This is a genomic window from Pseudomonas sp. EA_105y_Pfl2_R69, from assembly GCF_963970915.1.
Classification (GTDB): domain Bacteria; phylum Pseudomonadota; class Gammaproteobacteria; order Pseudomonadales; family Pseudomonadaceae; genus Aquipseudomonas.
In genome coordinates this window covers 974,906-1,032,576 of the sequence record NZ_CAXAOO010000001.1, presented here as the reverse complement: position 1 = coordinate 1,032,576, position 57,671 = coordinate 974,906, and the positions used below count along the sequence as shown (strand labels likewise).

The following is a 57,671-nucleotide window of genomic DNA, read 5'->3' as shown; positions in this document are numbered from 1 at the left end:
TTGCCGATGATGTGCATCTCGCAGGGTTTGCAGTCGAACTTCAGGGTCAGTACTTCGTCCTGATGGATCAGCTGCATATCCGACACCTTGGTACGTACGCCGGTGACGCCTTTGGCCTGCTTGGGGCAGAGGTTGAAGGAGAAACGCAGGCAGTGTTTGGTGATCATCACCGGTACGTCGCCGGCTTCTTCATGGGCCTCGTAGGCCGCGTCGATCAGCTGCACGCCGTAACGCTGGTAGAAGGTGCGGGCCTTGTCGTTGTAGACGTTGGCCAGAAAGGTCAGGTGCGACTCCGGGTACACCGGCGGCGGCACGCTGACCGGCTTGCGCCCGCCACGTGGATGCACCGCAACGCGTGCCTGGGTCAGCGCCTCGATGGCTTCGCGGCGCAGGGCCTTGAGCTGCGAGCCGGGGATAAACGGCACGGCCTCGCAGTCGATCTGCACGCCGGCGCTGTAGTACATGGTGGTACCCAGCTTGCTCAGGGTGTCGGCCAGTTGCTCACGGGACTGCTCGGCGTCCTTGGCGGCGGCGAACGGCCCATTCAGGCTGACGCTGGCGACCACGCCCTCTTCGCTGCTGACACTCAGCTGCAACTGATCGCCCTGCACCGCCACTTGCCAGCTAACCGCGACGCGGCGTTCGGCCGAGGTTTTCTGCAAAGCCTGTTGCCAGTTGTGGTCGAGGTTGCGGTTGAGCGGCTGCTGCGGCCGCACGCGCTGCATGGCCTCGGGCATCTCGTTAGGCTCGACGCGGTAGCGGTAGCGCTTCTCGCCGTCCTCGTCGAACTCGCCTTTTAGCTCGCAGATATTGCTGCGAAAGCCCACCACTTCACGCTTGATCAGCACGTTCAAACCATCGCCGTTGGACAGCGGCGTATCGGTGACGGCGATCAGGTCGCGCTTGTTCACTTTCTCGACATAGCCCACCGACAGCCCGGTAAAGGTCGGCGAATCGAACGCGCCGATGTCCACCTTGCGGTCGCTGACGAAGTAGTCGGTGCTGCCACGATGGAAGGTCTTGTCGGTGTCCGGGGTAAAGAAGTGCTCGGTGCGCCCACTGGCGGCACGAGCCAGGTGCGGACGCTGCTCGAGAATCGCATCCAGCTCGCGGCGGTAGTGCGCGGTGATGTTCTTCACGTAGCTCATGTCTTTGTAGCGCCCCTCGATCTTGAACGAGCGCACGCCGGCATCCACCAGATGGATCAGGTTGTCAGTCTGATTGTTGTCTTTCATCGACAGCAGGTGCTTATCAAACGCCACCACGCGGCCCTGATCGTCCTTCAAGGTGTACGGCAGGCGGCAGGCCTGGGAGCAGTCGCCCCGGTTGGCGCTGCGCCCGGTCTGCGCGTGAGAGATATTGCACTGCCCGGAGAACGCCACACACAGCGCACCGTGGATAAAGAACTCCACCGCCGAATCGACGTTGCGGCAGATGTTGTTGATCTCTTGCAGGTTCAGCTCGCGGGCCAGCACCAGCTGGGAGAAGCCGGCATTGTCGAGGAAGCGGGCTTTTTCCAGGGTGCGGATATCGCACTGGGTGCTGGCGTGGATCTCGATGGGCGGCAGGTCCATCTCCATCACGCCCATGTCCTGCACGATCAGCGCATCGATGCCGGCCTCGTAGAGCTGCCAGATCATCTGCCGGGCCGGCTCCAGCTCATCCTCATGGAGGATGGTGTTGAGGGTGACAAACACCCGCGCATGGAACAGGTGGGCAAACTGCACCAGCTCGGCAATCTCCGCCACGCTGTTGCTGGCGTTGTGCCGCGCCCCAAAACCTGGCCCGCCGATATACACCGCATCGGCACCGTGCAGGATGGCTTCCTTGGCAATCGCGGTATCGCGCGCCGGGCTGAGGAGTTCGAGGTGGTGCTTGGGCAGGGACATGGTTTGGGTATCAGGCAGTCAATCAGGGCGGGCATTTTACCCGGAATCGACCATTTGTCTGTGCCGGCCGACCACCTGTAGGCCGCGCAGCCCACCACGACCCCAGGGCACGGCTCATTTGCCGCGCACAGGGGCCAGCTTCGATGACAACTCCGCGACGTTCGCCCCCTGTGGCGTAGCGTTGTTATCGACAACCCCGGTGGTATTGCCAAGCAGGCTACTGGTAGCGGTTTGCAGATAGGCCTGCAGTTGCTGACCGAGGCGCTGCACCTGCGCCGGTGCCGTTAAGGGAAGCGCCTGGGCCTGCCGGCCAAGCCGATACTGGTAGCCACGTGCTGGCCTGCCCTTGGGCAGGACAAGGATGTGCTCGCCGCTGAGCATGGCCACGGTCTGGTCGCTACCGGAGGGTTTGATAATGGCAAAACCAGGGTCGCTGGCGGGCAAACTCAACAGGTCACGCCCCCAGCACTGGTGGCGCACGGCACCGGGCAGGCGACCCATGATGGTCGGCACTATATCGACCTGGCTGCCGACCCTGTCCTCGGTTGCGCCGAAGCTGTCCTGGATGCCCGGCGCGATCAATAGCAGGGGTACATGGAAACGGTGCAAGTCCATTTCCGTCAGTTGCTCATGGGCACCGAAGCCATGATCGCCCACCACCACGAACAGGGTGTTGTTGAAATAGGGCGCTTTGCGGGCTTTTTCAAAGAACTGGCCCAGGGCCCAGTCGGAATAGCGCATGGCCGTCAGGTGCTGATCGAGCGAGCCATGGTTCTGAACGCGCGACACCGGCAGGGTATCCGGCAAGGCATAGGGCGTATGGTTGGAGAGCGTCTGCAGTAGGGCGTAAAAGGGTTTCTCGGGGTCCTGCTTAAGCAGCTCTGCGGCGGCGCGGTCGAACATATCCTGGTCGGCTACGCCCCAGGTCGGATCGGACACCACCGGATCGACGAAATCATTGCGACCAATAAAGCGGGTCATGCCCTGGTTGCTGAAAAAGCCGCGCTGGTTGTCCCAGGCAAAGTCGCCGTTATAGACATACAGGTCGTCGTAATCGCGGGCGCTGAGTAACTGCGCCAGGCCGGAAAATTGATGCCCGCCCTCTGGCGTCTGCATCAGGTACTCGAAGCCCGGCAGGTTGGGAAAGCAGGCCATGCTGGCGAACATGCCCTGATGGGTGTGGGTGCCGTTGGCGAAGAAACGGCGAAACAGCAGCCCCTGCTCGGCCAGGCGGTCGAAGTTCGGGGTGATGCCGGCCTCACTGCCAAGCGCGCCGACGAAGTGACCGGCAAAGCTTTCCATCAGGATCACCACCACGTTGCGCACTGGCAGGCGGGTGTCCGCGGGGGCCAGAAAATCCCGGCGTACCGCGGCCGTGTGCTGATCGACCAGTTGCTCGTGGTCTGTCAGCAACAGCTCGCGGGTCAGGGCTGTGGCCTGCTCGGCAGACATGCTGGGCTTCCAGATATTACTGCTGGTGTCCGCGTAGCGGCTCTTGGCCGCGGCATACAGGCTGAGCACGCCATTGAGCCCCAGGTGGTTGGCAAACACCGAGTCAGTGGTAAAGGCATCGCCCCAGCGCAGGGGCGGCCCCTGTCGCAGGGTGCCGTGCGCCGCTACTACCGAAAGCACCAGGCACAACAGCAGCACCAGCCCATGCCTGAGCCACAAGACCGCAGGCCGGGACACCCGCACTGCGGGGCTGGAAGCACGGCTGTACTGGTCGAGCCGCCCCAGCAGAACAGTCAGGCCGACGCTCAGCACGCCCCAGGCCAGCAGCAGGCGCAATACCGGAAAACCATGCCAGAGCATGCTCAGCACGGTTGCCGGGTCTTCTTGCAGGTACTGGAAGACCAGGGCATTGAGGCGCTGATGAAACTCCTGGTAGAAATTCAGCTCGATCAGCCCGAGCAGTATCACCAGGCTGGCGCATGCCGCCAGCCACACGCGCTGCCAGCCGCGCCGCATCATGGCGTAAGGCCAGACCAGCGCCAGGGTCAGCGGCGCGCAGATAAACACCACCAGGCGCAGGTCAAAGCGCACACCATTGGCAAAGGCTTGAGCCAGGCTGAAGACGCTCGTGTCGCCGATCAGTTCACGGTTGAACAGCAGTAACGCCAGGCGCAGCAAGGACAGCAGCATTAGCAGCAACAGGGCGCTGGAGAACACAAAGGTCAGATGCTCACCAAGCCCTATCCGGGAGGTGGAGTCAGGGGTGGCCGCATGGGCGGGTGGACGTTGGGACATGCAGAGCAGCCTTATAGAGGTGGCGAAAAACGACTTACAGCAGGATCAGTGCCCAGGTCAGAGCGATCATCGCCAGTGCCACGAACTGCGCCGCGCTACCCATGTCCTTGGCCTGTTTCGACAGTGGGTGCAGGCTCATGGAAATACGGTCCACGGTGGCCTCGATGGCCGAATTGAGCAGCTCCACCACCAGCCCCAGCAGCGGCACGAGTATCAGCAACGCGCGCTCGCTGCGCGTCACCTCGAGCCAGCAGGCAAGTGGCAGCAGCAAGCCATTGAGCAGCAGCAGCTGGCGAAACGCGGCCTCACCGTGATAGGCCGCTCGCAGCCCAGCCAGCGAATAGCCCGCGGCATGCAGAATACGGCCAAGCCCACGGCGGCCCTTGAGCGACTGGGCATCCAGATCCTCGTGCAGGGCTTGGCCACTCATGGTCGCAACAGTCCAGCGGGGCCGTGCACGGCTGCTTGACAAGCCTGCCGCAGCACCGCCAGGTCGGCCTCAGGCATCGCGCCGCGATGGCGGGCCAACTGACGCAGGTCATGCCGCGCGGCATCTTTGCTACGCCAGCGGCGGCGGCTTTTTTCCAGGTCGAGCAGGGCAATTTCGACCTTCACCTCCCCCTGCCGCCCGGTCTGGGCTTTGACAAAAATATGCTTGGCATAGCAACAGCCATGCTGCCAGCCCGCCTGGTGCAACCGCGCCAGAGTCGCCGCCAGTTGCTGCAGCAGCGCGCGCCGGAACTCGACGCTCGGCGTGCTGGCGTAGCATTGCTCCAGGCTGACAAAGCCCGGCAGCGCCTCGGTAACCAATAGTGCCTGCCATTGGCCCTGCTGCCGGCGGGCGGCGCAATAGACGAGAGTCGGCGTTTTGATCCCGATTCGGGCCAGGGCGCGGTAGGCCTGTCGCTCACGCAATATGGTCGGACGGCCGAAGGGGTGTAGCAGCGAGCGATAGAGGTGACCGATCTGGCGCTTGCAGTACAGCGGTGCATGGCTGGGCTCGCGCGGTTGCAGCAACTGCACACCGCTCTCGCCACCACGCCGCTGGTTGGCCGGTTCCACCCAAGTGCCAGAGCTATGCCACCAGCGGTCGAAATGGGTCGTTGCCGGCAGGGTGGCGGTACGCGGGGAGAGCGTGTTCATGCGCGGGCCTCCTGCTTGCGCAGCACATAGGTACGCCACATGGCATAGCCGGGGAGAAAATCCTGATGGCCGATGACCTGGAAGCCCGCCTGTTTGAATTCGGCCTCGATCACCGTTCTGGCCACCACAAAACGATTCTGGTTCTGCGTCGCCCGCCCCTCGGCGGCGCGGCGGCGCTCCAGACGCCGGCGCTTCCAGGCCTTGTAGTTGCCATCGACCCAGAGCGAAACAATCACCGTATCGCGGCTGACCCGGTGGAACTCGCGCAGCATGGCCAGACGATGCTCAGCGGATTCGATGTGATGCAGCAGGCGGATACAGAAGATGCAGTCCACCGCATTGGCGCTCAGATCGATGGCAAACGCCGAAGTCTGAAAGCTGGTGACCCGCGCCACCACCTCAGCCGGTTGCGCGGCGCGGGCGGTGGCAAGCATAGCGGCGGCGTTGTCGGCGGCCAGAATCACCCGATTCGGCTGCTCGGCCAACAGTGGCCAGAAGCGCCCGGCACCACAGGGCAGATCCAGTACCAGATTGGGCTCATCGGCCATTTTCAAGGCCTGCCGCGCCACCTGTACATCACGCCAATGGGACAAACTGCGGGCCAGGCCATCGCGATGCTTGTGCAGATATTCGCGGGCATGCTCCCGATCGTACTTGCGGGAGAACTCGAGTTCGATGGGGCTGGGCTTGAGCATGGCGAGGCGTCCGATAGAGGGTACGCTCAGCAGACTAAAGAGCCGGGCATCAACAGCCCGTCAAAGGGATGTGAAAAACTCGTTAAACCGGCTTGATAAATGACATCCGGAAACAGCTGCCGCCCCCCGCCGGGCTATGCAGCGCAATCGTCCAGCCCTGCTTGGCACAGATGCGTTTGACCAGCGACAGCCCCAACCCCAGGCCTTCACCACGAGCCTGAGTGCCCCGCACGAATGGCTGAAAGATCCGCTCCTGCTGCTCGGGTGCAATGCCTGGCCCGCTGTCCTCGACACGAAAACCACCGGTTTCCAGCACCAGCCGGACCGTGCCCTGCTCGGTGTAATGCAAGGCATTGCGCAACAGGTTGGCCATCACGGTACGCAGAAAGGTGAGGTTGTACAGACCGCTATCGCTGCCTTCCACCACGCACTGAAATTCCAGGCCCTTGTCCTTGCACAGCCGCCCCCAACGATCCGCCTGCTCGGCAGCCACCTCGGCCAGGCTGCTATTGGCGACGAACGCACCCTCGTTGACCTTATCCCGGGCCAGTTGCAGAAAGGTCTGCACCAGCTCGCGCATTTCCTCGCTGGCCCGGCCGATACGCTCAAGCTGCTCGCGCTCGCGGGGCGACAAAGCGGCTTCGGCCAGCAGCTCACAGGAGCTGGCGATAACCATCAGCGGGGTGCGCAGCTCATGGCTGACATCGCTGGTAAACAGCCGCTCGCGCTCCAGCGACTGACGCACCTGGCCCAGGGTGCTGTCGAAAGCCGCCGCCAATTGGCCAATCTCGTCATCGGGGTAGTCCGGGGCCAGAGGCGGGGCCAGAGCATGCAATTGATCGCGATGGCGCACCTGTTGGGCCAGGCGGCTGACCGGGGCCATGACCTTGCGCGCCATTACCAGGCCGAGCGCCCAGGCCCCGATCACGGTCAGCAGAAAACCCGCCAGCACTACATTGAACAACGCCTGTTCACGGGCTTCGAATTCATGTTGTTCCTGCACCAGCAGATAGCGCTGGTTGTTGACCTTTTGCACGTAGACATAGAACGCCTGATCACCATCCACGACTTCGTTGAAGCCTTCGCCCAGGCCCGAGAACTGCGGAGGTATGGCGTATTCGGGCAGGTTGGAGGCAAAGAATCGGGTGGCTGCATCCAGGCGTGGGGTACGCCCCTGACGGAGATCCTCGTGCAGTACGGTGTTGATTTCACGCTGCATTTCCTCGGAAACCAGATTCTCCTCAATCAGGTCCACCACCGCCACGATGCTCAGGGAAAACACCCCGCTGACCAGGATGGTCATCAGGACAAAGGCGATCAGAATACGCCGGGCAAAGGGCTGTTTAGACGGCATTGGCAGACTCCGCCAGGCGATAGCCAACACCATGCAGGGTATGCAGCAGCGGTGTGGCGAAGGGTTTATCCAGCACCTGACGCAGTTGATGGATATGGCTGCGCAGGCTGTCGCTGTCCGGGCAGTCATCGCCCCAGAGCGCTTCTTCCAGCGCTTCGCGGCGCACTACGGCGGGGCTCTTCTGCATCAACACAGCCAAGAGTTTCAGCCCGATGGGGTTGAGCTTGAGCGGCTGGCCGGCGCGGCTGACGTACAGGGTGTCGAGGTCATAAAGTAGATCGCCCACTTGCAGCTGGCGCTTACGGCTGCCCTGGCTGCGCCGCAGGATGGCTTGGATACGCGCCACCAGTTCGGAGAGGGCAAAGGGCTTGAGCAGATAATCGTCAGCACCGGCCTGCAGGCCTTGCAGGCGGTCATCCAGGGCATCACGGGCGGTCAGCATAAGTATCGGCACGTCATTCTGGCCATCTTCGCGCAGACGCTTGCACAGCTGATAACCGTCAATACCGGGCAACATGATGTCCAGCACGATCAGGTCATAGTGGCCGGTACTGGCCAGGTGCAAGCCGCTCAGACCATCCTGGGCGCAGTCGACGCTGAAGCCTTTGAGCTGCAGGTAGTCGAGGATGTTGGCCAGGATGTCGCGGTTGTCTTCGATGACCAGAATACGCATTGGCTTATGTTCCCGTTGGGTTTGGTTGTTTACATCGTTTTGATCAACGTTCACAACGGTCTGTCAGAGCCCAACCGTCACCTCATGCAGCTCATCCCCATCGCGGACGACAAAAATCGCACTCAATCCTTGGGCCCTGGCCAGCTGCGCGCCACGCTGCACACCCAGCACCATCAGCGCGGTGGCCCAAGCATCGGCGTACATGCAACTGGTGCAGAGCACCGATACCGAAGCGAGACGCGAGCTCAGCGGCGCGCCCGTGTAGGGGTCCATGGTGTGCGAGAAAACCAGACCCTCGCGCTCACGCCAGTGTCGGTAATCGCCCGACGTGGCAATAGCGGTGTTGCTCAGCTCCAGTGAACCGAGCACCTCGCGGCGTCCCTTCACGGGCTTCTCCAGGGCAATATGCCAATCGCTGCCGTCACCCTTCACGCCCCTGGCCCGCATCTCCCCGTCAATGCCCACCAGGTAAGACTCCAGGCCATTGCGGTCGAGGCAACGGGCTAGCTGGTCGACGGCAAAGCCCTTGGCGATGCCATTGAGGTCCAGGGTAACCGGCGCATGCTTGCGTACCCGGCAATTGCCCGGATCGATTTCCAGCACGGCACGCGCACTGGGCTGTTTTCCTGGCAAGGTGGCCGCCGGCTGCGGACCAAAGCCGCAGGCATTGACCAGCGCACCGACGCCAATTTCAAACGCGCCGGCCGAATCCTCGCTGATACGCAGCGCGCTGATCAGCACCCACAACAACTCCTCGGGCACGCTCAGCCACTCGCCGCAGACGGCCCCATTGAGCTGCATCAGGTCAGAGTCGGGCTTCCAGGTCGACATCTGCTGGTCGACCTGATCCACCGCCCGTTGCAGCTGCGCAGTCAAGGCGGCCAGGTCGAGGTCGCTGGCGCTATACAGCACCGCGCTAAAGCGCGTGCCCATGGTCGCACCGCTAAGGCTGAAGCGCTGCAACGCCTGGGGATCAGTAGACATCTTCACGGTAACGTCCTTGCAGCCTGAGCTGCTCGATACTGGAACCCAGCTGCAGCAGCAGAGGCTCTATGACCGCGCGGACCCCGGCGGCCATCTCCCGTGAACCACAGACCAGCACCTGCGCGCCCTGTTGCAACAGCCTCGTCAGTTCACCGGCGTCCTGCTGCAGGCGATCCTGCACATACATGGGCTCGGCAGACTCGGAGAATGCCAGACCCAGCTTGGTCAGGCGGCGATCAGCCAGGTACTCGCTTAACTCCGTTTCATAGAGGAAATCCGACTGGGCATTGCGGCCACCCCAGTACAGGTGCAGCGGACGCTGTTTGGCATTCTTGCGCACGAATCCAATCAAGGGGGCCAGCCCTGCTCCCGCCCCGACCAGTACCAACGGATGCTGCCCAGCTGTCGGACGAAAATCGGCATGAGCCTGGATAAAGCCCTCGATACACTCCCCCACCTGCAGTTCATGCAGACGTGATGAGCAGAGCCCGCCGACCTGTTTGCGCACGCAGATTTCCAGGGCGGCGTCTTCATCACCACTGGCAATCGAGTAATAGCGCGCGGGCAAGCCACTGCCCGGGCTGACGGCCAACAGATCGCCCGGCGCAAAGCGCGTACGGCGCGAGCGCAACCAGCCGCGCGACGGCCGCGGCATAACCGCAAAGCGCAGGATGGCGGCCGGTGATTCGCTGTTCTCACCGTAGAGCTTGCGACTCAACAGTTGCAGGGTTTGCGGGTTCTCATGGGCGACTTCCTGGCGAAAGCGCAGGCGAATAGCCAGTTGCTGGCCGAGCTTTTCCGCCCACTGATTGAGCGCCTCCAGCGAATTACGGTCGATGCAGTGCAGGGGCAACAACGCCGGCAAACCCTGTTGCTGCAGGCCTTGCTCAACTTCACGGGCGTAACCGCAGAAGGACTGAAAGCGCGAGTCACCAAAGCCCAGCAGCGCAACCTGTAGCCCGCGGCCCAGTTGGCTCTGCTGCAAACGCGGGAGAAACTCGCGGGCCGAACCCGGAGCCTGGCCATCGCCGTAGGTCGAGGTAAGCAGCAGCATCTGCCGGGCCTGAGGGTAACGCGGCTGCAGCTGATTCATGCTGGCGCAATGCACCTGCAGGCCCTGCGCGCGCATTTGCTCATAGAGCTGCCGCGCATATCCCCAGGTGGCCCCACCCTGACTGCCGATCAGAAGAATGATGTCCGCCCGGTTGGCCGGTCTATTGCCGCGCAGCGTGGTCGCCTGGCGCTTGCGCCGCCACCAGGCCAGTACCCCCGTAGCGCCGAGAAACACCACACACAGGCTGGCTGCGCTCAGGATCAACGCCCAGAGGGGCGAGTGCGCGCCGGTATGCAACTCGTAGAAGGTTTCATAGAGGCGCGCGGCGAATCCGTGGGGCTGGTAACTGATCCACTGCCCCGTGCTGGCATTGACCAAGCCTGCACCTGAGGCCGTACGCAGCAACAAGTAGTTGGCCTGTTCGGGATCGCTGGGAAACTCCAGCTCCCGCAGGTCTTGCAGCGCAATATTGCGCAGCGCGGACAGACTGCCCAGCGCGGCTGCCGGCGCGCTATAGCTGGCCTCCGGATAGGCCGCTTCGGCACCTTCACCGTCACCCAGCAGGCCCTGGCTGTTGGCGAAAAGATAAAGCCCGCTTATGGCCACAATCGCCAGGACAGGCAAGGCCCAGCGCGACACCACCGTATGCCAATGGGCAAGCCCCTGGCCGGAGGGAATCGGCAGCAAGAGCTGATACCAGCCCCCCAGCCGACGCGCCAGCAGCCAGCTGCCCGTCGCCACCAGCAACAACAAGGCCATGGCCGAGAAACCGCTCAACCAGCGGCCAAACTCACCCAGGAGTAACTCACGGTGCAGCTTACGAATCCAGCTGAGGGCCGGCGAAGTCTGGTAAGGCGCGATAACCACGCCCGTAGCCGGATCAACCAGCACGACGTCGCTCGAACTGTCATTGCTGAACGCAACCCGCAACTCGCCACTGGGTGCGCGTTCGATACGCTCGACACCTGGCACCTGTTCGGCGATAAGGCCAGCCACCGCAGCCACGCTCTGCCCGTTGTCAGGTGCCGCGCGCAGATGATCGACAAGTGTGCTGCCGGATAAAACCAGGCCCGTGGCGGCGGACAGCATAAGCAGAATGCCCAGTACCAGACTGAGCACAACATGAGTGCGTTGCAGCATGTGCGTGCTCCGGGATCAGAACTGGTAACGGAAACTGTCGACATACCCCGTCGAACTGCCGCGAGCTTGCGTAGCCTGGCCAGTCAGCGGCACAGTGATTTCGGCACGGTTGTCACGCTTATCCTCGACGGCCGTATCGATACGAACTTGGTAGCCGGCATCGATCAGCGCGTCCTCCAGCTCCACCACCACTTCCAGCGTCTCACCGCTGCCGACACTGGCCCCAGTGAGCCCGTCGTATTCGGCCGCCTTGTTGCCCGCCCGCGCCCAGTCACGCAGATGTTTGTAGTACTTGGCTTTCTTGCCAGCCACCCAGAGTGTGCGTTGATAGCTGCCCTCGGCATCGGTGACATATATCGCCAGGTAGGCCTCGTTACCGCGGTACTCCTTGAGCGTGGTCTGCAGGGTGATTTCACGGGCCTGTGCCAAGGCGGGAAATGCGGCCACACCGGCAAGGGCCAGGGCGAAAGCTGTGTTGTTCATGATCAATCTCTCCAGTAGGAATGACGCAACCCTAGCGCCCTCGCCTGAAGCCAAGCTGAAGCCAATAAAACGCCTGCTTAAGATCGCCTTAAGCTTGTTCTGAACGCCACCATGGCAGCTGTAGATGCCCCGCCAGGTTTGGCTCAAAGTCAATTCAGCAGCTATTTATGCAGCTGTACCGGGATCACACTTCCAGCGGGGCTGATGCCTATCGATGAACAGAAGCCTGAGAGGCGCGCACAGGCAGACAATGCCACGTAGAATCACCGCCCCAGCATGTTTTGAGGTGATATCGCGGTGGACTTACAACAGGGCTTTCTGCTGACCCGGCACTGGCGTGATACGCCAGCGGGGACGCAGGTGGAGTTCTGGCTGGCCACCGATAACGGCCCCCGGCATATCCGCCTGCCCTATCAAACCTCGGTGGCCTTTATTCCGGCGCAACAGCGCGAGCAGGCCGAAGCGCTGCTGAAAAACGAGCGCAGCGTCGAGTTGCGCCCGCTGGGGCTCAAGGACTTTCACCAGCGCTCGGTGCTAGGCCTGTATTGCCAGCAGCACCGCCAACTGATGGACGTCGACAAGCGCCTGCGCCGCGCTGGTGTGACGGTGTACGAAGCCGATGTACGCCCGCCCGAGCGCTACCTGATGGAGCGCTTTATCACCGCCCCGGTGCTGTTTACCGGCACACCCAACAGCGATGGCCTGCTGCTGGATGCGCAGATCAAGCCCTGTAGCGACTACCGGCCGACGCTCAAGCTGGCTTCGCTGGATATCGAAACCAACGCCTTTGGCGAGCTGTACTCGATCGCCATCGAGGGCTGCGGCCAGCGCCAGGTGTATATGCTCGGCCGAGCGCCAGATACCGCGCCGAGCGTGGACTTTCAGCTGGAGTACTGCAGCAGCCGTGGTCAGCTCCTCGAACGCCTCAATCAGTGGCTGGCCACCCATGACCCGGACGCCATCATCGGCTGGAACCTGGTGCAGTTCGACCTCCGCGTGTTGCATGAACATGCGCGCAGCCTGGCCATCCCCCTACGCCTGGGCCGCGCTGGCAGCGAGATGCAGTGGCGCGAGCATGGCAGCGGTAACGGTCATTATTTTGCCGATGCGGCAGGCCGGCTGATTATCGACGGCATCGAAGCGCTGCGCTCGGCGACCTGGAGTTTCCCCTCGTTCAGCCTGGAGAACGTCGCGCAAACCCTGCTCGGCGAGGGCAAGGATATTTCCACGCCCTACCAGCGCATGGACGAAATTGACCGCATGTTCCGCGAGGACAAACCCGCCCTGGCGCGCTACAACCTGCGCGACTGCGAGCTGGTGACGCGGATCTTCGCTAAAACCGGCATCCTCGACTTCCTCCTTGAGCGCGCCACGGTCACCGGCTTGCCCGCCGACCGCAACGGCGGCTCGGTGGCCGCCTTCGAGCACCTGTATATGCCGCTGATGCACCGCCGTGGCTTTGTCGCGCCGAACCTCGGTGACAACCCACCACAAGCCAGCCCCGGCGGTTTTGTCATGGAGTCACAACCGGGGCTGTACGAGTCGGTGCTGGTGCTCGACTACAAGAGCCTGTATCCGTCGATTATCCGCAGTTTTCTGATCGACCCGGTGGGGCTGATCGAAGGCCTGCGTCAGCCGGACGACACCCACTCGGTGCCAGGCTTTCGTGGCGCACGGTTCTCGCGCAGCGAGCACTGCCTACCGGCCATAGTCGAGCGGGTATGGCAGGGCCGCGAGGCGGCCAAACGCGAGCACAACGCGCCGCTATCGCAGGCGCTGAAGATCATCATGAACGCCTTCTACGGCGTGCTCGGTTCCAGCGGTTGCCGCTTCTTCGATACCCGTCTGGCCTCCTCCATCACCCTGCGCGGCCACGAAATCATGGCCCGCACCCGTGCGCTGATCGAGGCCGAAGGCTATGCGGTGATCTATGGCGATACCGACTCGACCTTCGTCTGGCTTCAACGCCCGCATGACGAAGCCGATGCGGCGCAAATTGGCCGCGCCCTGGTGGCCAAGGTCAATGCCTGGTGGGCTGAACACCTGCGCGCCGAGTACGGCCTGAACAGTGCTCTGGAACTGCAATACGAAACCCACTACCGGCGCTTTCTGATGCCGACCATTCGTGGTGCCGAAGAAGGCAGCAAGAAGCGCTATGCCGGATTGGTCAGCCGCGCCGATGGCAGCCACGAGATAGTCTACAAAGGCCTGGAAACCGTGCGCAGTGACTGGTCGCCGCTGGCCCAGCAGTTCCAGCGCGAGCTGTATGAGCGGATATTCCTCAACCAGCCGTACCAGGGTTATATACGCGACTATGTCGAGCGCACCCTGAATGGTGAACTGGACGCGCTACTGGTGTACCGCAAGCGCCTGCGTCGCACGCTCAGCGACTACGAGCGCAACGTGCCGCCGCATGTACGCGCCGCACGCCTGGCCGATGAATACAACACAGCCCAGGGTCGGCCGCTGCAATACCAGCGCGGCGGCTGGATCAGCTATGTGATCACCACGGCCGGCCCGCAACCGCTGGAAGCGCGTAACGCCGCCATCGACTACGACCACTACCTGACCCGCCAACTGCAACCGGTGGCCGACGCCATATTGCCGTTTGTTGGCGACGACTTCGCCACGCTGATTGGTGGGCAGCTGGGGTTGTTTTAACCAGCGCCGAGCGGCTTTTGTAGGGTGGATGACGCTTCACCCATCCACCAACTGCGGCCTCACTGGTGGATGAAAAGAGCGTCATCCACCCTACAGTTCGCTCGGCGGATAAATGCGGGCAACGCTAAACCCATGTCCACCCTACGCCTCGCGCACCATTGCCTGGGGTATGACTCTGGGCTTACGAAACACCAACACATTGCCCAGCATCACCAGCAGCAGACCGAACAGCGCTGGCGCGGTCCACTGGTAGCCCTCGACGAACACCGAGATATTCAGCGCCACCACCGGGAACAGCACGGTGCAGTAGGCCGCGCGTTCCGGCCCCATGCGCCCGACCAGGGTCAGGTAGGCGGTAAAGCCAATCACCGAGCCGGGAATCGCCAGGTACAGCAGGGTGCCGATATAACGGCTGTTCCACTCGAAGCCGAACGGCGTGCCGCTGACCAGGCAGATCGCCACCAGCATCAACGCGCCATACAGCATGCCCCAGGCGTTGGTGGTCAGCGGCTTGAGCCCGGCCTTCTGCTGCAGGCTGGAGAGCAGATTGCCGGCGGAGAAAAACAGCGTGCCGAGCAGCGCCAGACCGATGCCCAGCAGGGTTTCATGGCTGGCCTCCTGCCCGGCCAGTTGCGGCCAGAACAGCAGCACCAGACCGCCCAAGCCCAGCGCGCCGCCGGCCAGCACATTGGCGGAGATCTTCTGCTTGAAGAACAGCCGCGCATTGATCGCATTCCACAAGGTGGCGGTGGAGAAGATCACCGCCACCAGGCCGCTGGGGATCCACTGGCTGGCGGTGTAGAAGCACATGAAATTCAGGCAGAACAGGCACAGCCCCTGCACCAGACAGATCAACTGGCCGCGCCTGTCGAGTTTCTGCAGGCGGCCGCTGAGCAGCAGGATGGCGAACAGCACAGCGGCGGCCAGGGCAAAGCGATAGGCAATGGACGCGGCAATCGCCACCTCGCCCAGTTGCAGCTTCAGGGCGATCCAGGTGGTGCCCCAGATCAGTACGGTCAACAGATAGAGCGACAGGTTCATCGACAGACTCCCAATGGATAGGCGAGAGTCTGCGCGCGAGCGGTCGCCATCACTTGCATAAAGTTGCGCACTTTTTTGCCCGCGGTATTTTTACCTTGGGCCCGGGATCGGCGGCCTGGTACAACCTAATCCCCCAGCATCACGCGGAGAACGCCATGACCCAGCCGCTGCTCCCCCTGAGCGAACAGGACGCCAGCTACCTCTCTTCAGCCAGCGTCGGGGCCGCCCTGGACGAGGTGTCGATCGAGACGCTAAATAGCCGCTGCTTCTGCATCAGCCTGGACCATGACGCCCTGCGCGATGCCCTGGAGTCGAGCCTGGGCCAGCCCGGCCTGTTCGAACTGGTGCGCGAGCGCTGCCCCTATCTGTTCGCCGCCCACCCGGTATTCGTCGCCAAGCCCCAGCTCGAGCGTATGGCCGAGCTGATTCGCACCATCGAGTCGGTGGTGGCCCTGCCGGCTTACCGCGAACGGGTATTGGCCCGCTCACCGGCCATCGCCCGGCACGAGCCGGGGGCCAAGGGGGTGTTTTTCGGCTATGACTTTCATGTCGCCGAAGAAGGCTTCGGCCTGATCGAGATCAACAGCAATGCCGGCGGTGCCATGCTCAACGCCGTGCTGGCGCGGGCGCAGCGGGCCTGCTGCCCGGCCATCGAGCAACTGCTGCCACCCGCTCTGCGGGCCGAAAGCCTGGAGGCCAATATCATTGCCATGTTCCAGCAGGAATGGGCCTTGGGCGGGCATACCCGACCGCTGCGCAGCATCGCCATAGTCGACGAGCGACCCGAGCAGCAATATCTGTACCCTGAATTCCTGCTGTTTCAGCAACTGTTCCAACGCCACGGCCTGCAGTCGGTAATCGCCGACCCCAGCGAGCTAAGCCTGCGCGACGGCCGACTCTGGCATGGCGAGCTGGCCATCGATCTTATCTACAACCGCCTGACCGATTTCGCCCTGGACGACCCGGCCCATGCCCAGCTGCGCCAGGCTTATCTTGAGCGCGCCACCCTGCTCACCCCGCACCCGCAGGCCCACGCCCTGTATGCCGACAAGCGCAACCTGGCGCTGCTCAGCGATGCCGGGCAATTGCAGGCCCTCGGCGTGCCCAAGGATGTTCAGGCCCTGTTGCTAGCGGCCATTCCGCGCACCGAGGTGGTCGAGCCGGCCAATGCCGAGCGCCTGTGGCGCGAGCGTAAGCAGCTGTTCTTCAAACCCTGGGCCGGCTACGGCAGCCGCGCCGCCTACCGGGGCGACAAGCTGACCCAGCGTGTATGGCAGGAAATTATCGCCGGCGACTACGTGGCCCAAGCCCTGGTGCTGCCGGGCCAGCGGGTGATGGCCCGCGAGAACCCGGCACTGAAGTTCGACCTGCGCGCCTATGCCTATGACGGCGAGGTGCAGTGGCTGGCCGCCCGCCTGTACCAGGGCCAGACCACCAACTTCCGCACCCCGGGCGGCGGTTTCGCACCCGTCTACCCGGGACCGGAGGGCGGTTGTGGCACCGGCTGCGATTGATCAACTAATGGGCATTGACATGTTTGGGCAGCCCGATGGAAATCAACGCCGCCAGCAACACAAAGGCCGAGGAAATCCACAGGCACGCCTCCAGGCCATAAGCCTGATACACCCAGCCAGACAGCAGTGTGCCGATTAGCCGGCCGAGGGCGTTGGACATGTAATAGAACCCCACGTCCAGCGACACGCCGTCCTCCTTGGCGTAGCTGACGATCAGGTAGCTGTGCAGCGAGGAGTTCACCGCAAACAGCACGCCGAAAAGCATCAGCCCGCCGAGCAAGACCCACTGCGCCGGCAAATCGCTGTTCAGACCCAGGGCAATTGCGGCGGGCAACCCGGCCAGCACGGCAGCCCAGGCGAATGCCGCGCGACCATCCGGCAACTGGCCGCTGGCCTTGCCAGTGATGGCCGGAGCGAAGGACTGCACCATGCCGTAGCCAATCACCCAGGCCGCGAGAAAGCCGCCGACCAGCCAGAAATCCCAGCCAAACACACTGGACAGGTAAACCGGCAGCGCGACGACAAACCACACATCGCGGGCACCGAACAAGAACAAGCGAGCGGCCGACAGGCTATTGATCGCCCGGCTCTTGGACAGGATGTCGCGAAACTTCGGCTTGGCCTTGGTCTTGCCCAGATCCTTCTTCAGCAGCAGCAGGCTGGCCAGCCAGATCAGCGCCAGCACGGCCGCCATGGCCAGCACCGCGCCGGTGAAACCCAGCAGCGCCAGCAACGCGCCGCCCATAAAGAAGCCCACGCCCTTGAGCGTGTTCTTCGAGCCGGTGAGGATCGCCACCCACTTGTACAGCCTGTCCTGCTGGCTGTCCGGCACCAGCAGCTTGATCGCGCTCTTGGCGCTCATCTTGTTCAGATCCTTGGCGATACCGGACAAGGCTTGCGCACCCATCACCCAGGGAATCGTCAGCCAGGCCGCCGGCACCGTGAGCATCAGCAAGGCCGCCACCTGCAGGCCCAGGCCGATATTCATGGTGCGATTGAGCCCCAGCCGCGCGCCCAGATAACCGCCGAGCAGATTGGTCACCACGCCGAAAATCTCATAGAACAGAAACAGCGCGGCGATCTGCAGCGGCGTGTAACCCAGGCTATGAAAATGCAGCACCACCAGCATGCGCAACGCGCCGTCGGTGAGGGTAAAGGCCCAGTAGTTGCCGGTGACCAGCAGGTATTGGCGCACTTCGGGGGCGAGCCGGGATAAGGCGTGCATCGGAGAAATCCTGTGCCGATTGGGCAAAAACCGATGGGTAGCGCTGCGCTTAACCCATCCTACAAACCAGGCGGTAGGGTGGATGACGCTTTATCCATCCACCAAGCAGCCGCGGTGGATGGAAAAGGCGTCATCCACCCTACCGATCAATCGACTGTGCCGACCATCCGCGCCAGCTCAACAGCGCGGTTGGCGTAGCCCCACTCGTTGTCGTACCAGGCGTAGAGCTTCACCTGGGTACCATTGACCACCATGGTCGACAGCGCATCGATGATCGAGGAGCGCGGGTCGGTGCGGTAGTCGATGGACACCAGCGGCCGCTCCTCATAGCCGAGAATTCCGGCCAGCGGGCCGGCGGCGGCGGCCTTGAGCAGGGCGTTGACCTCCTCCACCGTGGTCGCGCGCTCCACCTCGAATACGCAGTCGGTCAACGAGGCGTTGGCCAGGGGTACGCGCACCGCGTGGCCGTTGAGCTTGCCGCGCAGCTCGGGGAAGATCTCGGCAATCGCCGTGGCCGAGCCGGTACTGGTGGGGATCAGGCTCATGCCGCTGGCCCGCGCGCGGCGCAGGTCCTTGTGTGGCGTATCGAGAATGCTCTGGGTGTTGGTCAGGTCGTGGATGGTGGTGATCGAGCCGTGGCGAATGCCGAGGTTCTCGTGAATCACCTTGACCACCGGGGCCAGGCAGTTGGTGGTGCAGGAGGCGGCGGTGACGATGCGGTGCTGCGCCGGGTCGAACAGCTGCTGATTGACGCCCATGACGATATTCAGCGCGCCCGGCTCTTTTACCGGCGCGCAGACCACCACGCGCTTCACGCCTTGATCGAGATAGCCTTGCAACAGGGCTACGGTCTTTATCTTGCCGCTGGCCTCGATCACCAGATCGCAGCCGCTCCAGTCGGTATCGGCGACGGCCTTGTTGGCCGTGACCTGGATCCGCTTGCCGTCGATCAGCACGCACTCGCCTTCGCTGCTCGCCTCATGCTGCCAGCGGCCGTGCACCGAGTCGAAATTGAGCAGATGGGCGTGGGTCGCCGCGTCGCCGGCCGGGTCGTTGATCCGCACGAATTCCAGCTCCGGCCAGCCCCAGGCAGCGCGCAGCGCCAGACGACCGATACGACCAAAACCGTTGATACCTACCTTGATAGCCATAAACGAATTCCCTCTACAAAGTGATTAGGCGCTACGCGGCGCAAACATAATGATCGCCATGCCGAGCATGGCCACAGTGGCACCCAGCAGATCCCAAGGGGTCGGGCGGATGCCGTCCACCAGCCACAGCCAGATGATTGCCGTCGCCACATACACCCCGCCGTAAGCGGCATACACCCGCCCGGCGGCGGTCGGATGCAGGGTCAGCAGCCAGGCGAACAGCGCCAGCGACACGGCGGCCGGCAGCAGCAGCCAGATGCTCTTGCCCTGTTTGAGCCACAGGTACGGCAGGTAGCAGCCGATGATCTCGGCCAGCGCCGTCAGGGCGAACAGGCCCAGGGTGTTGAGCATGCTCACCTCAGTTGCCGAACTGGGCGAGCCCGCCCGCATGGGTCGGATGCTGGATGAAGGGATGGGACATGCGCAGTGATCCTGACAATTAAATGGAAGCCTGATTGACCCGTTTGCTCAGCTGCTCGGCCGACTCCTTGCGCTCGGAGTAGCGATCCACCAGGTAGTCCGACTGGCCACGCAGCAGCAGGGTGAACTTGACCAGTTCCTCCATCACGTCCACCACCCGGTCGTAATAGGCCGAAGGCTTCATCCGCCCGGCGTCGTCGAATTCGAGAAAGGCCTTGGCCACCGAGGACTGGTTGGGGATGGTGAACATGCGCATCCAGCGCCCCAGCACGCGCATCTGATTCAGCGCATTGAAGGACTGCGAGCCGCCGCTGACCTGCATCAGCGCCAGGGTCTTGCCCTGGGTCGGGCGCACCGCGCCCATGCTCAGGGGAATCCAGTCGATCTGCGCCTTGAACACCCCGGTCATCGCGCCATGGCGCTCCGGCGAGCACCAGACCATGCCCTCGCTCCACAGCGCCAGCTCACGCAACTCCTGCACCTTGGGGTGATCCTCGGGGGCGTCATCCGGCAGCGGCAGGCCGCCGGGGTTGAAGATCCGCGCTTCGGCACCGAACTGCTCGAGCAGGCGCGCGGCCTCCTCGGTCAGCAGACGGCTGTAGGAGCGAGCCCGGTTGGAGCCGTACAGCAGCAGGATGCGCGGTTTGTGCGCCGCGGTCGGCTTGGTCAGCTGCTCCTGGCTGGGCAGGTCGAGCAGGTCAGGATCTATATTGGGCAACTCAAAGGTCATGGTCTTGCTCCGGGAATCAGTGGCTCAGCTGCACAGTGAGGCGCGATCGGGACGGTCACGCATGCCGTGCAGACGCAAGCGGTCCTCGGCCAGTTGCGGGTCACCGGCCTCAAGCACCTGGGCCAGGGTCTGGCCAACCCAGGCCGGCAGTTGCGGGTGCAGGCGGTAGTAGACCCACTGCCCGGCGCGGCGATCCTGCAGCAGGCCGCTGCTGCGCAGCTGGGCCAGGTGGCGGGAGATCTTCGGTTGGCTTTCCTGCAGGGCGGCGGTCAGCTCGCAGACGCACAGTTCGCCCTCCCGGGCGATCAGCTGGGTCATGCGCGCACGGGTGTCGTCGGCCAGGGCCTTGAACAGGGTGACCGGGGCGAGCATCTGTAGCGCGGCCCTGGTCTTGTTCTTGACCAGCACGAACATCTTGATGCGCTCGTGAATCTGCTGCAGGCAGTGCTTGTAGGCATTCGGCTGGCGGCTGCTGGCCGGGTCCTCGAAGTCCCAGGCGATGTATTCGCCGGCTCCGGGCAAAGTGCTGCACTCGAAAGCGGATTTGTCGCACAGGGTGATCACGTAGTCGAACTGCTGGCCGTCGAAACTTTCCAGGGCTTTGCTCTGCAGACCCTCGGTGCTCACGCCCAACTGTTCCAGCGCCAGGCGCGCGCGCGGGTCCACTTCGCCGGGTTGGGTGCCGGCGCTGAAGGCCTCATAGCCTTCGGGGTCGGTATGGCGCAGCAGGGCTTCGGCCATCTGCGAGCGGGCGGCGTTGGCCACGCAGAGAAACAGCACGCGGGTCTTTTGGCTCATGGCGAGGGCGTCATACAAATACGATTTGGCGAATATATTGCAGGCCATATATCTTGTAAAACATATATTCAGTCAAGCCACAGTCGACCCAGATCAATACCGCGTGCTGCGTGCCTGGCTAGACTCGTGACTCGCCCCAAGGAAGCCAGCATGAGCAACGCCCTTGAATCCTCAGCCCCTCAGACCGGCTCGCCGCTGGGCTTTTTCGAGCGTTACCTGACGCTTTGGGTATTGCTCTGCATCATCGGCGGCACCCTGCTCGGCCTGTTCGCCCCCGAGGCGGCGCAGGCGGTGGGCGCGCTGGAAGTTGCCCAGGTGAATATCCCGGTGGGCCTGCTGATCTGGGTGATGATCATCCCCATGCTGATAAAGATCGACTTCAGCGCCATTGGCGAGGTCTACCAGCAGCGCGCCGGCCTGGGCGTGACCCTGAGCATCAACTGGCTGATCAAGCCCTTCACCATGGCCTTTATGGCCTGGCTGTTTCTGCGTCATGTATTCGCCGGCTGGCTGCCGGCCGAGCAGATCGACAGCTATGTAGCCGGGCTGATTCTGCTCGGTGCCGCGCCCTGCACCGCCATGGTGTTCGTCTGGAGCAACCTGTGTAAGGGCAACGCCAACTTCACCCTGACCCAAGTGGCGATAAACGACCTGGTGATGGTGTTCGCCTTCGCCCCCATAGTCGCCCTGCTGCTGGGTGTGTCATCGATTCCGGTGCCGTGGGACACCCTGCTGCTGTCGGTGCTGATGTATATCGTCATCCCCCTGGCCATCGCCCAGTTTATCCGCGCGCGCCTGCTGCGCCATGGTGAGGCGGCGCTACAAGCCATGCTGGCGCGTATCGGCCCGTTATCCATCCTCGCGTTGCTGGCCACCCTGGTGTTGCTGTTCTCCTTCCAGGGCCAGACCATCGTCGCCCAGCCACTGATCATCGCCATGCTGGCGGTGCCGATTCTGCTGCAGACCCTGTTGATCGCCGCTCTGGGTTACTGGCTGTGCCGCCAGCTCAAGGTGCGCCATGACGTGGCCGGGCCGGCGGCAATGATCGGCGCGTCGAACTTCTTCGAACTGGCCGTGGCGGTGGCCATCGTGCTGTACGGTTTCAACTCCGGCGCGGCATTGGCCACGGTGGTCGGGGTGCTGATCGAGGTGCCGGTAATGCTCTGGCTGGTGCGCATGGTCAATAACAGCAAGGGCTGGTACGAGCGCGCGCAGCCGCACAACTAAGGACCTCAAATGGAATTGTTCAAATGGCTGAACGACCAACTGCTGCGCATGGACTGGCTGGCCTGGCTGGTGCGCGTGCTGTTGGAGGACGGTTTCGGCCTGGACATGACCAGCCGTAGCGGTGCCAGCCTGCACTTCTTTATCTATGACGTAATCAAGATCTTTATCCTGCTGGCGGTACTGATCTTCAGCATTTCCTGGGTGCAGAGCTATTTTCCGCCCGAGCGTACGCGGCGCATTCTCGGCGGCATGAGCGGCTTCAAGGCCAAGCTGACCGGCGCGCTGCTGGGCACCATCACGCCCTTTTGCTCCTGCTCGTCGATTCCGCTGTTTATCGGCTTCACCAGCTCCGGTCTGCCGTTGGGGGTGACGTTCGCCTTTCTGATTTCCTCACCGCTGGTGGACCTGGCCTCGGTGATTCTGCTGGCGAGCATCTTCAACTGGTCGATTGCCATCGCCTATGTATTGATCGGCCTGGTACTGGCGGTGCTGGGCGGCACGCTGATCGGCCGGGCGAAGATGGAGCGTTACGTCGAAGCCTTTGTCATGCACAACCCGGTGCTAGACATCCCCCAGGCGCAACTGACGCGGCGTGACCGGGCGCAATTCGCCTGGTCCCAGGTCAGCGATATTTTCCGCCGGGTCTGGCTCTATGTGCTGATTGGCGTCGGCATTGGCGCGGCCATCCACAACTGGATTCCGGCAGACTGGATCGAAGCGCTGCTGGGGCAGGACAACTGGTGGTCGGTGCCATTGGCGACCCTGGTCGGCGTGCCGATGTATGCCGATATCTTTGGCACCCTGCCGATTGCCGAAGCGCTGGTGGCCAAAGGCATCGGCCTGGGCACGGCGCTGGCCTTTATGATGGCCGTCACCGCGCTGTCGCTGCCCTCGCTGATCATGCTCAAGAAAGTGGTCAAGGCCCCGCTGCTGGCCTTGTTCTTCGGCATTGTGGCCGTTGGCATCGTGCTGATCGGCTATCTGTTTAATGCGTTTAGCTATCTGTTTATCTGACTTTTGGAGCACGGCATGATCATCAAAATCCTCGGTTCCGGCTGCAAGAAATGCATCACCCTGAGCGAGAACACCCAGGCGGCACTGGCCAATCTGGGACGCGAGGCACAAGTCATCAAGGTCACCGACTTCGCCGAAATCGCCGCCCACGGCGTGATGTCGACACCGGCCCTGGCGATTGACGACAAGGTGGTCTCGGTTGGTAAGGTGCTGACCGTCGGCGAAGTGGAAAAACTGCTCAACGCCTGAGCCAGGCCTTGCACAATCTTGCGCATTTCTCCAATCGGGGCTGGCAGCCGATGCGGGCCGGCGTAGCATGGGGCGACCGGAGGTTTTATGGCGCAACTTGAGCAATTACAGGTTTTCCAGAGCATGCACAGCTCACCCAACACCCGCCTGCACCGCAGCGCCGAGTTGGGCGATGGGCTGGCCGCGGCCGTGTGGAGCAACCGTCATGATGCCCGCGACTACCAGGCCCCCAGCCATCACACCCTGTCCTGCTACCTGGCCGGCGGCACCGGCACCTTTCGCCGTGAAAGCCCGCACAGCAAGGGCGCGCCGGACAAGCTGTGCATCCTCCCCGCCGGGCATCAGTCGGAGTGGGTGATCAACGGTGAAATCCACCTGGCCCATCTGTATATCAGTCAGGAGCAGTTCGCCCTGGCGGCGGTCAATCTGCTGGATCGCGAACCCCGGGAGCTGGAGCTGCGCGAGAGCACCTTTCTCGACGATGCGCAGCAAGCCCGGCGCTTTCGCCAGCTCAGCAGCCTGGACTGGAGCGAGCCGGGCGAGCGCCTGCTAAGTAGCAGCCTGGCCCACGGCCTGATCAGCCACGCCCTGCTCAACCAGGTCGGTCGCCGCGCGGGGCTGCGCCTGAACGGCGGCCTGGCACCCAGCCTGCGCCGCCGGGTGCGCGACTTTATTCAGGCCAATCTCGCCGAGCCGCTCAGCCTGGGCCAACTGGCCAGCCTCTGCGCGCTGTCCGAATACCACTTCGCGCGGATGTTCCAGCTCAGCTTCGGCCTGCCGCCACACCGCTATGTGCTGGCCCAGCGCCTGCTGCAGGCGCAGCGGCTGTTGCGCAGCAGCCCACTGCCCCTGGGCGAGGTGGCCCTGGCCTGCGGTTTTGCCAGCGCCAGCCATTTCAGCAACCGCTTCCGCCAGGCCCTGGGGGCGACGCCTGGGCAGTACCGCCAGGCCTTCGCCGCGCGCTAAGCAGGCCGTTGAAAAACTACCTGCGTTGGCAATACTGCGTTAAAAACGGCCTCAAAATGCTCATTTACAGCACGTAAACTCCGCTTTTTCGGCCATTTTTGCCTTGTCTTGCCTGCCTCGCCTACGTTTTTCAACGGCCTGCTAAGCCTCAGGTGCCCCCCCGCCGCCAAGACCTGCGCGCGTCGCCTCGCCACAGCGCCGCCAACTTGGCGACACACGGGGCCGCACAACAGCCTGCTAATCCGCCCGGGCTGTGCCAGAATCGTCGGCTGTCCTTTAGATACGCCTTCGCCATGCCACGCATCGCCTTTGCCATCCCAGGGTGGCGCTAATGCCCCTCGACCTGCTGCGCATTCGCCAGGAAGACTGGCGCGCGGAATTCGGCGTGGGCGATCTGCAACGCGGCCAGGGCTACGCCGCCCAGGGCCGCAGCACCCTGCTCAGCCTCAAGGGCGACCTGCTGTTGGCCAGCTGCCGCGGCTCGGGCGCGCAGACCTACCACCAGCGCATCACCCTCAAACCCTACGGCCAGGGCTGGAGCGTCAGCGGCCGCTGCAGCTGCCCGGTGGGTTTCAATTGCAAGCATGTGGCCAGCGCCCTGCTGACCCTGCAGAACCAGCAGGATCAGGGCGTCGACCTGTCGCCCCTGATAGTGCCCAGCCCGGACTCGGTCGAACAGCTTGTGCAGGACGTGCAGCCCACGCCGGTGCTCAGCCTGGGCAGCCTGGTGCGGGTGCATTTCGATGCACGCAAGGGCCGCATGCAGGAGCAGACCCAGCACCGCGCCGCCCTGGCCTTCGCCTACCAGAGCCATCTGGCCACGGGCAAACCGAGCAAGGATCTGCTGGTTAAACAGAGCCCACACCTGAGCCTGCGCATCGTCCGCAACGCCAGCCAGGAAGCCGCGCTGCGCAATCGCCTGGAGCAGACCGGCCTGCAGGTGGCGCTGCGTCAGAGCGAAGCCCTGTCGGAGAGCGCCGGCGAGGCCTATGAACAACCCAACGAGGCGGCCTGGCTGCTGTTTGTCCGCGAACAGCTGCCGCGCCTGCGCGCAGAAGGCTGGGAAATCCGCATGCAGCCGGAGTTCCAGTTCAACCTGGCGCAGGTGGACGACTGGTACGCCACGGTCGAGGAAGACCCGGAACAGAACTGGTTCGACCTGGAGCTGGGTATCGAGGTGGAAGGCCAGCGCCTGAGCCTGCTGCCCATTCTCTTACAGGCGATCCGCCGCACGCCTTGGCTGCTCAATGGCGAGGCGCTGAACAAGCGCGATGATAGCGAGGTGCTGCTGGTCAGCCTGCCGCACAACCACAAGCGCGTCGCCCTGCCCTTCGCCCGCCTCAAGCCGCTGCTGGCCACCCTCGGCGAGCTGTTCTTCCGCGAGCCGGGCGAATCCAGCCAGCGCCTGCGTCTGTCGCGCCTGGATGCCGCGCGCCTGGACCAGCTGGCACAGGGCCCGGCCCTGAACTGGCACGGCGGCGGCCAGCTGCGCGACTTCGCCCAGCGCCTGCACAGCCTCAATGCCACACAGGTGCAGGCCCCGCCAGGCCTGCAGGCCGAGCTGCGGGCCTATCAGCTGCAGGGCCTGGCCTGGATGCAGGCCCTGGCCGAGCTGGAAGTCGGCGGTCTACTGGCCGACGATATGGGTTTGGGCAAGACCCTGCAGACCCTCGCCCATATCCTCTGCGAACAGCAGGCCGGACGCCTGCGCCAGCCGGCGCTGATCGTCATGCCCACCAGCCTGATCCCCAACTGGCAGGACGAGGCCGCGCGCTTCACCCCGCAGCTCCGGGTGTTGGCCCTGCACGGGCCCAAGCGCCGGGCGCTGTTCAAGCAGATCGGCGAGCACGACATCATTCTCACCACCTACGCCCTGCTGCCCCGCGACCTCAAGGCGCTGAACGCGCACAGCTATCGCCTGCTGATTCTCGACGAGGCGCAAAACATCAAGAACCCGCGCAGCAAGGCCGCCCTGGCCGCCGCGCAGATACAGGCCGGGCAACGCCTGTGCCTGACCGGCACACCGCTGGAAAATCATCTGGGCGAGCTGTGGTCGCTGTTCAACTTCCTCATGCCCGGCTGGCTGGGCGACAGCAAGAGCTTTGTGCGCGACTACCGCACACCCATCGAGAAACAGGGCAACGCCCAGCGCCTGGCGCACCTGTCCGGGCGGATCAAACCCTTCGTCCTGCGCCGCAGCAAGGAGCAGGTGGCCCGCGAGCTGCCGCCCAAGACCGAGATCACCCACTGGGTCGAACTGACCGCGGTGCAGCGCGACCGCTACGAAACCCTGCGCCTGGCCATGGACAAGAAGGTCCGCGCGGAAATCGCCCGCCAGGGCCTGGCGCGCAGCCAGATCGTGATTCTCGAAGCCCTGTTGCGCCTGCGCCAGGCCTGCTGCGACCTGCGCCTGCTCGGCGAAGACAGCGACACGGCGCTGGGCAGCCACGACTCCGGCAAGCTGAGCGAACTGCTGGAGATGCTTGAGGAACTGTTCGCCGAAGGCCGCCGGGTGCTGCTTTTTTCCCAGTTCACCTCGATGCTGACGCTGATCGAAAACGAATTAAAGGTGCGGCAGATCCCCTACGCCAAGCTCACTGGCAGCACCCAGGACCGCCGCACCCCGGTGCAGCAGTTCCAGGCCGGCGAGTTACCGATATTCCTGATCAGCCTCAAGGCCGGCGGCGCGGGCCTGAATCTCACCGCCGCCGACACCGTGATCCACTTCGACCCCTGGTGGAACCCGGCCGCCGAGGCCCAGGCCAGCGACCGCGCCTACCGCATCGGCCAGGACAAGCCGGTGTTCGTCTACAAGCTGATCGCCCGCGGCAGCGTCGAGGAAAAGATCCAGCAACTGCAGCAGAGCAAGGCCGACCTGGCCCGCGGCCTGCTGGAAGGCGGCAGCCAGGCCCAGTGGCAGCTTGGCGAAGAAGACCTGCAGGCGCTGTTTGCGCCGCTAAGTGACTGACGCCCCCTAGCTGGGTACGGGCTGCTCACCTACTTCGCTACGGCGATCTCCCGCGACTACCTTTTCTTGGCGCGGCGCGCGGCGCACCCTACGGGGGACGAGCAATTAGCGCTGGGCAAAGTCGCGCGAGTTCTTTATGCTCGCCACAACTGTATAGATAAACAGCTTTATTTAACCGTCAGCGTGAAGGCGTAGAGGTGATGAATGGCCGTCGAAGTGGTGTACCGCAGCAGCCGAGATTTGGAGCGTTTGTTTATGGATAAAGCCGAAGCCGACCGCCATGACAAGATGCTCGAGCTGGCCGAGCTGTTGACCGATGTGTTGCAGAAGGCCGTGCCTTCGCTGAACGAGCAGCAGGGCGAAGAACTGGGGATCTTTATGGCGAAGAACCGCGAACTCTTCGCCAAGGCCTTCAAGAACCAGCCGGATGCCTTAAGCGAACTCGGCCTGGACAGCACGTCGGGCTAACAGGTGCCGCTTAACCTATACAGCCCTGCTCGCTGAACCTGACCCGGGAAAACGCGCCGTACTTGTTCGCATAACTCGCCAGAAAGGGCCCGTCGTGCCAGCTCCAGCGCCGCGTATTGGTCATCAGGCCATGCTTGTATTCGATGCCGTGGGGCAGGTCGAGGGTTGGCCGGATCACGCTGCCGTCCGGGTAGCTCAGCAACTCGCTGTCGGCCTCGGCAACACCCTCGATACGCACCCGCCCCTGACCGTCGACTAGCTCGAACTCGATCGACACCAGCTTAGGCGGCAGCCACTGGCTGACCAGTTCTGCGCCGAACAGGTCGAAGATACCGCCACCCGCCTGCCCGGTGCCAATCGCCTCGAGGGCCTGACGCTGCGCCGTGCTGGCGCGGCTGTCGATATAGGCACGGGCGCAACCATCGCCGGCCTCGATAGCCCCGGGAAAACTGTAGTAGAGGGCGAATTTCAGGTCGTCCAGTGCCACCTCGGCATAACGCCCGCTGAGGATATGCCAGGCACCCCAGCCCATGCAGCGGCCCTCAGTGGGCCGCGCGTTGAAGTTGCACGGACAACCCCAGTCGCAATTGCAGGCAGTGAAATAATCTGCCTCGAAATTCCACTGAGTCATCTTTGCCTCCTTGCTCCGCACAGAGGCGGAGCACATCGCCTGATAGAACGCCGAGGCCTCAACCCTCGGACTGTTGCAAGGCCTGCACCAGCGCCTTGAGAAACCGCGCCGCCTCGCCGCCGGTGACCGCGCGGTGGTCGAAGGTCAGCGACAGCGGCAGGATCGGATGCACTTCGACCTTGCCCTTGACCGCCACCGGTTCGTCGCGGATACCGCCAGCCCCGATGATCGCCACCTGCGGCGGCATCACGATGGGGTTGGCGTAGCGGCCGAACAGGGTGCCGAAATTGGACAGGGTCAGGGTCGCGCCCATCATTTCCTGAGGCGGGATGGAGCGCGCCTTGACGTCGGCGCGCAGGCGTGCGGCACCGGCTTTCAGGTCCTCGGCGCTGCGCGCGCCGACATTGCGCAGCACCGGCACGAACAGGCCGTCGGGACTGTCCACGGCGATGCCCAGGTCGAGCTGCTGGTGCTGTTTGAGCGACAGGTTCTTGCCATCGAACCAGCTGTTGAGCAGTGGTTCCACCCTGCAGGCTGCGGCAATCGCCTGGGCCAGACGCACCAGCGGGTCGCGGGCCTCGGCCCAGAGGTGCAGGTCGGCATCGCCGACTATCACCACCGGCACCACCTCGGCGTGGGCGCGGGCCATGTTGATCGCCATGCTGCGCCGGACCCCGCGCAGCTTCTCACCACCAAACCGGTCCCGCGCCGTCTGGGTCGTCGCCTCGACATCGGCACGGGTAATCAGGCCATCCGTGCCGCTGCCCGCCAGGCGGCCCAGGTCCACCCCCAGCTGTCGGGCCAGCTGGCGCACCGCCGGGGTCGCCCGCGGGGCCAGGTGTTCGCGGGTGGACGGCGCAGCCCCGACGAAGAAACTGTCGGCCTGGGCGGCACCGCCACCTTCCAGGCGACCAACCACGGTGCCGGCATCGGCCTCGCCTTCGTAGGCCAGCAGCGGTTCGCCGACATGCAGGATATCGCCCTCGGCACCGAAGGTTTTCACCACCACGCCGTCGTAGGGCGCGGGAATATCGACAATGGCCTTGGCGGTCTCCACCGAGACCAGCAGCTGATCGGCCTTGACCTCGTCGCCGGCCTTGACGTGCCACTCGACGATTTCGGCGTCCTGCAGGCCTTCGCCCAAGTCGGGCAGTTTGAAATATTTCATCGAGCGTCCTCCCGTAGGGTGCGCCGTGCGCACCACTCCTTACCGTTCAGGCGTAATTCAGCACCGCCTCGCAGGCCGTGACTATGTCGGAGGCATCAGGGATATACAGCCCCTCCAGGCGGTACAGCGGCGGCGGAATATCCGGCGCGGTGACCCGCTGGATCGGTGCCTGCAGATCGAGCAGGGCCCGTTCGTAGAGGCTGGCGGCGATCTCCGCACCGACCCCGCAGCTTTTCGGTGCCTCGTGCACGATCACGCAGCGCCCGGTCTTGCGCACCGAAGCCTCCAGGGTGTCGAGGTCCAGCGGCTTGATGCAGGCCACGTCGATCAGCTCCACCGACACGCCGCGCTCGGCCAGCAGCTCGACGGCCTGCTGGCATTCGTGGATGCTCGCGCCCCAGCTGATCAGACTCAGGTCGCTGCCCTCGCGCAGGGTGAAACAACTGTCCAGGGGCAGGCGCTTGCCGTCGTCGTGCAGTTCCTGGGGATTCATCCGATAGAGCCGGGTCGGTTCGAGAAAGATCACCGGATCGGGGTCGTCGATGGCCGCCAGCAGCAGGCCATAGGCCCGCGCCGGCGACGAGGGAATAACCACGCGCAGGCCGGGAATATGGGCGAACATCGCCTCGGTACTTTCGCTGTGGTGCTCGGGGGCGCGGATGCCGGCCCCCATCGGCGTGCGCAACACCATGGGGCAGCTCAAGCGGCCACGGGTGCGGTTGCGCAGGCGGCTGGCATGGGACACCAGCTGATCCAGTGCCGGGTAGATAAAGCCCATAAACTGGATTTCCATCACCGGCTTCAAGCCCTGGGCGGCCATGCCCACCGCCAGGCCGGCGATCATGGTTTCCGCCAGGGGCGTGTCGATCACCCGCTTGATCCCGAAGGCCTCGCGCAGCCCGGCGGTGGCACGGAACACCCCACCGTTGACACCGATGTCCTCGCCCAGCGCGACCACGTTCTCATCCTCGTACATGGCCCGGTGCAGGGCCAGGTTGACCGCCTCGAGCAGGCTGACTTTGTCACTGGGCATGGCCGTTCCCTCCCCCTTCAACGGCCGCCCTGCGTCGCGCCGCGCGTTCCAGGAACATCTCGCGCTGTTCGGCCAGGGCCGCCGGCCACTGCTCGTAGACATAGTTCAGGGCCGCCTCGGCGGGCGGGTCGCCGACCGCCTCGAAGGCCTCCACCGCCTGCTGCACCAGGGCCTGGCACTCGCCGACCAGGGCCTGCTCACGGCCCTCGTCCCACAGCCCCTGAACCACCATAAAGCGCTGCAGACGCTTGATCGGCTCTTCCAGCCAGGCCTGTTTGACCTCCTCGCTGCTACGGTAGCGAGTGGCATCGTCGGCCGTGGTGTGATCGCCCAGGCGATAGCTCAGGCACTCCAGCAGCACCGGGCCCTTGCCGTGACGGGCGCGCTCCAGGGCCGCCTGCATGCGGGCGTAGAGCGCCAGTACATCGTTGCCGTCCACCTGCTCGCCGGGGAAGCCGGCCCCCAGGGCCTTCTGCGCCAGGGTCGGCGCGCCGCACTGGATACGCCGCGGCACCGAGATGGCCCACTGATTGTTGTTGACCACGAACACCACCGGCAGCTGCCAGGCCCCGGCGACGTTCAGTGCTTCGAGGAAGTCGCCCTTGCTGGTCGCACCATCGCCGCAGGTGGTCACCGCCACCCGGTGTTCGCCGCGGATCTTGAACGCGCTGGCGACCCCGCAGGCGTGCAGGGCCTGGGTGGCGATCGGCACGCAAAGCGGGAAGTCCTGGGCCGCGGCCGAGTCGGCATAGGCACTGCCGCGCTCGTCGCCGCCCCAGTAGAGGAGGATTTCCTCCATCTTCACCCCGCGCATCAGCTGCACCGCGGTATCGCGGTAATAGGGCACCAGCACGTCCTCGGCCTGCATCAGCGCACCGATGGCCACGCCTATGGCTTCCTGGCCCAGGGTCGGCGCATAGGTGCCGATGCGGCCGGTGCGTTGCAGCGCCACGGCCTTCTGGTCGAACAGGCGGGTCAGCACCATCTGCCGGTACAGGCGCGCCAGCAGCGCGGAGTCGTCGGCCCAGGCCGGCAGCCCCTCGCACAGGCGGCCCTGGGGATCGAGAATGCGGGTGTAGGGCAGTTTCAGACTGTCAGGCATTTGCTGTACTCCTCGACATCTTGTGGATGTCCACTGAGCTGCAGGCTTATGGCCCACAGCCAGGCCCGTGTTGCCTTGCTCAAGGCCCGTAGAGCAGCCGCTCGGCCAGGGCATCGGCCACCCGCGAAGGCGGCCGCTTGTCGGCCTGGGCATGGGCGTAGATTTCGGTCAGGCGCAGGCTGATCTGGCTCAGGTGGTTGGTAATGGCCAGCAGACTTTCGCCACGATGGCGCAGGGCGACATAGATCAGCCCGCCGGCGTTGATCACATAATCCGGCGCATAGAGGATCCCGCGCGCCTGCAGGGTGTCGGCCACGTCGCTGCTGGCCAGCTGGTTGTTGGCCGCCCCGGCGACCGCCGAGCAACGCAGATGGCCAGCCGTCTCGGCATTGAGTACCCCGCCCAGACCGCAGGGCGCGAGAATGTCGCAGGGGGTGGTGAGCAGGGCCTCGCTGGCCACCGGATGGGCTCCCAGTTGCTCCACCGCCAGCTGCACCCGTCCCACATCCAGGTCGCTGACCAGCAGTTCGGCACCGGCGGCATGCAGCTGCTCGGCCAGGGCATAGCCGACATGCCCCAGGCCCTGGACCGCCACGCGCAAGCCCTCCAGATTGTCGCCGCCCAGGCGCGCCATGGCCGTGGCGCGAATCCCGGTGAACACGCCCATGGCCGTATGCGGCGAGGGGTCGCCCTCCGCCGTGGTGCTGGTGACATGCTGGGTATGCTGGGCGATGCAGTCCATGTCGGCGCTGGAGGTGCCGCTGTCCATGGCGGTGATGTAGTGGCCGTTAAGGGTTTCGATAAAGCGGCCGAAGGCCTCGAACAGCGCGCCGCGGTTGTCCACATGGGCCGGGCGCATGATCACCGCCTTGCCGCCGCCATGAGCCACGCCAGCCAGCGCCGCCTTGTAGCTCATGCCCTTGGCCAGGCGCAGGGCATCCAGGATGGCGCTCTGCTCGTCGACGTAACTCAGGTAACGGCAGCCACCCAGCGCAGGCCCCAGACGGCTGTTGTGAATGGCGATAATGGCCTTGAGCCCGGTTGGCGGGTCCTGGGCGAAGTGCAGCGACTCCAGCCGGGTGGTTTCCATCATGGCGAACATGCAGTGGCTCCCGTACTGATTTGCCTCTCAGTATAGGCAGAGGTCCGCCCGCCATAGTTCCGGTGGTCAGCTCGCGCGCCCACCACAGCCGGCAGCGCCAGGTCGCTAAATAGACTGGACGCGAGGGCGGCCCTTGGCTACAAAGCCAGAAGCCGGGGCTGTTGGCATTTCGCCACGACCGGCCCGGGGGACTGCCATGAATCCACGCGCCGCCTGCCTTGCCTGCCTGGACAGACAACCTGCCGCCACCTTCGAGGCGGCGCTGTGGATAGCCGTCGAACACCAGCCGGAGCTGCAACCGGCCGACGTGCTGCGCGAGCTCGACAGCCTGCAGCATCAGGTCGCTCAGGGCCTGCCCGCCGCCCCCGCTCCGGAGCTGGGACAGGCGCTGCTGCGGCGTCTCAACCAGCTGGATTTTCACCCGGAAGACGAGCAGCCCCTGCGTCCCAGGGCCGCCCTGCTGCACCAGGTGTTGCGTCGCCGCCGCGGCCAGCCGCTGAGCCTGGCGCTGCTGGCCCTGGAGCTGGCCAGGCGACTGGAGATTGCCCTGCAGGGGGTGAATTTTCCCGGACACTTTCTGCTGCGCGTACCCGGAGCCGACCACCTGCTCGACCCCTGCAGCGGTCGCCGCCTGTATACCCGCGAATGCCGTGAGCTGCTGCTCGGCCACCTGGGCCCCAGCGCCGAGCTCAACGCCAGCCACCTGCTGGCCTGCGATGGCCGGGCCATGCTGCAGCGCCTGTCGCGCAACCTGCGGCATCTGCATCAGGGGAGCGGCGACTACCTGGCCGCGCTAAAAGACGCCGAGCGGGTGCTGCAACTGGGGGCCCCCAACCTGCACGACCACCTGGCCCGCGCCGAGCTCTATCAGTTGCTCGAATGTCCGCAAGGCGAGCGTTTCGACCTGCAGCACGCCATCCTGCTCTGCGACGACCCGGTCCAGCGCCTGCACCTCGGCCAGCGCCTGCGCTTGCTGCACGACACAGCGGCGCTGCATTGAGCGAGCAAAGGCTCCGGCCCGGCAATCATCCACAAGCCTTGGTGCGCGCGGCCCACCCTACGACCTCAGGCCATTACAGAAAGCCCAGCGCCTTGGCCTTGGCCACCGCCTGGGTGCGCCGCGCTACGCCGAGCTTGCCGTTGATGCGCCGCGCATGGGTCTTGACCGTATGCAGGGAGATAAACAGCTGTTCGGCGACTTCCTGGTTGGACAGGCCCTGGGCGATCAGACCGAGTACCGCCAGCTCGCGGCCGCTCAGCTGCATGGCCGCACTGCCGGGCGTGGCAGCTGGCTGAGGGCCATGCTCGGGATCGGCCACGGCAAACCACAGGCACTGGTAATCCAGGCGCAGGCGCAGGGCCTGGGCGGCCTGGCGCGCCTGCTTGGCCGCGTCTTCGTCGTCCCACTGCGCACAGGCCTCGGCATAGCTCAGCCAGAGCTCGCAGGCCAGGGCCTGACGCCCCTGCGCCAGGGCCTGTTCGATCAGGGCCTGCAGCGGCGCGCGCACATCCGCGCCCTCTTCCAGGTCGAGCTGCAGCAGCAACAGCTGAAAGCGCGGGATCATTTCGGGGAAGTTCGGCGGCGGCAGCATGACCTTGACCCGCCGGGCGTAGCCGAGCACCCGGGTGGCCGCTTCGCGGGCGCGCTGGCGATGCCCCTGATGCAACCACAGGCGACCGCTGGCCAGCAGCAGAGTGCCGCGGTAGAGGGTTTCGCTGACCCGCTGCCGCTGCATCAGCCGTTCGGCCTGCGCCAGCTGGGCGAAGGCCGTGGCCAGATCGCCCTCGCCGGCGGCCAGATCGGCCAGGCCCAGATAGCCATGAAAGGCCCCCGGGTCGCCGCAGCGCAGGGCATCGTCGAGGCCGGCCTGGAGCAGCCGCGCAGCCTCCTCGCGGCGGCCCTGGCGCAACGTCAACCGCCCCAGACGCAGCTGTGCGCGCCCCAGCACCGGGGTCTCGCGCAGGACCGCGAGGTCGCTGGAGGCCAACACCCGCTGGAGCAGGGCCTCGGCCCGGGCGAATTCGCCACGGGCTTCCAGCAGCAGGGCGTGATCGAGCTCCAGCAGGGCTTCGAACACCAGGCTGCCGCATTCCCGCGCCTGCCGTAGCGCCGTGTAGCTGAGCTGCTGGGCCCGCTCCAGATCGCCCTCGCCGATCGCCACCTGGGTCAGTATCGAGCGGCACAGCAGGGCCTGTGCCCAGGCGCTTGGCGGCAGGTTCGGCAACGCCTCCAACAGCTGCTCGCGACTGCCTACCGCGCAGCCGCGGCCGTAGGCGGCAATACCCTGAATCGCCTGCCACTGGGCGAACAGTTCGCGGGTGCGTGGACCGTCGCCGCGCGGCTGAAAGCGCGCCAGCTGGTCGACGCAGGCCAGCGCCTCGTCCAGCCGGCCGACCAGCAGCAGCACCCAGGCATTCAGCAGAATCAGCCGCGGCGTGCTCAGCAACAGGCTGTCCGGCAGCTCGGCGCGCCAGCCGAGAATCAGCGCCAGGTCCTGGCCCTGCAGCAGCTGCTCCTCGGTAAAACGTTCGAGAAAGCTGCCGGCCACCTCCGGCTGCCCGCCGAGCAGCGCATGCTCCACCGCCGCGCGGATGTCACCCTGGGCGGCGAACCACTGGCTGGCATGCAGGTGCAGGCTGTGGCACGGCAACGCCCGGGCAGAGCGACGCAGCAGCGTCGCCACCGGGGCGAACAGGGCGAACCAGCCCTTGTGCTGTTCCAGCTCGTGGATAAAGGCCCCGCGCTCGGCCAGCTGACGCATCCATTCGCCACCCTCGCCGACCCCGAACAGGTGCTCGCACAGGTCGAAATTGAAACGCGGCAGCTGCGCCAGCTGCTGCAGGGTCTGCAGCAGTTCGTGGGGCAGCTCCTGCAGCACTTCGCGCGTCAGGTAATCGCGCAGCAGTTCGCCATGTTGTTCATCCAGCGGCGCAGCCAGCGTATCCGGCTCGCCCTGGGTCGCCAGGATGCGCAGGCGCAAGGCCGCCGGCCAGCCCTGGGTCGCCCCGTGCAGGGCTTCGGCCCAGGCACTGCGTGGCGGCTGCAACTGCCCCAGCCAGGCCGAGACCTCGGCGGCGCTGAACAGCAGATCGCTGGGCCCCAGTTCGAGCAGTTCGCCCTCCAGCAGCAGGCGCGGCAGGTTGCACGCCGGCCGCCGGCGGCTGCCCAGCCACCAGCAGATACCCGTGGCAGCGGCATTGAGCAAATGATTCAGGTAGGCATCCAGCTCGTCCGCCGGCGCGACCGGGTAGTCGTTGAGCACCAGCCACAGGCGACGCGGCTCCTGCGCCAGGGCCGCCAGCAGCTCGGCGCAGCTCAGGCTGGCATAGCCCAGGGCCTGGCACAGCAGCTGGCAGAGTTGCCCGGGGTCCAGACCCTGCACCGCACAATTGAGCCAGAGCAGTTCATGGTCCGGCGGGCACTGGCGGGCGCAATCGGCCAGCAGCACGCTCTTGCCGAAACCGGCCGGAGCGATCAGCAGGCGCAGCCGGCAGTCGTAGGCCAGCAACCGCTGCAACAGCGCCTGGCGCGGGATATGCCCGGGCGGTTGACGCAACAGGCGGCCCTGAGCGCCGGGCGGCGCAGCTATAAGCGGGGATGGCGCGTAGGCGGTCATAGGATCGGCGGCTACTGCTCAGGCTGGAAGCGAAGCCTTGAGGCTAGACCCATAACGGCCACCTCAGTAGTTGTATTTGCCTTGTTGATACAGGGCGATAAAAAAGTGCCAGAAGCATTTCTAACGTCACGCGTGACGGCCCGCAGGGTGGCCGCCCGGATAGCCGGTCATAAAAAAGGCGGCCCGCGGCCGCCCAATCATGGAGTCACAATCACCCGTTCGCGCTTTGCGCGTTAACGTACCCCCGCGCTGCGTAGGGCGGCCGGGGTGTAGTCGGCACCGCTGGCCTGGAAACCGAAGCTGTAGGCAGACTTCTCCTCGTTCTTCATGCCCAGGGCCAGGTAGCGGCCGGCGATCACGTCGTACAGCGCTTCCAGGGTGTAGCCGGTCATCTTCTGGTGGTAATAGCTCTGCGCATGCCCCTCGGCAACCCGCCACAACTGGCCGCGGCCGTCGTAGTGGTCGACCAGGGCCAGCTGCCAGCTGTCCTCGTCGAAGTACATATGGCGCTTGGCGTAGATATGCCGCTCGCCGGACTTCAGCGTGGCCTCCACTTCCCACACCCGGTGCAGCTCGTAGCGGGTCAGGTCCTGGTTGATATGCCCGGCCTTGATCACGTCGTCGTACTTGAGCGCGGGCGAGTCCAGCTTGTAGCTGTTGTAGGGGATATACATCTCCTTCTTGCCCACCAGTTTCCAGTCGTAACGATCCGGCGCGCCGGAGAATAGGTCGAAGTTGTCGGCGGTACGCATGCCGTCGGCGGCGGTGCCCGGGCCGTCGTAGGCCACCTGCGGGGCGCGGCGCACGCGGCGCTGACCGGCGTTGTAGATCCACGCCAGGCGCGGCTCCTTGACCTGGTCGATGGTCTCGTGGACCAGCAGCACGTTACCGGCCAGACGCGACGGCGCAGTCACCCGCTGCTTGAAGTAGAGCAGGATATTGGCGGCCTTGGCCGGGTCGACATCGGGCATATCCGAGGGGAAGGCGATTTCGTCCTCGAACTTGACCAGGCTGTAAGAACCATTGGTCTGCGGCGTGGCCTGGGTGATCCAGCGACGCACGTTGCCGCCGCGGTAGCGGGTGATATGGTTCCACACCACCTCGACCCCGCTCTTGGGAATCGGGAAGGCGTAGTAGCGGCTGTCGCCGAAGTTCTGCAGGCCGTTGCCACCGTCCACCGGAGTGGTATTGAGCGCACTCTGCTTGGCCGCAGCAGAGATGGCATCGGGTACCGCTGCACTGCGGTGGGTCGGATAGACCGGGATCTTGTAGCTGTCGGGGTAACGCTTGAGCATCGCCAACTGGCCGGCGGACAGTTTGTCCTGGTACTGCGCGGCATTGGCGGCAGTGATGGTGAACAGCGGCTGCTCACTGGCAAACGGGTCGGCGAGGAAGCCCTTGCCATCCACCGCGCCGGCATTGGTCGGCAGGCCGCCCGTCCAGGCCGGGATGCTGCCGTCGGCGTTGCCGGCCATTTCCGCGCCCAGCGGCGTCAGGCTGGCACCCAGTTGCGCCGCCTCCTCCGGAGTCACGGCGGCCATCAGGCTGCTGGCCAACAGGCTCAGTGTCAGCGCTCCGGTTTGCAGGATTCTTGTGCTTTTCATTCTTTACGGATCCTTTGCGCAGGTTGATCAGAAGTTCACGCCAAAACTCAGGGCGACGAAATCACGGTCGGTGACGGTGTTGTATTCACCACCGAAGAAATCTGTATAGCTCAAGCTGGCGGTATAGGTGTTCTGGTAGTCGGCATTCAGGCCGATGCTGATGGCCTTGCTGCCTTCATTGAAGTTCGGCCCGTAACCGTCGACGTCATGCGACCAGGCCACGCTAGGGGTCAGGTTGATACCGGCAAACACGTTGCTGTAGTCGGCGCTGGCGCGCAGGCGATAGCCCCAGGAACTGCTGGTGTAGAAACCGTCGCCCTGGCACTCGTCGGGATTGGCGGCGTTGAACGCACCGCACACACCCGGCACGCTGAACTCGCCGGCCCCATAGATCGGGTCGCGGCCAAAGCGCAGCTCGCCAGTATCGTCGCTGATGCCACTTATATGGTTATAGCCGACTTCGCCGAGCAGGGTCAGGCGGCTGGCCCCCAGCACCCGGTCGATAAAGTGCACGGCCGTGACCTGCGCCTGGGTAAAGGGCTTGCGTTCGTAGCCGTGGATATCGGCCCCGGAGACGTTCTGTGCGTGACCGGACTCGAATACCGGATTGAAGGGCAGCCCCAGCGCGCCAAAGGACAGGTCGGTGGAGTTGATCTGCATCGGCATATTCGGCCGGTAGCTGACCTCGCCGGACAGCGCAGTGCCGCCGACGTTGGTCTGGAAGCTCAGGCCGTAGAGGCGGATGTCTTCCGGATATTCGAGGAAGTAGCCGGCATTCGGCGCACCAGGAATAAAGCTGACGAAGTTCGGCGTGGTGGTACGGATGGTGCTGAACACCGGGCCACGGCTGTGGTAGTTCATCGCGTAGAGACCGAACTCGGTGTCGTTCAACGACTCGGCGAACCAGCGCAAGGCCAGGCCATACTGGCCACTGTCGCGGGCATCCCGATCGCCGGCGCGGGGGATATAGGCGTTGTCGACAAACGAATTGGTCGACTCGCCCGGCGGCAGATCAGGCCCCAGCACCACCAGGCGATCCTCGCAGCCATCGGCCAGCACATCGGCGGTGGAGAAGAAGGTGCCGCAGTTATCGACGATGGTCTGGTCCCACTCCAACTGATAGAAGGCCTCCATGCTCACGGAGTCGGTCAGGCTCTGCGATATGTAGAGCATATTGACCGGGATCAGGCCCTCCTTGATCTCCGCGCCGGGACGGCGGAAGGCGGCGACGTCGATCGGGTTGATCGAGTTGATCGAGTTGCCGATAAAGGTGCTCTCGCCCCAGCTGACCACCTGCTTGCCGACCCGCACACTGCCCGGCAGATCGCCGATGTTGTAGTTGTGGTAGATAAAGGCATCGAGGATCTGCGCGCCGGAGGCCTGCGCCGCTTCCTTGCGGTTGTGATCGTCGATGTCATAAAACAGGCGGCTCTCGTCCTTGGTCTCGAAGTCGTACCAGTACTTGCCACGGACAAAGACCCCGGTGTCGCCGTACTTGAGCTCCAGGTCGTGAATACCCTTGAAGATTTTCGAGAAGGTCTCGCCCTTCTTGAAGTTCAGTCGGCCGTCATCCGAGGTGCGCGATGAGGCTTTACCGCCGCTGTTGACCGAGATGAAATCAGGATCCGCGCCGCGAACACTCCAGCTGGCCCCCACGGACAGCTGGGAGTCGAATTGCCCTTCGACCTCGCCGATATTGAAAGTGACAGCCTGGACAGGCGCGACACAGCCCAGAGCGATGGCAGAAGCCAAGGCGCAGGGCTGGAAGATTGCATGTCTTGTTTTTGTTCTCATGCGGCTCTCCTGGAAAGCGGGTTACGTGTTGAGGCCCCAAGCTACCCAGCCACCCGCCAGTGGATAAGCGCCCGAAAGAGGTATTTGCCCTGTCAGCTGAAAGAGTGAACATGGCTCTACCGCGCATGATTTCAGGCCAGCCATGGACCCACGCAATAGTCGACCATAGCCTCGGTGAATGACCGCCATGCCAGCGCTGCCGCGGCCTGCGGCAAGGTTCGCGGCGCACCAGGGCTGGAGATCGACCCAGTTGCCCGGAGGCATCGTATCGAATTCAATACGACGTAATGAAAACGACACGAAACTGTCAGGCCGCGACATCAGTGCCCTGCCCGCCCGGTGGTGCTGTCAACTCTGCATAAGCGTATCGAATTCGCTACAATGCAACGCATCAAAAATCAGTAAAAATATATAACTCATTGTTTTTATTGAATATTTTTATAATGGCACCCACCTTGCTATGGTCTTTGCACCTTTCCGCTCGCTGCCCGGCACGAGCGCCCCCGCACATCGCCCCCAGCAGAAAGGGCGAGTCACCACCCTTGAGGAGTTCACATGAGCGAATTGCGTTTTACCGTCGAGCACGAATGGCTGCGTCAGGATGCCGATGGTCTGGTTACCGTGGGCATCACCGCCTATGCCCAGGAAGCCCTGGGTGATGTGGTGTTCGTCCAGCTGCCGGAAGCCCAGAGCTACGCCGAAGGCGACGAAGTGGCGGTGCTGGAATCGGTAAAAGCCGCGAGCACTATCGCCATGCCGCTGGACGGTGAGGTGGTCGAGGTCAATGGCGAGCTAGAATCCAGCCCTGAGCTGGTCAACGAAGAGCCCCTGGGCAAGGGCTGGTTCTTCCGTTTCCGTCCGGCCAATGCCAGCGCGGTAGCCGACCTGCTCGACCAGGCCGCCTACGAGCGCCTGCTCAACGCCAATGCTGACGCCTGAGAGATCGTGATGACCAAGCTGACCACCCAGAACGAATTTATCGCCCGGCATATCGGCCCGCGTGATGCCGATACTGCCGCCATGCTCGAACTGCTGGGCTACGCCAGCATCGACGCGCTGACCGATAACGTCATCCCCGAGAGCATCAAGGGCACCAGCGTGCTGGGTGCTCAGCCGGGCCTGTCGGAAGCCGACGCCCTGGCCAAGATCAAGGCCATCGCGCAGAAGAACCAGCAGTTCAAGACCTACATCGGTCAGGGCTACTACGGCACCCTGACGCCGAGCCCGATCCTGCGCAACCTGCTGGAAAACCCGGCCTGGTACACCGCCTACACCCCCTACCAGCCAGAAATTTCCCAGGGCCGCCTGGAATCCCTGCTGAACTTCCAGACCCTGGTCACCGACCTCACCGGCATGCAGATCGCCAACGCGTCCCTGCTCGATGAGGCCACCGCCGCTGCCGAGGCCATGACCTTCTGCAAGCGTCTGTCGAAGAACAAGGCCAGCAACGCCTTCTTCGCCTCCCAGCATTGCCACCCGCAAACCCTCGACGTGCTGCGCACCCGTGCCGAGCCGCTGGGCATTGAAGTAGTCGTTGGCGATGAAGCCGCCATTACTGATGCCAGCGCCTACTTCGGCGCGCTGCTGCAATACCCAGCGAGCAACGGCGATATTTTCGATTACCGCGAGCTGGTTGCACGCTTCCACGCCGTCAATGCACTGGTCGCTGTGGCCGCTGACCTGCTGGCCCTGACCCTGCTCACCCCGCCAGGCGAGTTCGGCGCCGACGTGGCCCTGGGCAGCGCTCAGCGTTTTGGTGTGCCGCTGGGCTTTGGTGGCCCACACGCCGCTTACTTCGCTACCCGCGATGCATTCAAACGCGATATGCCGGGCCGCTTGGTCGGCATGTCGATCGACCGCTTCGGCAAGCCGGCCCTGCGCCTGGCCATGCAAACCCGCGAGCAACATATCCGCCGCGAGAAGGCCACCAGTAACATCTGTACCGCCCAGGTGCTGCTGGCCAACATCGCCAGCATGTACGCCGTGTACCACGGCCCGCAAGGCCTGACCCAGATTGCTCAGCGCACCCACCAGTTCACCGCGATCCTGGCCAAGGGCCTGCGCGCCCTGGGTCATAGCGTTGAGCAGGAATTCTTCTTCGACACCCTGACCCTGGCCACCGGCAGCAAGACCGCCGCCCTGCACGCTGCAGCGCGCAAGGCCGGGATCAACCTGCGCATCGTTGACGCCGAGCGCCTCGGCTTGTCGCTGGACGAAACCACTGACCAGGCCGCCGTCGAAGCGCTGCTGGCGGTATTTGCCGACGGCAAGGCTGTACCGGCATTCAATGAACTGGCTGCTGGCGTGACCGCGCAACTGCCGCAAGGCCTGCTGCGTGAGTCGGCAATCCTGGCTCACCCGGTATTCAACCGTTACCACAGCGAAACCGAGCTGATGCGCTACCTGCGCAAGCTGGCGGACAAGGACCTGGCCCTGGACCGCAGCATGATCCCGCTGGGCTCCTGCACCATGAAGCTCAACGCCGCCAGCGAAATGATCCCGGTGACCTGGGCCGAGTTCGGCAACCTGCACCCCTTCGCCCCGGCCGAACAGAGCCAGGGCTACAGCCAGCTGACCAGCGAACTGGAAGCCATGCTCTGCGCGGCCACCGGTTATGACGGCATCTCCCTGCAGCCGAACGCCGGCTCCCAGGGCGAGTACGCCGGTCTGCTGGCCATCCGCGCTTACCACCAGAGCCGCGGCGACGATCAGCGCGACATCTGCCTGATCCCGCAATCGGCCCACGGCACTAACCCGGCGACCGCCAGCATGGCCGGTATGCGCGTGGTAGTGACCGCCTGCGACAGCAGCGGCAACGTCGACATCGCCGACCTCAAGGCCAAGGCCGAAGAGCATAAGGATCGCCTGGCCGCGCTGATGATCACCTACCCATCGACCCACGGCGTGTTCGAGGAAGGCATCCGCGAGATCGCCCAGATCGTTCACGACAACGGCGGCCAGGTGTATATCGACGGCGCCAACATGAACGCCATGGTTGGCCTCTGCGCCCCGGGCAAGTTCGGCGGCGACGTCTCGCACCTGAACCTGCACAAGACCTTCTGCATCCCTCACGGCGGTGGCGGCCCAGGCGTTGGCCCGATCGGCGTCAAGGCCCACCTGATTCCGTTCCTGCCCGGCCACGGCCATATGGCCCGCAAGGAAGGTGCAGTCAGCGCCGCGCCGTTCGGCAGCGCCAGCATCCTGCCGATCACCTGGATGTACATCAGCATGATGGGCGGCGAAGGCCTCAAGCTTGCTTCGCAGATGGCCATTCTCAATGCCAACTACATCGCCCGCCGCCTGGAAGAGCACTACCCCGTGCTGTATTCGGGCGCTGGCGGCCTGGTGGCGCACGAGTGCATTCTGGATATCCGCCCGCTCAAGGACAGCAGCGGCATCAGCGTCGACGACGTGGCCAAGCGCCTGATCGACTTCGGCTTCCATGCCCCGACCATGTCCTTCCCGGTGGCCGGCACCCTGATGATTGAGCCGACCGAAAGCGAATCCAAGGAAGAACTGGACCGCTTCTGCGACGCCATGATCGCCATCCGCGAAGAGATTCGCGCGGTGGAAGCCGGTCGCCTGGATGCCAACGACAACCCGCTGAAGAACGCCCCACACACCGCCCTGGAACTGGTCGGCGAGTGGACTCACGGCTACAGCCGCGAGCAGGCCGTGTACCCGCTGGCCAGCCTGATCGAGGCCAAGTACTGGCCGCCGGTCGGCCGCGTCGACAACGTGTTCGGCGACCGCAACCTGATCTGCGCCTGCCCGTCCATCGAGGCGTATCAGGACGCCTAAGCACCGTTGAAAAACCTCCCCTCACCCTAACCCTCTCCCCAGAGGGGCGAGGGGATGGTTCAGCGTTTAGCTTTACCCACCAATTTCGACTCACCTCTACCCGAGGCGGGTTAGCTGCACCTCATATAAAAACCAGAGGGCCTCACCATGTTCAGCAAGCACGACCAACTGCAAGGTTATGACGACGCCCTGCTCGCCGCGATCAACGCCGAAGAGCAGCGCCAGGAAGACCATATCGAGCTGATCGCCTCGGAAAACTATTGCAGCCAGCGCGTCATGCAGGCGCAAGGCAGCGGCCTGACCAACAAGTACGCCGAAGGCTATCCGGGCAAGCGTTACTACGGCGGTTGCGAGCATGTCGATGTGGTCGAGGCGCTGGCCATCGAGCGCGCCAAACAGCTGTTCGGCGCGGACTATGCCAACGTGCAGCCGCACTCCGGTTCCTCGGCCAACAGCGCGGTGTACCTGGCGCTGCTGCAGGCCGGCGATACCATTCTGGGCATGAGCCTGGCCCATGGCGGGCACCTGACCCACGGGGCCAAGGTGTCGTCCTCCGGCAAGCTGTACAACGCCGTGCAGTACGGTATCGACGAGCAGGGCCTGATCGATTACGCCGAGGTCGAGCGCCTGGCCATCGAACACAAGCCGAAGATGATCGTCGCCGGCTTCAGCGCCTACTCGCGCACCCTGGATTTCGCCCGTTTCCGCGCCATCGCCGACCAGGTCGGGGCCCTGCTGTTTGTCGATATGGCCCACGTCGCCGGTCTGGTTGCGGCTGGTCTGTATCCCAATCCGCTGCCCTTTGCCGATGTGGTCACCACCACCACCCACAAGACCCTGCGCGGTCCGCGTGGCGGCCTGATCCTGGCCAAGGCCAACCCTGAGATCGAGAAGAAGCTCAACTCCGCCGTCTTCCCCGGTGCCCAGGGCGGCCCGCTGATGCATGTGATCGCGGCCAAGGCGGTGTGCTTCAAGGAAGCCATGGAGCCGGCCTTCAAGGCCTACCAGCAGCAGGTGATCGACAACGCCCAGGCCATGGCCGAGGTGTTTATCGAGCGTGGCTACGACGTGGTCTCCGGCGGCACCGACAACCATCTGATGTTGGTCAGCCTGATCAAGCAGGACCTGACCGGCAAGGCCGCCGACGCCGCCCTGGGTGCGGCGCATATCACGGTCAACAAGAACGCCGTACCCAACGACCCGCAGTCGCCGTTTGTCACCTCCGGCATCCGCATCGGCACCCCGGCAGTCACTACCCGCGGCTTCAAGCAGGGCGAGTGCCGCACCCTGGCCGGCTGGATCTGCGACATCCTCGATAAGCTGGACAACCCGGCCGTGATCGAGCGCGTCCGTGGTCAGGTCGCGGACCTATGCGCCACCTTCCCGGTCTACGCTGACTAATAAGGCCGGCGCCGCCATTCCGCCCCCTCTCCCTCCGGGAGAGGGTTGGGGTGAGGGAAAGCCTGACGCACCCTGGAGTTAACCATGTCACTTAGCGTTTTTGACCTTTTCAAGATCGGCATCGGCCCGTCCAGCTCGCACACGGTGGGGCCGATGCTGGCCGCCCTGCGCTTTGCCGAAGGCCTGCGCCGCGATGAGCTGCTGGCCACCACCGACTCGGTGAAAGTGGAGCTGTACGGCTCCCTCGGGGCCACCGGCAAGGGCCATGGCAGCGACAAGGCCGTGCTGCTGGGCCTGGAAGGCGAACAGCCGGACAACGTCGACACCAGTAGCGTCGACGCCCGCCTGGCGGCGATTCGCGCCAGCGGCGAACTCAATCTGCTGGGCGAGAAACCCATCCGTTTCGTCGAGAAGCAGCACCTGGCGATGATCCGCAAACCCCTGACCTTTCACCCCAACGGCATGATCTTCCGCGCCTTCGACGCCGCCGGCTTGCAGATTCGCGCCCGCGAGTACTACTCGGTGGGTGGCGGCTTCGTGGTCGATGAGCAGGCCGCCGGGGCCGACCGCATCGTCGAAGACCAGACGCCACTGGCCTACCCCTTCAAGACCGCCAAGGAGTTGCTGGCCCAGTGCGCCAAGCATGGTCTCTCCATCAGCCAGGTAATGCTGGCCAACGAAGCCGCCTGGCGACCGGAAGCCGAGACCCGCGCACGCCTGCTGCATATCTGGCAGGTGATGCAGGATTGCGTCGAAGCCGGCTGCCGCAACGAAGGCATCATGCCCGGCGGGCTCAAGGTCAAACGCCGCGCCGCCGATCTGCACCGCCAGCTGTGCAAGCACCCGGAGGCCAGTCTGCGCGACGCCCTCAGCGTGCTCGACTGGGTCAACCTCTATGCCCTGGCGGTCAACGAGGAAAACGCCAGCGGTGGCCGCGTGGTCACCGCCCCCACCAACGGCGCGGCCGGCATCGTGCCGGCGGTGCTGCATTACTACAGCCGCTTTATCCCCGGGGCCAACGACGACGGCGTGGTGCGCTTTCTGCTCACCGCCGCCGCCATCGGCATCCTCTACAAGGAAAACGCCTCGATCTCTGGTGCCGAAGTCGGCTGCCAGGGTGAGGTCGGTGTGGCCTGCTCGATGGCCGCCGGTGCGCTGTGCGAAGTGCTCGGCGGCAGCGTCAACCAGGTGGAAAACGCCGCCGAGATCGGCATGGAACACAACCTGGGCCTGACCTGCGACCCGATCGGCGGGCTGGTCCAGGTACCCTGCATCGAGCGCAACGCCATGGGCTCGGTCAAGGCGATCAACGCCGCGCGCATGGCCCTGCGCGGCGACGGCCAGCACTTCGTCTCGCTGGACAAGGTGATCCGCACCATGCGCCAGACCGGTGCCGACATGAACAACAAGTACAAGGAAACCGCCCGTGGCGGCCTGGCCGTCAATATCATCGAATGCTGATACCCCTCCCCCTAGCCGGGCACCCCCAACCCTCTCCCCAACGGGGAGAGGGAGCACAAGCGACGTCGCCGCAAATAGTGCGACCAACACCTGACCATCCCCTCGCCCCTCTGGGGAGAGGGCTAGGGAGAAGGGTCGATATAGACCCACCCACAACATTTATGGAGAACCGCATGACCACTGAAACCCTGGCGAAAACCCCGCTACATGCCCTGCATCTCGAACTGGGCGCGCGCATGGTGCCGTTCGCCGGCTACGACATGCCGGTGCAGTACCCGCTGGGTGTAATGAAGGAACACCTGCACACCCGCGAAGCCGCCGGCCTGTTCGACGTCTCGCACATGGGCCAGATCATTCTGCGCGGCCCGCAGGCGGCGCAGGCCCTGGAAAGCCTGGTACCGGTGGACATCATCGACCTGCCCGTAGGCATGCAGCGCTACGCCATGTTCACCGATGACCAGGGCGGCATCCTCGACGACCTGATGGTCGCCAACCTGGGCGACGACTGCCTGTTCCTGGTGGTCAACGCCGCCTGCAAGCACCAGGACCTGATGCACCTGCAACTGCAGATCGCCAGCCAATGCCAGATCGAACCCTGCTTCGACCGCGCCCTGCTCGCTTTGCAAGGCCCGAAAGCCGTCGACGTACTGGCGCGCCTGGCTCCCGAGGTGGCGCAGATGACCTTTATGCAGTTCGCCCCGGTGCGCCTGCTGGGTGTCGACTGCTACGTCAGCCGCTCCGGCTACACCGGCGAAGACGGCTTCGAAATCTCGCTGCCGGCCGACCACGCCGAAACCCTGGCGCGCAGCCTGCTGGCCGAACCGGAAGTGGCCGCCATCGGCCTCGGCGCGCGCGACTCGCTGCGCCTGGAAGCCGGTCTGTGCCTGTATGGCCACGACATGAGCAGCAGCACCACGCCGATCGAGGCCAGCCTGCTCTGGGCCATCTCCAAGGCCCGCCGCGCCGATGGCGCCCGTGCTGGTGGCTTCCCCGGCGCGGCGCGGATCTTCGCCCAGCAGCAGGAGGGCGTGGCCAGCAAGCGCGTCGGCCTGCTGCCGCAGGAACGTGTGCCGGTACGTGAAGGCGCGGAAATCGTCGATGCCGATGGCACTGTGATCGGCAGCGTATCCAGCGGCGGCTTCGGCCCGAGCCTCGGCGCACCGGTCGCCATGGGCTACGTGCAAAGCAGCCATATGGCCATCGACACTCCGGTCTGGGCCATGGTGCGCGGCAAGCGCGTGGCCATGAAAGTGGCCAAGACCCCGTTTGTGCCGCAACGCTACTACCGCGGCTGACCCTAGCCCCACTGCGCCGGCCGCCCGGCTGGCGCAGTACTTTTCGTACACTTATGCCGTACGAATGTCATCGCCATCTAGAGACTGGCGCACGCCAGCACTCAATCCGGCAGCAGACAACTGCGCTTGTTACTGAACACCTCGCGGTCGATATCGCGCACATCCAGCGACAGCGCATCGACGCTCGGCAAGCGCTCGACCAGCGCCCGCACGATCTGCCGCGACAACAGGCGCTTCTGCCGATCCGTACGCCCGGCCAGGATGTAGAAGATCAGGTGAACGAAGTCCTCCTGGCGGCCACCCACACTGAAGTACTCATACAGGTTCAGGCGCAGCTTGACCTCCCCCGGCTGGAACAGCCCGGTGGCGGCAGCCGCATTCTCGACAACGCCGAGCAACTCGGCCGGCGCAATCAGTTGCGTCAGGCTTTGCGAGCCCTCGATAAGGCAATGCGGCATAGGCATCTCCAAGTGATGCAGTGGACATAAGTTGCTCAATCTTATCGTACGTTATCGCACAACAAATTCAGCAATAACAACCCCTTCTACACGGCAGAGCGCCTGTTTCAGGCATCCCGTGCCGACCTTAGGCAACGCCTGAGACAATCGCAAAAACCCATGAAAACCGCGAAAAACCTGCACATATCGGTGAAAACAGGCCGCCACCCAGCAGCTTTTCTTATTGGACTTTCGTCTAGGAGCACATTGACAAAGCTCAGCAAGGCTGTCGATAATTCTCCTATAGTTGTATGACAACATATGACTAATCATAAAAACAAAAACAAGGCCCGACCATGACCACTGTTGCCCCCGCCGCATCGGCTCGCTTCTCGCCCCTCCCGGCCGGCCCCGCTTCGCGGCGCGCCAGCAGAACGCCCCGACCACACCCGCACACACACTCCGCATTCGCCGACGGCTAAGCCCGAAGCAGGGGCGCGTTCCGACCTCGGACACGCCTGTCGCCCTGGCATGGGGCAACTCACCCGTTCCTTTCGCTCGCCGCTAGCCACTCAGGCCGGCAAGGGAACGGCTTGTTCAAAAATGGGAGCACAACAACAATGACTGCACGCAATGCCCTTTCGCTCGCCCTGCTCACCACCGCAGGCAGCATGGCCCTCGCACTGCCACTCAGCAGCCAGGCTGCCGGCTTTATCGATGACGCCAAGGTCAATATTGGCCTGCGCAACTACTACTTCAATCGCAACTTCCTTAACCACACTGGGGCGAATGACCAGGGCCAGGCCGCCGAGTGGACGCAGAGCATGATCATCGATGCACGCTCTGGCTTCACCCAAGGCACCGTAGGCTTTGGCCTGGACGCTCTGGTTATGGGCGCGATCAAGCTCGACAGCGGTGGTGGCTCCACGGGTAGCGGTCTGCTGCCGAAACATGACGACGGTGACTCAGCCGACAGCTTCGGTCGCGTGGCCGTGGCGGCTAAAGCCATGCTGTCGAAAACCGAATTGAAGGTCGGTGAATGGTTCGCCGTGCTGCCGATCCTTCGCGCGGACGACGGGCGTGCGCTGCCGCAAACCTTCCAGGGTGCGCAGGTCACCTCCAACGAAATCGCCGGACTGTCCCTCTACGGTGGCCAGTTCTGGAAGAACAGCCAGCGTAACAATGCCAGCCGTGAAGAAATGAGCTACAGCGGTATCGAAGGCGATGATTTCAACTTCGCTGGCGGTGAGTACAAGTTCAACGGCAACAACACCCTGGTCGGCGCTTGGCACGCCCGCCTGGAAGACGTTTACCAGCAGAGCTACGTGCAACTGACCCACATCCAACCGGTCGGCGACTGGGTGCTGAGCACCAACCTCGGCTACGTCGACGGCAAGGATGAAGGCGCGGCCAAAGCCGGCAAGCTGGACAACAAGGTCTACCAGGGCAGCTTTACCGCCAAGACCGGCAACAACGCCTTCACCTTGGCCTACCAGCACTTGGACGGCGACACCAAGTTTATGCGTATCGACGGTGCCAGCGGCGGCACGCTGGTCAACGACGGCTTCACCAACGCCTACGACAACCCCGAAGAACGCTCCTGGCAGGTGCGTCACGACTACAACTTCGCCGGCCTCGGCGTCCCAGGCATGACCTTGATGAACCGCTACGTCAGCGGTAGCAACATCCATGTCGGTCTTCGCGATGACGCCGAAGAATGGGGCCGCGAATCCGAGCTGGCCTATACCGTGCAGAGCGGTGCGCTGAAAAACCTCAACGTGAAATGGCGTAACTCCAGCGTCCGTCGTGACGTTGGCCAGGATATCCACGAAAACCGTCTGATCTTCAACTACCCGCTGTCCCTGCTGTAATCCACCGCACCATCGGCATCGATTACTCCTTGTGTGTGTAACCTTCAGCCCGTCCTTGCGACGGGCTTTTTTATACATCGCTGGGCTTGAAAAGCTGACAGCGCTTGAGAGGCCGCACAAGCAGGGTGTGCTGTGCGCACCAGGAATCTGCAGCCGGCCCAGGTGCGCATGGCGCACCCTAGGAAGCCAGGTCCCCTCACATCAGAGCGCTTAAGTGTGGGGGGCTGAGCGCAACCTCGTGCTGCGCAATAGTTTTTGCCTGTTGCCTTAACGCAACCCGCCCACCATCGCCGCCGCCACGCTCAGCACATCCTGGCCCAGACGCATGGAGCGCGCGCCATTCCAGCCGGTCTGCGGGCTGGGGTTGTCGTCGTGGTCCTTGAACGGCATTTCGATGGTGAAGGCCAGGCAATCGAACTCCATGCCGACGGCGTTGCAGGCCAGGCTGGTGTTGGCCTGGCCGAACTGATTCGGGGTGTAGCCGAAGGTGGTCTGGAATTCGGCACCGTTATCGATCAGCAACTGCTTGAAGCGGTCTTCCAGGCGTTGCAGGCGTGGGCTATAGCCTGGGTTGCCGGCGCAGCCGGCGACAAACACGTGGGGGATTTCCTCGTCGCCGTGGATATCCAGAAACAGGTCGACGCCGGTCTGGCGCATCAGCTGCTGGACGAAGAACACCTCGGGGCTTTGCGCCGTGCAGGCCGACTGCCAGGCGCGGTTGAGGTCGCAACCGGCGGCATTGGTGCGCAGATGGCCGCGAAAGGCTCCGTCCGGGTTCATATTCGGCACCAGATACAGATCGGCCTGCTCCAGCAAGGTATTCAGCTCGGCATCGTCGCGCCGCTGCAGTCGTTCGATCAGCCCCTGGATAAACCACTCGGCCATATGCTCGCCGGGGTGTTGCTGAGCGATGATCCAGATCCGCCGCTGGGCAGCGGGATTGCGGCTGACGCGCAGCACCTGGATATCTCGCCCCTCGATGCTTTTGCCGGTGGCGAACAGCTCGGCACCGGCCTGGCTCAGCGCCTGCTCGATCAGTCGCCCGTGGCGCTCGCGACTGTAGGGCTCGAAGTAGGCGAACCAGATCTGCCCGTGCTGCGGCTCGATGTCGAAATTCAGCGCCCCCTGTTCAAAACGGCTGGGCACGCGAAACCAGCTGAGCTGATCGTAGGAGGCCACGGCGTGATAGCCGTCCCAGGCGCGGGGATAGGACGACTGCCCGGCATTGCCCAGGCTGAAGCCGTAGCGCTGGCCTGGCTGCAGGCCCTCGACCTTGAAGTGGAACCACTGGAAATGCCCGCTGTTGAGATCCGGGCGAATGGCCAGCCGCACCCGCTGCGGGTCGCTGGCGTCGACTACCTCGATATTGCCGCTGTCGAAGTCGGAACTGATCTGCATAAACACCTCGAAAAGCTGCTGGCGCATCGCACCCTGGCCGCCAAGAATCGCAGCTCCGCGCAGCCAGGGAAACGCCTGAAGCGACAAACTACGATGAATTCCGACCGCACGCGCCGGCACACACCCGCGGCCGGCGACGCAACTTGCGCCCGCGGCCGAGGTCTTCTGCTCGAGACTGCCCGCAGCGCCGCCAGACCGCAGGTGCACAGACAGACATCCGCCAACCCGCACAAGGAATGCCCATGACACGCGCCCCCCGGGTCCGCCCGCTGCCCCTCGCCCTGTTCTGCGCCGCACTGCTGATGGTCGGCTGCGCCAGCCAGACCACCGGCCCGCAGGCCCCCACGACAGGCCAGGCGCAACCACCCGCCAGCGCCGATGCGGCCAACGAGGCGCGGCTGCTGGCGCAGGCCAGGCGCGGCGATCTCGACAGCCAGTTCCAGCTCGGCAGCCTGTACTTCGTCGGCAAACCGGACAAGAACCTCAAGCAGGCCGAGTACTGGTGGAAACAGGCCGCCGACAAGGGCCACGCCATGGCAGCAGTGAGCCTGGCCTACCTCTATACCGGCCGCGACAACCCCGACCTCGCCAACCCGGCGCAGATGCTCAAGTACCTCAACCAGTCCGCCGCCAGTGGCAACCCGATGGCCCAGCATATCCTCGGCAACCTCTACCTGCGCGGCGAGCAAGGCGTACCGCGCGATCCCGCTCAGGCTCGACGCCTGTTCCAGAGTGCCTGCCAGCAGAACTACCCGGCCAGTTGCACTGCCCTGGAGAAGCGGCCCTAACAGTCCGTTGAAAAACCACCTGCGTTGGCCAGGGCCATTGGCTCCAAGAGCCTGAACAGAAAAAACGGCGCGCTTGTGGCGCGCCGTTGCGGGGGTGTCGAGAACGACGTTGAGAAAGACCCGGTACAGGCTTGTGACCCAACCGGGTTATAGGCGTGGCGGCAGCCGCCGAAACGCATATGGGGTACAGCCGCCGCTCACAGGGGCGTGAGCAGCTCGCCGTGTTCGACAAAGGCCTGCAGATTGGCCAGCACCAGCTCTTCCATCTGCCAGCGGGTTTCTTCGCTGGCGCTGCCGATATGCGGCAGCAGCACCAGGTTATCCAGCTCGCGCAGTGCCAGCGGCACCTGTGGTTCGGCAGCGTACACATCCAGCCCGGCAGCGCCGAGGGCACCGCTGCGCAGGGCGGCGATCAGCGCCGACTCATCGACCACCGAACCGCGCGCGACATTGATCAGAATGCCCTCCGGCCCCAGGGCCTCAAGCACCTCACGACCGACCAGGTGCTGGGTAGACGCACCACCGGGGCAGGTCAGCACAAGAAAATCCGCCCAGCGCGCCAATTCGATCAGACTGGCCTCATAAGCATGGGGGCAAGCGGCCACCGGCTTGCGGTTGTGGTAACGCACCGCCATGGCGAAGCCGCTGGCGCGCTGCACCACGGCCTCACCGATGCGCCCGAGGCCGACGATTCCCAGGCGCTTGCCGCTGACCTTGCGCGCCAGCGGAAAGGTTGCATTCGGCCAGTTGCCAGCGCGGACGAAGCGGTCGCTTTCCGACATGCGCCGCGCCGTGTCGATGATCAGGCCCATGGCCAGGTCGGCGACGCAATCGTTGAGCACATCCGGGGTGGTGCTCAGGGCGATACCGCGCTCGCGCAACAGCTCCAGCGGATAGGGGTCGTAGCCCACGCCAAAACTGCAGATGGCGCGCAGCTTCGGCAGGCACGCCAGCTGCTCAGTGCTGCAACCAAAGCGGGCCGAAGACACCAGCAGCTCGAACTGCCCGCCCTGCTCGTGCAGAAAGGTCAGGGGATCGGCCTGCTGCCATAGCGCAGTCACCTGATAGTGATCAGCCAGCGTGCGGTTGAAGCGTTCGCTAAGCGGGCCGATCTGCAGTACCTGGGGTTTGTTCATGTCGGCTCCTGGGATGGCCTCTATCTCGGTGGAAATTGGTGCGCACGGCGCACCCTACAGTCCGTACGCGCCTGCTCCGCAGGGTGCGCCGCGCGCACCGGCATTCAGGTGACCGGTGCCGGGTTGAACAGCACCAGGTCGTTGTGCAGCCTGTGCTTCTCGGCCCAGGTCTGTTGCTTGCCGCTGGCGACATCCAGATACAGCTGAAAGATATGCCAGCCCATTTCCTCGAGGGTCATGCGCCCGCTGGTGATCTGCCCGGCATCCACGTCGATCAGGTCCGGCCAGCGCTCGGCCAGCTGGGTACGGGTGGCGACCTTGATCACCGGCACCATGGCCAGGCCATAGGGCGTGCCACGCCCGGTGGTGAAGATGTGCAGGTTCATCCCGGCAGCGATCTGCAGGGTGCCGCAGATAAAATCGCTGGCCGGGGTGGCGCAGAACCACAGGCCCTTGCCACGCACCCGCTCGCCCGGCGAAACCACCCCGGCGATGGCGCTGGAGCCGGACTTGGCGATGGAGCCCATGGCCTTTTCGACGATATTGTTCAGCCCGCCCTTCTTGTTGCCCGGCGTGGTGTTGGCGCTGCGGTCGGCCATGCCGCGCTGCAGGTAGCGGTCGTACCAGTCCATTTCGCGGATCAGCGCATCGGCCACTTCCACCGTGGCCGCGCGCGGGGTCAGCAGGTGGATGCCGTCGCGCACCTCGGTGTTCTCGGAGAACATCACCGTGGCACCGGCGCGCACCAGCAGGTCGGCGGCCACACCCAAAGCTGGGTTGGCGGTGATGCCGGAAAACGCATCGCTGCCGCCGCACTGCATGCCGACCGACAGTTCAGACGCCGGTACCGTCTCGCGGCGGCGCTGATTGAGTACCTGCAGGCGCGCCTCGATCATCGCCATGATCTGCTCGACCATACCGGCAAAGCCGTTGCTGGAGTCCTGCAGACGGAAAAGCCACTCTTCCTCCTCCATGCCATTGGTCAACTGGTCGCCATCCATCAACTGGCTGGCCTGCAGCTTCTCGCAGCCGAGACTGATCACCAGCGCCTGACCACCGAGGTTGGGGTTGCGGCTGATGTTGTACAGGGTGCGGATCGGCACCACCGCGTCCGGCGCATTGATCGCCACGCCGCAGCCATAGCTGTGCGACAGGGCGACCACGTCATCGACATAGGGGTACTTGGGCAACAGCTCCTTGCGCACCCGCTCGACGCAATGGTCGAGCACCCCGACCACGCACTGCACGGTGGTGGTCACGCCGAGGATATTACGCGTGCCGACCGTGCCGTCCGGGTTGCGGAAACCCTCGAAGCTGTAGCCGGTAAGCGGTTCGACCGGCACCGCGGCCAGGGTCGCCTTGGGCAGGTTGTCCAGGGCCGGCGGCTCGGGCATGCGCAGCTGCGCTTCGGTCACCCAGCGCCCGGCGGCGATGGGCTCCAGGGCATAACCGATCACCTCGCCGTAGCGCACCACTTCGCCGTCCACGGCGATATTCTGCAAGGCCACCTTATGGCTCTGCGGAATGCCTTCGACGGCCATCAGGCCATCGGCAAAACAGCCGCCCTTAGCCACACCCTGCTCGTTGACCACCACACCGACGTTGTCGGCCGGGTGCAGGCGGATATAGCGCGGCGAATCCTGATGGGAAATCAACTGCATGGACATGCTCTCCTCTAGTTCGGATCAGGATTTCAAGTTGGACGCCGCCACGGCGCTTGCAGCCGCCAGGCTTGGCGGCTCGTCCAGCTCGATCCTGTGAATACGACCGACGATAAACAGGTAACTGATGACCGCCAGCACAGCGTTGGCACCGACATAGATCAGCGCCGCGTCAAATGAGCCGGTGTGGCTGACCAGGTAACCGACCACGATAGGTGTGGTGATCGCCGCCAGGTTGCCGAAGGTATTGAACAGCCCGCCGGAAAGGCCAACGATCTGCCGCGGCGAGGTGTCGGCCACCAGCGTCCAGCCGAGCGAGCCGAAACCCTTGCCGAAGAACGCCAGGGCCATCAGGGCGATCACGGCGCTATCACTGTCGACATAGATGCTCAGCACGATGCAGCTGGCCAGCAGCATGCCGACGACGATGGGCAGCTTGCGCGCCAGGGTCAGCGAGTAGCCGCTGCGCAGCAGCCCGTCCGACACCAGGCCGCCAAGCATGCCGCCGACGAAGCCGCTGATCGCTGGCAGCGCGGCCATCAAGCCGGCGGTGAGAATGCTCATGCCGCGCGCCTGCACCAGGTACACAGGAAACCAGGTGAGGAAGAAATAGGTAATGGCGTTGTTGCAGTACTGGCCCAGATACAGGCCGATCAGCGTGCGCTGGGTCAGCAGCAACCTGAGGGTGCGCCACTGCGAACCGCCCGCACCGGCCGGCCGTGGGGCCAGGTCAATTAAGCCGCCGCCGTCTTCGATATGGGCGAACTCGGCCACGCCAAGATGGGGATGCTCACGCGGGCTGTGCATCACCTTGAGCCACACGCCACAGAGCAACAGGCCCAGGCCGCCCAGCACGAAAAACACATACTGCCAGCCCATGTCCTGCACCACCCAGCCCATCAGCGGGGCGAATACCGCAGTGGCGGCATACTGCGCCGACGTGGACATGGCGGTGGCCGTGGCCCGCTCGCGGGTGGGGAACCAGGCGGCGATGATCCGCGCATTGCCGGGAAAGCATGGTGCCCCGGCAAAGCCTACCGCCAGGCGCAGCAGAAATAGAGTGCCTACCGCCCAAGCCAGCGGCAGCATATCGACAACGCCCTGCAACAGGGTGAACAGCGACCAGCAGAGCAGCGTGATGAAATACACGCGCTTGGCACCGAAGCGATCAAACAGCCAGCCACCGGGAATCTGCCCGATCACATAGGCCCAGCCGAACGCGGAAAAGATATAGCCGAGCATCACCGCATCGATACCCAGATCCGCCTGCAACGCGGCACCGGCAATCGACAGGCTGGAGCGGTCGGCAAAGGTGACCGTGGTGACGAGGAACAGCATCAGCAGGATGGAGTAACGCACCCGGCCTGGTTTGACTGCTTGCATCTGGCCAACTCATCGAGAAATTCGCGTGAAACGGGCCCGGTGTCCTTGGACACCAGGCCGTCGGGTCGCCGGCTCAACGCACCAGGCAAGGCCGCTTGTTGTCGAACTGCCAACCGGAGATCAGGTACTGCATGGCCACGGCATCGTTGCGCGCGCCCAGGCCCATGCCTTTGTACAGTTCGTGAGCCTTGGCCAGGGCATCCCAATCCAGCTCGACGCCCAATCCCGGGCTCGATGGCACCTGCACCAGGCCGCCTTCGATCTGCAGCGGGTTATGGGTCAGGTACTGGCCGTCCTGCCAGATCCAGTGGGTGTCGATGGCCGTGACCTTGCCCGGCGCGGCAGCGGCCACGTGGGTGAACATCGCCAGGGAAATATCGAAGTGGTTGTTGGAGTGCGAGCCCCAGGTCAGGCCCCACTCGTTGCACATCTGCGCCACGCGCACCGAACCCTGCATGGTCCAGAAGTGCGGGTCGGCCAGCGGAATATCCACCGACTGCAACTGGATGCAGTGGCCCATCTGCCGCCAGTCGGTGGCGATCATATTGGTCGCGGTCGGCAGGCCGGTGGCGCGGCGGAACTCGGCCATCACCTCGCGCCCGGAATAGCCGTTTTCTGCGCCGCAGGGGTCTTCGGCATAGGCCAGCACGCCATGCAGATCGCGGCACAGGTGCACGGCTTCGGCCAGCGACCAGCCACCGTTCGGGTCGAGGGTTACCCGCGCCTCGGGGAAGCGCGCCGCCAGGGCGCGAATCGCCTCGACTTCCTCGGCACCTTGCAGCACCCCGCCCTTGAGTTTGAAGTCATTGAAGCCATAGCGCGCATGCGCCGCTTCGGCCTGACGAACGATGGTCTCGGGGCTTAGCGCCTGCTGGTTACGCACGCGGAACCAGG

General features: G+C 64.2%; 45 protein-coding genes and 2 pseudogenes (2 of these 47 running past the window's edge). 16 read left to right on the top strand and 31 right to left on the bottom strand.

All coding sequences use genetic code 11. The features are described 5' to 3' along the window. The 10 genes from AACY13_RS04485 to AACY13_RS04440 form a co-directional block, all read right to left on the bottom strand. Positions 1–1,889, bottom strand: partial view of a peptidase U32 family protein gene (locus AACY13_RS04485; RefSeq protein ID WP_339459576.1) — the 5' portion only. It extends 109 nt beyond the left edge of the window; the window shows 1,889 of its 1,998 coding nt (coding positions 1–1,889); its start codon is at positions 1,887–1,889; its stop codon lies beyond the left edge, outside the window. Positions 1,890–2,003: 114 nt separating this feature from the next. Further along, a complete protein-coding gene (locus AACY13_RS04480) occupies positions 2,004–4,136 on the bottom strand; it encodes an LTA synthase family protein (RefSeq protein WP_339459575.1) in 2,133 nt (710 codons plus the stop codon). Positions 4,137–4,170: 34 nt separating this feature from the next. Continuing rightward, entirely contained in the window at positions 4,171–4,566 is a 396-nt protein-coding gene (locus tag AACY13_RS04475; RefSeq protein WP_339459574.1) for a diacylglycerol kinase, read from the bottom strand. Next, entirely contained in the window at positions 4,563–5,279 is a 717-nt protein-coding gene (locus AACY13_RS04470; RefSeq protein WP_339459573.1) for a lipopolysaccharide kinase InaA family protein, read from the bottom strand. Before AACY13_RS04470 ends, AACY13_RS04475 begins: the two co-directional genes overlap by 4 nt. Then, positions 5,276–5,974 carry a class I SAM-dependent methyltransferase gene (locus AACY13_RS04465; protein ID WP_339459572.1) on the bottom strand — a complete coding sequence of 233 codons (699 nt, stop codon included), beginning with the start codon at positions 5,972–5,974 and terminating at the stop codon, positions 5,276–5,278. The genes AACY13_RS04470 and AACY13_RS04465 overlap by 4 nt, the downstream gene beginning before the upstream one ends. Before the next feature lie 82 nt (positions 5,975–6,056). Then, complete coding sequence (locus AACY13_RS04460; RefSeq protein ID WP_339459571.1) at positions 6,057–7,328, bottom strand: sensor histidine kinase; 1,272 nt, start codon at positions 7,326–7,328, stop codon at positions 6,057–6,059. Continuing rightward, positions 7,318–8,001 carry a response regulator transcription factor gene (locus AACY13_RS04455; RefSeq protein WP_339459570.1) on the bottom strand — a complete coding sequence of 228 codons (684 nt, stop codon included), beginning with the start codon at positions 7,999–8,001 and terminating at the stop codon, positions 7,318–7,320. Before AACY13_RS04455 ends, AACY13_RS04460 begins: the two co-directional genes overlap by 11 nt. A gap of 63 nt (positions 8,002–8,064) precedes the next feature. Further along, the gene (locus AACY13_RS04450) at positions 8,065–8,985 is read right to left on the bottom strand and encodes an FAD:protein FMN transferase (protein ID WP_339460014.1); all 921 of its coding nucleotides are present in this window, start codon (positions 8,983–8,985) and stop codon (positions 8,065–8,067) included. After that, positions 8,975–11,179: a PepSY domain-containing protein gene (locus tag AACY13_RS04445; protein ID WP_339459569.1), complete on the bottom strand. Its 2,205-nt coding sequence runs from the start codon at positions 11,177–11,179 to the stop codon at positions 8,975–8,977. Before AACY13_RS04445 ends, AACY13_RS04450 begins: the two co-directional genes overlap by 11 nt. Before the next feature lie 15 nt (positions 11,180–11,194). Next, complete coding sequence (locus AACY13_RS04440) at positions 11,195–11,662, bottom strand: DUF2271 domain-containing protein (protein WP_339459568.1); 468 nt, start codon at positions 11,660–11,662, stop codon at positions 11,195–11,197. 297 nt (positions 11,663–11,959) lie between these two features. On the opposite strand from AACY13_RS04440, the gene AACY13_RS04435 reads away from it, so the two are divergent. Further along, positions 11,960–14,323 carry a DNA polymerase II gene (locus AACY13_RS04435; protein WP_339459567.1) on the top strand — a complete coding sequence of 788 codons (2,364 nt, stop codon included), beginning with the start codon at positions 11,960–11,962 and terminating at the stop codon, positions 14,321–14,323. Positions 14,324–14,464: 141 nt separating this feature from the next. On the opposite strand, the gene AACY13_RS04430 is transcribed toward AACY13_RS04435, so the two are convergent. Continuing rightward, positions 14,465–15,364: a DMT family transporter gene (locus tag AACY13_RS04430; protein WP_339459566.1), complete on the bottom strand. Its 900-nt coding sequence runs from the start codon at positions 15,362–15,364 to the stop codon at positions 14,465–14,467. A gap of 155 nt (positions 15,365–15,519) precedes the next feature. On the opposite strand from AACY13_RS04430, the gene AACY13_RS04425 reads away from it, so the two are divergent. Continuing rightward, positions 15,520–16,878, top strand: a complete 1,359-nt coding sequence (locus tag AACY13_RS04425; protein WP_339459565.1) for a hypothetical protein — start codon at positions 15,520–15,522, stop codon at positions 16,876–16,878. 4 nt (positions 16,879–16,882) lie between these two features. On the opposite strand, the gene arsJ is transcribed toward AACY13_RS04425, so the two are convergent. From arsJ to AACY13_RS04400, 5 genes are all read right to left on the bottom strand, one after another. Next, entirely contained in the window at positions 16,883–18,103 is a 1,221-nt protein-coding gene (arsJ, locus tag AACY13_RS04420) for an organoarsenical effux MFS transporter ArsJ (protein ID WP_339459564.1), read from the bottom strand. 146 nt (positions 18,104–18,249) lie between these two features. Beyond that, positions 18,250–19,254: an ArsJ-associated glyceraldehyde-3-phosphate dehydrogenase gene (locus AACY13_RS04415; RefSeq protein ID WP_339459563.1), complete on the bottom strand. Its 1,005-nt coding sequence runs from the start codon at positions 19,252–19,254 to the stop codon at positions 18,250–18,252. Between the two features lie 24 nt (positions 19,255–19,278). After that, positions 19,279–19,605 carry a YnfA family protein gene (locus AACY13_RS04410; RefSeq protein WP_445262522.1) on the bottom strand — a complete coding sequence of 109 codons (327 nt, stop codon included), beginning with the start codon at positions 19,603–19,605 and terminating at the stop codon, positions 19,279–19,281. A gap of 88 nt (positions 19,606–19,693) precedes the next feature. After that, positions 19,694–20,404 carry an arsenical resistance protein ArsH gene (gene arsH / locus AACY13_RS04405; protein ID WP_339459561.1) on the bottom strand — a complete coding sequence of 237 codons (711 nt, stop codon included), beginning with the start codon at positions 20,402–20,404 and terminating at the stop codon, positions 19,694–19,696. Between the two features lie 24 nt (positions 20,405–20,428). Continuing rightward, positions 20,429–21,202 carry a metalloregulator ArsR/SmtB family transcription factor gene (locus tag AACY13_RS04400; protein ID WP_339459560.1) on the bottom strand — a complete coding sequence of 258 codons (774 nt, stop codon included), beginning with the start codon at positions 21,200–21,202 and terminating at the stop codon, positions 20,429–20,431. Positions 21,203–21,352: 150 nt separating this feature from the next. On the opposite strand from AACY13_RS04400, the gene arsB reads away from it, so the two are divergent. The 6 genes from arsB to AACY13_RS04370 all read left to right on the top strand — a co-directional run bounded on the left by arsB (position 21,353) and on the right by AACY13_RS04370 (position 28,094). After that, positions 21,353–22,429, top strand: coding sequence for an ACR3 family arsenite efflux transporter (gene arsB, locus AACY13_RS04395; RefSeq protein WP_339459559.1), 1,077 nt, complete (start codon positions 21,353–21,355; stop codon positions 22,427–22,429). Positions 22,430–22,438: 9 nt separating this feature from the next. Continuing rightward, complete coding sequence (locus AACY13_RS04390) at positions 22,439–23,443, top strand: permease (protein WP_339459557.1); 1,005 nt, start codon at positions 22,439–22,441, stop codon at positions 23,441–23,443. A gap of 15 nt (positions 23,444–23,458) precedes the next feature. Next, complete coding sequence (locus tag AACY13_RS04385) at positions 23,459–23,692, top strand: thioredoxin family protein (protein ID WP_339459555.1); 234 nt, start codon at positions 23,459–23,461, stop codon at positions 23,690–23,692. A gap of 87 nt (positions 23,693–23,779) precedes the next feature. Beyond that, positions 23,780–24,658 (top strand): AraC family transcriptional regulator, encoded by an 879-nt coding sequence (locus tag AACY13_RS04380; RefSeq protein WP_339459553.1) that lies wholly within the window; start codon positions 23,780–23,782, stop codon positions 24,656–24,658. Positions 24,659–24,989: 331 nt separating this feature from the next. Further along, positions 24,990–27,626 carry a DEAD/DEAH box helicase gene (locus tag AACY13_RS04375; protein ID WP_339459552.1) on the top strand — a complete coding sequence of 879 codons (2,637 nt, stop codon included), beginning with the start codon at positions 24,990–24,992 and terminating at the stop codon, positions 27,624–27,626. 204 nt (positions 27,627–27,830) lie between these two features. Then, positions 27,831–28,094, top strand: coding sequence for a YebG family protein (locus AACY13_RS04370; RefSeq protein ID WP_339459550.1), 264 nt, complete (start codon positions 27,831–27,833; stop codon positions 28,092–28,094). Positions 28,095–28,104: 10 nt separating this feature from the next. Here AACY13_RS04370 and AACY13_RS04365 read toward each other — a convergent pair whose 3' ends face one another. The 5 genes from AACY13_RS04365 to AACY13_RS04345 form a co-directional block, all read right to left on the bottom strand. After that, entirely contained in the window at positions 28,105–28,725 is a 621-nt protein-coding gene (locus tag AACY13_RS04365) for a DUF1326 domain-containing protein (protein WP_339459548.1), read from the bottom strand. A gap of 58 nt (positions 28,726–28,783) precedes the next feature. Then, positions 28,784–29,893 carry a dihydrolipoamide acetyltransferase family protein gene (locus tag AACY13_RS04360; protein WP_339459547.1) on the bottom strand — a complete coding sequence of 370 codons (1,110 nt, stop codon included), beginning with the start codon at positions 29,891–29,893 and terminating at the stop codon, positions 28,784–28,786. A 46-nt stretch (positions 29,894–29,939) separates the two neighbouring features. Beyond that, on the bottom strand, positions 29,940–30,926 hold the full coding sequence (locus AACY13_RS04355; RefSeq protein WP_339459546.1) for an alpha-ketoacid dehydrogenase subunit beta: 987 nt from the start codon (positions 30,924–30,926) through the stop codon (positions 29,940–29,942). After that, positions 30,916–32,028 carry a pyruvate dehydrogenase (acetyl-transferring) E1 component subunit alpha gene (gene pdhA / locus AACY13_RS04350; RefSeq protein WP_339459545.1) on the bottom strand — a complete coding sequence of 371 codons (1,113 nt, stop codon included), beginning with the start codon at positions 32,026–32,028 and terminating at the stop codon, positions 30,916–30,918. Before pdhA ends, AACY13_RS04355 begins: the two co-directional genes overlap by 11 nt. Positions 32,029–32,107: 79 nt before the next feature. Beyond that, on the bottom strand, positions 32,108–33,130 hold the full coding sequence (locus tag AACY13_RS04345; protein ID WP_339459543.1) for a Leu/Phe/Val dehydrogenase: 1,023 nt from the start codon (positions 33,128–33,130) through the stop codon (positions 32,108–32,110). Positions 33,131–33,326: 196 nt separating this feature from the next. On the opposite strand from AACY13_RS04345, the gene AACY13_RS04340 reads away from it, so the two are divergent. Then, the gene (locus AACY13_RS04340; protein ID WP_339459542.1) at positions 33,327–34,130 is read left to right on the top strand and encodes a SirB1 family protein; all 804 of its coding nucleotides are present in this window, start codon (positions 33,327–33,329) and stop codon (positions 34,128–34,130) included. 73 nt (positions 34,131–34,203) lie between these two features. On the opposite strand, the pseudogene AACY13_RS22610 reads toward AACY13_RS04340, so the two are convergent. The 4 genes and pseudogenes from AACY13_RS22610 to AACY13_RS04325 form a co-directional block, all read right to left on the bottom strand. After that, positions 34,204–34,428 (bottom strand): annotated as a pseudogene (locus tag AACY13_RS22610) (response regulator transcription factor); the annotation flags it as partial. A gap of 69 nt (positions 34,429–34,497) precedes the next feature. Continuing rightward, positions 34,498–35,892: pseudogene (locus AACY13_RS22605) on the bottom strand (hypothetical protein); the annotation flags it as partial. Positions 35,893–36,980: 1,088 nt separating this feature from the next. After that, positions 36,981–38,351 (bottom strand): DUF1329 domain-containing protein, encoded by a 1,371-nt coding sequence (locus tag AACY13_RS04330; protein ID WP_339459540.1) that lies wholly within the window; start codon positions 38,349–38,351, stop codon positions 36,981–36,983. Between the two features lie 27 nt (positions 38,352–38,378). Beyond that, positions 38,379–40,145, bottom strand: a complete 1,767-nt coding sequence (locus AACY13_RS04325) for a DUF1302 domain-containing protein (RefSeq protein ID WP_339459538.1) — start codon at positions 40,143–40,145, stop codon at positions 38,379–38,381. A 555-nt stretch (positions 40,146–40,700) separates the two neighbouring features. Between AACY13_RS04325 and gcvH the strand changes: the two genes are divergently transcribed. The 5 genes from gcvH (at position 40,701) to gcvT (ending at position 48,103) form a co-directional block, all read left to right on the top strand. Then, entirely contained in the window at positions 40,701–41,084 is a 384-nt protein-coding gene (gcvH, locus tag AACY13_RS04320; protein WP_339459537.1) for a glycine cleavage system protein GcvH, read from the top strand. A 9-nt stretch (positions 41,085–41,093) separates the two neighbouring features. After that, positions 41,094–43,946: an aminomethyl-transferring glycine dehydrogenase gene (gcvP, locus tag AACY13_RS04315; protein WP_339459536.1), complete on the top strand. Its 2,853-nt coding sequence runs from the start codon at positions 41,094–41,096 to the stop codon at positions 43,944–43,946. 147 nt (positions 43,947–44,093) lie between these two features. Further along, a complete protein-coding gene (gene glyA / locus AACY13_RS04310) occupies positions 44,094–45,347 on the top strand; it encodes a serine hydroxymethyltransferase (protein ID WP_339459534.1) in 1,254 nt (417 codons plus the stop codon). Between the two features lie 84 nt (positions 45,348–45,431). Then, complete coding sequence (locus tag AACY13_RS04305) at positions 45,432–46,808, top strand: L-serine ammonia-lyase (RefSeq protein WP_339459533.1); 1,377 nt, start codon at positions 45,432–45,434, stop codon at positions 46,806–46,808. A 173-nt stretch (positions 46,809–46,981) separates the two neighbouring features. After that, the gene (gene gcvT, locus AACY13_RS04300; protein WP_339459531.1) at positions 46,982–48,103 is read left to right on the top strand and encodes a glycine cleavage system aminomethyltransferase GcvT; all 1,122 of its coding nucleotides are present in this window, start codon (positions 46,982–46,984) and stop codon (positions 48,101–48,103) included. A 101-nt stretch (positions 48,104–48,204) separates the two neighbouring features. Here gcvT and AACY13_RS04295 read toward each other — a convergent pair whose 3' ends face one another. Further along, the gene (locus AACY13_RS04295) at positions 48,205–48,561 is read right to left on the bottom strand and encodes a 5-carboxymethyl-2-hydroxymuconate Delta-isomerase (protein WP_339459530.1); all 357 of its coding nucleotides are present in this window, start codon (positions 48,559–48,561) and stop codon (positions 48,205–48,207) included. A gap of 599 nt (positions 48,562–49,160) precedes the next feature. On the opposite strand from AACY13_RS04295, the gene AACY13_RS04290 reads away from it, so the two are divergent. Next, positions 49,161–50,411 (top strand): OprD family porin, encoded by a 1,251-nt coding sequence (locus tag AACY13_RS04290; protein ID WP_339459528.1) that lies wholly within the window; start codon positions 49,161–49,163, stop codon positions 50,409–50,411. Positions 50,412–50,678: 267 nt separating this feature from the next. On the opposite strand, the gene AACY13_RS04285 is transcribed toward AACY13_RS04290, so the two are convergent. Next, entirely contained in the window at positions 50,679–51,809 is a 1,131-nt protein-coding gene (locus AACY13_RS04285) for a M14 family metallopeptidase (protein WP_339460012.1), read from the bottom strand. Positions 51,810–52,045: 236 nt separating this feature from the next. On the opposite strand from AACY13_RS04285, the gene AACY13_RS04280 reads away from it, so the two are divergent. Beyond that, complete coding sequence (locus AACY13_RS04280) at positions 52,046–52,597, top strand: tetratricopeptide repeat protein (RefSeq protein WP_445262521.1); 552 nt, start codon at positions 52,046–52,048, stop codon at positions 52,595–52,597. A 197-nt stretch (positions 52,598–52,794) separates the two neighbouring features. Here AACY13_RS04280 and AACY13_RS04275 read toward each other — a convergent pair whose 3' ends face one another. The 4 genes from AACY13_RS04275 to gudD all read right to left on the bottom strand — a co-directional run. Next, positions 52,795–53,733, bottom strand: a complete 939-nt coding sequence (locus AACY13_RS04275) for a 2-hydroxyacid dehydrogenase (RefSeq protein WP_339459526.1) — start codon at positions 53,731–53,733, stop codon at positions 52,795–52,797. A 104-nt stretch (positions 53,734–53,837) separates the two neighbouring features. Further along, positions 53,838–55,394 (bottom strand): galactarate dehydratase, encoded by a 1,557-nt coding sequence (gene garD, locus AACY13_RS04270; RefSeq protein ID WP_339460009.1) that lies wholly within the window; start codon positions 55,392–55,394, stop codon positions 53,838–53,840. 24 nt (positions 55,395–55,418) lie between these two features. Continuing rightward, a complete protein-coding gene (locus tag AACY13_RS04265) occupies positions 55,419–56,777 on the bottom strand; it encodes an MFS transporter (protein ID WP_339459525.1) in 1,359 nt (452 codons plus the stop codon). A 73-nt stretch (positions 56,778–56,850) separates the two neighbouring features. Beyond that, on the bottom strand, positions 56,851–57,671 hold the 3' portion of the coding sequence (gene gudD / locus AACY13_RS04260; RefSeq protein WP_339459524.1) for a glucarate dehydratase. 535 nt of this gene lie beyond the right edge of the window; 821 of the gene's 1,356 nt are visible here — the last part of the coding sequence; its start codon lies beyond the right edge, outside the window — the gene reads right to left on this strand; its stop codon occupies positions 56,851–56,853.

Coding starts and splice junctions, on each gene's coding strand:
- AACY13_RS04480 (WP_339459575.1), bottom strand. CDS start 4,136: ATGTCCCAACGTCCACCCGCCCATGCGGCCACCCCTGACTCCACCTCC.
- AACY13_RS04475 (WP_339459574.1), bottom strand. CDS start 4,566: ATGAGTGGCCAAGCCCTGCACGAGGATCTGGATGCCCAGTCGCTCAAG.
- AACY13_RS04470 (WP_339459573.1), bottom strand. CDS start 5,279: ATGAACACGCTCTCCCCGCGTACCGCCACCCTGCCGGCAACGACCCAT.
- AACY13_RS04465 (WP_339459572.1), bottom strand. CDS start 5,974: ATGCTCAAGCCCAGCCCCATCGAACTCGAGTTCTCCCGCAAGTACGAT.
- AACY13_RS04460 (WP_339459571.1), bottom strand. CDS start 7,328: ATGCCGTCTAAACAGCCCTTTGCCCGGCGTATTCTGATCGCCTTTGTC.
- AACY13_RS04455 (WP_339459570.1), bottom strand. CDS start 8,001: ATGCGTATTCTGGTCATCGAAGACAACCGCGACATCCTGGCCAACATC.
- AACY13_RS04450 (WP_339460014.1), bottom strand. CDS start 8,985: ATGTCTACTGATCCCCAGGCGTTGCAGCGCTTCAGCCTTAGCGGTGCG.
- AACY13_RS04445 (WP_339459569.1), bottom strand. CDS start 11,179: ATGCTGCAACGCACTCATGTTGTGCTCAGTCTGGTACTGGGCATTCTG.
- AACY13_RS04440 (WP_339459568.1), bottom strand. CDS start 11,662: ATGAACAACACAGCTTTCGCCCTGGCCCTTGCCGGTGTGGCCGCATTT.
- AACY13_RS04430 (WP_339459566.1), bottom strand. CDS start 15,364: ATGAACCTGTCGCTCTATCTGTTGACCGTACTGATCTGGGGCACCACC.
- AACY13_RS04425 (WP_339459565.1), top strand. CDS start 15,520: ATGACCCAGCCGCTGCTCCCCCTGAGCGAACAGGACGCCAGCTACCTC.
- arsJ (WP_339459564.1), bottom strand. CDS start 18,103: ATGCACGCCTTATCCCGGCTCGCCCCCGAAGTGCGCCAATACCTGCTG.
- AACY13_RS04415 (WP_339459563.1), bottom strand. CDS start 19,254: ATGGCTATCAAGGTAGGTATCAACGGTTTTGGTCGTATCGGTCGTCTG.
- AACY13_RS04410 (WP_445262522.1), bottom strand. CDS start 19,605: ATGCTCAACACCCTGGGCCTGTTCGCCCTGACGGCGCTGGCCGAGATC.
- arsH (WP_339459561.1), bottom strand. CDS start 20,404: ATGACCTTTGAGTTGCCCAATATAGATCCTGACCTGCTCGACCTGCCC.
- AACY13_RS04400 (WP_339459560.1), bottom strand. CDS start 21,202: ATGAGCCAAAAGACCCGCGTGCTGTTTCTCTGCGTGGCCAACGCCGCC.
- arsB (WP_339459559.1), top strand. CDS start 21,353: ATGAGCAACGCCCTTGAATCCTCAGCCCCTCAGACCGGCTCGCCGCTG.
- AACY13_RS04390 (WP_339459557.1), top strand. CDS start 22,439: ATGGAATTGTTCAAATGGCTGAACGACCAACTGCTGCGCATGGACTGG.
- AACY13_RS04385 (WP_339459555.1), top strand. CDS start 23,459: ATGATCATCAAAATCCTCGGTTCCGGCTGCAAGAAATGCATCACCCTG.
- AACY13_RS04380 (WP_339459553.1), top strand. CDS start 23,780: ATGGCGCAACTTGAGCAATTACAGGTTTTCCAGAGCATGCACAGCTCA.
- AACY13_RS04375 (WP_339459552.1), top strand. CDS start 24,990: ATGCCCCTCGACCTGCTGCGCATTCGCCAGGAAGACTGGCGCGCGGAA.
- AACY13_RS04370 (WP_339459550.1), top strand. CDS start 27,831: ATGGCCGTCGAAGTGGTGTACCGCAGCAGCCGAGATTTGGAGCGTTTG.
- AACY13_RS04365 (WP_339459548.1), bottom strand. CDS start 28,725: ATGACTCAGTGGAATTTCGAGGCAGATTATTTCACTGCCTGCAATTGC.
- AACY13_RS04360 (WP_339459547.1), bottom strand. CDS start 29,893: ATGAAATATTTCAAACTGCCCGACTTGGGCGAAGGCCTGCAGGACGCC.
- AACY13_RS04355 (WP_339459546.1), bottom strand. CDS start 30,926: ATGCCCAGTGACAAAGTCAGCCTGCTCGAGGCGGTCAACCTGGCCCTG.
- pdhA (WP_339459545.1), bottom strand. CDS start 32,028: ATGCCTGACAGTCTGAAACTGCCCTACACCCGCATTCTCGATCCCCAG.
- AACY13_RS04345 (WP_339459543.1), bottom strand. CDS start 33,130: ATGTTCGCCATGATGGAAACCACCCGGCTGGAGTCGCTGCACTTCGCC.
- AACY13_RS04340 (WP_339459542.1), top strand. CDS start 33,327: ATGAATCCACGCGCCGCCTGCCTTGCCTGCCTGGACAGACAACCTGCC.
- AACY13_RS04330 (WP_339459540.1), bottom strand. CDS start 38,351: ATGAAAAGCACAAGAATCCTGCAAACCGGAGCGCTGACACTGAGCCTG.
- AACY13_RS04325 (WP_339459538.1), bottom strand. CDS start 40,145: ATGAGAACAAAAACAAGACATGCAATCTTCCAGCCCTGCGCCTTGGCT.
- gcvH (WP_339459537.1), top strand. CDS start 40,701: ATGAGCGAATTGCGTTTTACCGTCGAGCACGAATGGCTGCGTCAGGAT.
- gcvP (WP_339459536.1), top strand. CDS start 41,094: ATGACCAAGCTGACCACCCAGAACGAATTTATCGCCCGGCATATCGGC.
- glyA (WP_339459534.1), top strand. CDS start 44,094: ATGTTCAGCAAGCACGACCAACTGCAAGGTTATGACGACGCCCTGCTC.
- AACY13_RS04305 (WP_339459533.1), top strand. CDS start 45,432: ATGTCACTTAGCGTTTTTGACCTTTTCAAGATCGGCATCGGCCCGTCC.
- gcvT (WP_339459531.1), top strand. CDS start 46,982: ATGACCACTGAAACCCTGGCGAAAACCCCGCTACATGCCCTGCATCTC.
- AACY13_RS04295 (WP_339459530.1), bottom strand. CDS start 48,561: ATGCCGCATTGCCTTATCGAGGGCTCGCAAAGCCTGACGCAACTGATT.
- AACY13_RS04290 (WP_339459528.1), top strand. CDS start 49,161: ATGACTGCACGCAATGCCCTTTCGCTCGCCCTGCTCACCACCGCAGGC.
- AACY13_RS04285 (WP_339460012.1), bottom strand. CDS start 51,809: ATGCAGATCAGTTCCGACTTCGACAGCGGCAATATCGAGGTAGTCGAC.
- AACY13_RS04280 (WP_445262521.1), top strand. CDS start 52,046: ATGCCCATGACACGCGCCCCCCGGGTCCGCCCGCTGCCCCTCGCCCTG.
- AACY13_RS04275 (WP_339459526.1), bottom strand. CDS start 53,733: ATGAACAAACCCCAGGTACTGCAGATCGGCCCGCTTAGCGAACGCTTC.
- garD (WP_339460009.1), bottom strand. CDS start 55,394: ATGCAGTTGATTTCCCATCAGGATTCGCCGCGCTATATCCGCCTGCAC.
- AACY13_RS04265 (WP_339459525.1), bottom strand. CDS start 56,777: ATGCAAGCAGTCAAACCAGGCCGGGTGCGTTACTCCATCCTGCTGATG.